The organism is Rhodococcus globerulus NBRC 14531 (assembly GCF_001894805.1).
GTDB lineage: Bacteria > Actinomycetota > Actinomycetes > Mycobacteriales > Mycobacteriaceae > Rhodococcus_F > Rhodococcus_F globerula.
On sequence record NZ_BCWX01000001.1, the window covers coordinates 1,490,869 to 1,545,000 of the forward strand.

Below are 54,132 nucleotides of genomic sequence, written 5' to 3' on the forward strand. Positions count from 1 at the left end.
TCCGTCGGCGTTCTGACTCGCGGTGCTTTTCTGTCGGTGAGAGCCGATATTCTCTTGTCTTGTGAGTGAAACCACCGAGGGAACCGTGCAGCCTGCGCCCAACGAGGCGCGTGAGCAGTGGATGGAGCTGGCTGAGGAGGTCCGTCAGCATCAGTTCCGCTACTACGTTCGTGATGCACCGACCATCTCGGACGGCGCATTCGACACACTGCTCGGTCAGCTCAATGCCCTCGAAGAGCAGTATCCGGACTTGCGGACTCCTGACTCACCGACTCAGTTGGTGGGCGGCGGGTTCGCAACGGATTTCACCTCGGTCGATCACCTCGAGCGCATGCTCAGCCTCGACAACGTTTTCGACGAGTCCGAACTGCGCGGCTGGATTGCCAAGGTAGAGCAGGAAACCGGGCCGGATCTGCACTACCTCTGTGAAGTCAAGATCGACGGCGTTGCGCTCAACCTCGTCTATGAGAACGGCAAGCTCGTGCGGGCTGCCACCCGTGGAGACGGCCGCACGGGCGAATTGGTCACGCTCAACGCGCTCACCATCAACGACATCCCGGAATACCTCACCGCGACGGACGAGTACCCGATCCCCAGCGTGCTCGAAGTGCGTGGTGAGGTGTTCTTCCGCCTCGAGGACTTTGCCGCACTCAACGCGTCGTTGGTCGCAGAAGGCAAGGCGCCCTTCGCAAACCCGCGAAACTCTGCCGCCGGATCGTTGCGCCAGAAGAATCCCGCGGTGACGGCGCGTCGACGCCTCGGCATGATCTGTCACGGTTTCGGCCGCATGGAGGGCTTCGAGCCCGCGTCGCAGTACGACGCCTATGTCGCGCTCGCCGCGTGGGGTCTGCCGGTGTCGACGCACACGTCACGCGTTGTCGGGGCGGACGCCGTGGTGGACAAGATGAAGTACTGGGGCGAACATCGCCACGACGTCGAGCACGAGATCGACGGCCTGGTGGTCAAGGTCGACGAAATGTCGTTGCATCGCCGTCTCGGCACCACGTCACGAGCGCCGCGTTGGGCGATTGCGTACAAGTACCCGCCCGAGGAGGTCACGACCAAGCTTCTCGACATTCGCGTCAGCGTCGGACGAACCGGACGTGTGACGCCGTTTGCGTACATGGAACCGGTAACGGTAGCCGGTTCGACTGTGTCGTTGGCCACGCTGCACAACGGCAGTGAGGTCAAGCGCAAGGGTGTGTTGATCGGTGACACCGTGGTGCTGCGTAAGGCGGGCGACGTCATCCCCGAGGTTCTCGGACCGGTGGCCGACGTCCGCGACGGCACCGAGCGCGAGTTTGTCATGCCGACGCATTGTCCCGAGTGCGACACTTTGCTGGCGCCCGCAAAAGAGGGCGACGTCGACGTGCGCTGCCCCAATCAGCAGCACTGCCCGGCGCAGCTGCGTGAGCGGGTGTTCCATGTTGCCGGCCGCGGGGCCTTCGACATCGAGGTGCTCGGATACGAGGCTGCGACCGGTCTTCTCGAAGCGAAGGCCATCGACGACGAAGGTGATCTCTTCTCACTCGACGCCGACACTCTGATCGGTGTGCCGATCTTCCGGACCAACGCCGGAGCGCTCTCGGCAAACGGAAAACGCTTGCTGGCCAACCTGGATTCGGCCAAGGACAAGCCGTTGTGGAGAGTGCTTGTGGCACTGTCCATTCGGCATGTCGGTCCAACGGCGGCGCGAGCGTTGGCGGGGGAATTCGGTTCGCTGCAACGCATTCGGGAAGCGTCGATGGAGCAGTTGGCAGCTGTAGACGGCGTCGGTTCCACGATTGCCGCCGCAGTGGTCGAGTGGTTCACGGTGGACTGGCATCAGCAGATCGTGGACAAGTGGGCGGCCGCTGGAGTGCGAATGGAGGACGAGCGAGACGATTCCATTCCGCGCAACCTCGAGGGCCTCTCGATCGTGGTCACCGGTTCACTCGAGACGTTCTCCCGCGATCAGGCGAAGGAAGCGATCCTCGTGCGCGGCGGTAAGGCAGCCGGTTCCGTTTCGAAGAAAACGGCGTTTGTGGTTGTCGGTGAAGCACCGGGTTCCAAGCACGACAAGGCGGTCGAATTGGGCGTGCCCGTGCTCGACGAGGACGGCTTCCGTCGGTTGCTCGAAGGTGGCCCGGACGCGGTAGCACCCACCGAATTGGACGAATAACTACTTCGCTTTGCGATTTCCGAGTTCGGTACGCAGGGTGCAATAGTGACGCCATGATCGAGATTCGCGAAATCCTCCCCAACGAGTTCGACACCGTAGGGGAGCTGACTGTGCAGGCTTACGTGGGTGGCGGATTTGTTGCCGAAGGAACCCCGTACGCGGAGCGTCTGCGCGACACGGCAACTCGGGCGCAGGACGGCCGAGTGCTGGTCGCGGTTCTCGCTGACCGCGTTGTGGGATCGCTCACCGTGGCAGAACCGGGAACGCCGTTCGCGGACGTAGCGCAGGCCGGCGAACTCGAATTCCGCATGCTCGCAGTCTCACCCGATGCTCGCGGATCGGGAGCGGGTACGGCTTTGGTACGCGCCGTGATTGCCGAGGCGTACGACCGTGGCGATCACTCGGTGGTCATGTCGACTCAACCGGAGATGGTCGATGCGCGTCGTATCTACGATCGCAACGGATTTGTCCCTGACCCGGACCGGGCGTGGGAACCGATCCGGGGCATGGAGCTGACCGTCTTGGTGCGCGACCTGGCCTGAGTAGTAACCCAGAGCTGTAGTAACCCAGAACTGCAATAACCCGGAACTGTCGTTGTCAGCTCAGAACTGTCGCGATGATCCCGGCGAGATAACCCAGCCGGGCAATCTCCGACGGCCGGAATTCCGGCCCGCCGGGGCGTCCGAGCATCAGGACTCGACCGCCCGAACCCAATGGTGCGGCGGCGAGGCTGGTGTCCATGTCGCGCCACACCTCGGGAACCCAGTCGGCTTCACCGTCGAGGACTGCCGGCTTCTCGAGGGGCATCCACGGGACCTCGGTGGCGTGAGTTTCGGGTGCGCCCGAGCTGCCGACCACCCGATATGCCCCTTGCGGGCCGATGTCGACGATGACGGACCAACCCACTCGCAGCACTCGCGGGGCGCCGTCAACGAGTACCTGGAGGCGATCGTCCTTTGCGGTGGCGACTGAGTCGATGAGTTCGAGCTCACGGTGGGTGTCGAGGATTCCCGCGTACGGACGGATGGAATCCACCGATACGCCGGGGAGATGCTCGGCTGCCGTGATGAGTGTGTCCGGTAGCGCTCCCGGTTCGACGTCGACAACAAGATCGTCGATGGCAAAACCGTCGCCTCGCTCTACGACGTCGAGGGAGAGAATGTCGGCTCCGACGGAACCCAGTGCGACGGCGAGTGCGCCGAGGCTACCGGGACGGTCGGGCAGACTGACGCGGAGCAGGTATGACACGTTCGTCCTTTCGCTTTCGGTTGTCGCCCGGGTCGTGGTGACTCGCGCTGTACGTCATCTTTGCACTTGTCGCAGTGTCGATGTTCGGCGCCGCGGCCCCGTCACGCCCGCTGTACGAGGTTGTGACATGACCGAAACACTTCGGTCGAACCGGACGTGGCGGTGGACACGCGAGGCGCGACTACAAGTGTGCTGAGCCGAGCAACTAGGCTGGACCGGCAATGAATACGTCCTCTTCCGAAAGGGGCCCCGCGGTGCCTGCCATCTCCCGTGACGAGGTCGCGCACCTCGCGCGGCTGTCCAGACTCGCACTGTCCGACGCAGAACTCGACGAGTTCGCCGGTCAGTTGGATTCGATTCTCAACCACGTCAAGGTGGTCACCGAGGTTGCGGCCGACGACGTTCCGCCCATGGCGAACCCCAATGCCGTCACCAACGTCACCCGACCGGACGTCATCGTGCCGGGGTTGACCCCGGATCAGGCGTTGTCCGGTGCACCCGCAGTCGAACAGGATCGCTTTGCCGTTCCGCAGATCCTTGGAGAGGGCGAATGACCGCCGACCTGACAACGCTGGACGCCTCGGTTCTGGCAGACAAGATCCATTCGCGTGAGGTGTCCTCGGTAGAGGTCACCCAGGCGCACCTCGATCGCATCGCTGCAGTCGACTCCGAGTACCACGCCTTCCTGCACGTCGCCGGCGATCAGGCGCTCGAAGCCGCCGCCGCCGTCGACAGCTCCCTGGCAGCCGGAAACGAGCCCGTATCGCCGCTCGCCGGTGTGCCGATTGCGCTCAAGGACATCTTCACCACCACGGACATGCCGACGACGTGCGCGTCGAAGATGCTCGAAGGATGGGTGGCGCCATACGACGCGACCCTGACGAGCAAGCTTCGCGCCGCAGGCATTCCGATCCTCGGCAAGACCAACCTCGACGAATTCGCGATGGGTTCCTCCACCGAGAACTCGGCGTACGGCCCGACACGTAACCCGTGGGATACCACGCGTATCCCCGGCGGCTCGGGCGGCGGTAGTGCAGCTGCGCTGGCGTCCCGTCAGGCACCGTTGGCCATCGGCACCGACACCGGTGGATCCATTCGCCAGCCGGCCGCAGTCACGGCAACCGTCGGCACCAAGCCCACGTACGGAACCGTCTCGCGTTTCGGTCTTGTCGCGTGTGCGTCGTCGCTCGATCAGGGTGGCCCGTGCGGTCGCACCGTGCTCGACACCGCGCTGCTGCACGAGGTCATCGCCGGACACGATCCGCGCGACTCCACGTCCATCGATGCTCCCGTGCGTCCGGTGGTTGCCGCAGCTCGCGAAGGTGCCAGCGGAGACCTGCGCGGCGTCAAGGTCGGCGTCGTCAAGGAGCTGCACTCCGACAGCTACCAGCCCGGCGTCATCGCGTCCTTCGACGCAGCAGTCGAGCAGCTGAAGGCTCTCGGCGCCGAGGTTGTCGAGGTGTCGTGCCCGAGCTTCGAGTATGCGCTCGCGTCGTACTACCTGGTGCTGCCCAGTGAGGTCTCGTCCAACCTGGCGCGCTTCGACGCGATGCGTTACGGCATGCGCGTCGACGACGGCAACATGAGCGCCGATCAGGTCATGGCAGCCACTCGCGCTGCCGGCTTCGGTCCGGAGGTCAAGCGCCGCATCATGATCGGCACGTACGCACTGTCCTCGGGCTACTACGACGCCTACTACGGCTCAGCCCTGAAGGTTCGCACTCTGATCGCTCGCGATTTCGACAAGGCGTACGAGCAGGTCGATGTTCTGGTCTCGCCGACCAGTCCGTTCACGCCGTGGAAGTTGGGGGAGAAGGTGGGCGATCCGCTCGCGATGTACCTCTCCGACCTCTGCACCCTGCCTACCAACCTGGCCGGCCATTGCGCCATGTCGGTGCCGTCGGGTCTCTCGGCGGACGACAATCTGCCTGTCGGTCTGCAGATCATGGCTCCGGCCATGGCGGACGAGCGTCTGTACCGCGTCGGTGCGGCGTACGAAGCAGCGCGTGGCCCGATCGGTACCGCTGTCTGAGCGAAGATCTCGTGCTTTCGACAATGCCGTCACTGGTTTTTCGGTGGCGGCATTGTCGCGTCTGAAGGTGATCGTCTGAGCGCCGATATTTTCGGCCCCCATCGGGCACACTCGTAGGTGGAGTGTGATCGGGAACACAAGTCCCGATTCGGTCCGTCGTCGTCCGTGCATCACGAATAATTTCGAGGAGTGCTGGTGAAGGTCAAGGCAGCAGTAGTCAAGGCGCCAGGTCAGCCGTGGGAAATCGAAGAGGTCGATCTGGGTGATCCGATTTCCGGAGAAGTGCAGATTCGGCTTGCCGCATCGGGGCTGTGCCATTCGGACGAGCACTTGCGGACGGGTGCAAGCCCGCTTCCCTTCTATCCTGCCGTGGGCGGGCACGAAGGTGCCGGAGTGGTGACCAAGGTGGGACCGGGCGTTACGAGCGTCGTCGAAGGTGATCACGTTGTACTGGCGTTCATTCCGGCGTGTGGACGCTGTCCGTCATGCGCAAAGGGATTGCAGAATATCTGCGACCAAGGTGCGGGTCTGCTTACCGGACAATCGATCTCGGATAATTCGTATCGAGTCACCCTCGATGGTGAGCCCGTCATTCAGATGTGCCTGCTCGGCACGTTCTCTCCGTACGTGACGGTCAACGAGTCCTCGGTGATCAAGATCGAGAAGGACATCCCACTCGACAAGGCAGCGCTGCTCGGCTGTGGCGTCGCGACCGGTTGGGGATCGGCGACGGCTATCGGCGGCGCAAAGGTCGGTGACACGGTCGTGGTTATCGGAGTCGGCGGTGTCGGCATCAACTCGGTGCAGGGTGCCGCGTCTGCGGGCGCGCGCTTTGTTGTTGCGATCGACCCGGTTGAATTCAAGCGGCAGAAGGCCAAGGAATTCGGCGCAACTCATACCTTCGCTTCGCTCGAGGAAGCTATCCCCGCGATCGGTGAACTCACGTGGGGCAAGATGGCCGACGTCACCGTGATCACTGTCGGAGAGATCCACGGCGACATCATTCAACCTGCCCTCAGCGCCACGGGTAAGGGCGGTCAGGTTGTTGTGGTCGGCATGGGCCACTACGCCGATTCGCAGGTGACGCTCAGCCTGTTCGAGCTGACACTGCTGCAGAAGCGCTTGCAGGGAGCCATCTTCGGCGGTGTCGGCCCGCGTTCCCAGATTCCGAAGCTGCTCGATCACTACCGCAGCGGCGCACTCAAACTCGACGAGTTGGTGACCAACACCTACAAGCTCGAGGAGATCAACGAGGGCTACGCCGACATGCTCGCGGGAAAGAACTTGCGCGGCATGATCATTTACACCGAGGACGATTACTGATCTTTCACTGTCCTTGACTCGGGCTCTCCGGCAGTGGTGCCGGAGAGCCCGATTTTCTGCAAGGATTCTGTCATGACCAACAGCCTCACGGTGATCGATCAGGGAACGACCTTGGACTTCACCTTCGCCGACGCCCTGCGCTACCACGGACCTTTGGCGCCCGGCGGTGTTGCCCACGCCTACAAAGTGCTCGAACGTGCACTCGGAGTCCTGGGTCAGGATGAGCCCGTCGAGCGGCGCGAGCTTGTTGTCACAACATCGCACGGTGGCCCTGGAGTGCGGGACACGGTCGAACTGGTCACTCGCGCAGTCACCGAAGGTCGATACACCGTCGACGGCTCCCTTGCTCGCCCCGAGCGGGGAATTACGCTGGAACTGTACGTATTCCAGATCGACTACCGCGATGAGAGTGTCACGCTGATCCTGCGTGAGGGCTTCGTCGTGGACGAATTCATCGAGCTGTCACGCACTCCCAACCGAAGCGCCGAAGCAGAGGCCCGGTTGGTGGTGCTCAAGCAGGAGATGACTGATCGAGTTATGGCGCAACCGGCCGACGAGGTCTACGACGTAGTGCCGTCAGGTGTGATCGACCCACCGCAGTAGCGCGTAGAGGAATCGCGTCGAACCCGGCATGAAGTTGTTGCCGTGGTGGTACGTCGGGTCCAGCGTCGTGGCGATGATGCGGCCGGGAGTCGAGGTGGTGTCCTCGAACAACATCATACCGGCGTCACAGGGGTTGCCCTCCGCGTCGGGTTCTTCCGAGATCAGCAGTGGCACAACGTCCGCGTCGGTGTGAAGCAGGCCGTGGTGGTGCCAGATCACAGACTTCATGGTGAGATATTTCCACGATTCGTGATCGTGGCTGCGTGTGCGGATCAACGGGTCCTCGCCGGTTCGCCACCACCAGAAGTTGGTGGGACGCGGGCTCCAGGTCACACCGGGAAGCCATGTGTGCGCGGCATTCTCACCGAGGACGACGAGGGTGCCACCGCGTTCGGCGACAGCGAGGAACTCGGCGGCGTGCTTGCGGAGAAGCTCCGGATGCAAACGATCGGCCAGGATCAGCGTCGTGACGTCGTCGAGATCGCCGGGCTGAAGATCAGCGAGGTAATGGAAATCCGGCTGGTGCGCGACAACGGCCGGATCCGCGAGGGTCTGCAGATGAAAATGCGAGCCGCCGTGCACCAGAGCGAGATTGCGCGTGGACAAGGGAGCGCGGTCGGTGCGGTTGAACGCTTCGAGGGCGGTTTCATTGAGAATTGTCATCGGTTTTCCGTTCGGTCGAGCTGGGCAAGCCAGGACAGCAACTGGGGGTAGACGCGTGCCGACGTATTCGGATCGGACTGGAACACAGCCAGATCGATTCCTCCGTGCACCAGCACCTCGCCCTTGCCCAGTGGGTAGACGTAGTCGACCGGCAGTCCGTGGCGGCCGATGTAATTGGTGACGATGGCGTTGTCCGGAAGTTTCTGGCTGTAGCCGCGCCCGTAGAAACCGGAGACTTCCTTGCGGAAACTGAGATCGGCCGGGTCGACACCTGCCCACACGGGGTGCGGGCTTCCGGCGGAGATTGCCAGATCTTTGGGGCCGGAGTACTGCAATTTGCGCCACTGTCCCAGGCCGGGAAGGAAATCCGTCAGGGGATGCCCCATGATCGCGATCCGGCCGCCGGCGTTGACGAAGTCCGTGAGGACGTCCTTGCGTCGTTCCAGGTAGATCTGATCGCAGTTGCCGTTGACGATGAGTCCGGAAACAGAGGTCAGGTCCAGAGCGTCGAGTTCGTAGAGGTCTACGTTGCGGACGACATCCGTGTCCGACGTGCCGCCGGCCATGCCGGCGTTGGACCCCATCACGAAGTGCAGAACCGGAGTTGTTGCGTGTAGCGCGGCGGTCATGTGAGTGAGCTTTCTGTGAGGCGAAGGTCGTTTCCGGCCGCCGCAAAATTGTCGTAGCGGGTGTAGACCACGGTGCGCGGATTCCCGCGGTCGTGGACCGTGTCGGTGGCGACATCGATGCCGTAGAGCCGAGAGAGGGTCTCACCGGTAACGAGGGTCGCCACCGGACCGACAACGATCTCTTCGGGACTGAACATCACCACGGCGTCGCCGCCCAGATGAAGTGGGTGATCGGGATGGTGGGTGGTCAGTAGGATGCCCATGCCTTCTGACGCGAGTTCGCGCAGAAGTTGCAGGACGTGCGCTTGGTTTCGCAGGTCGAGCGCCGAGACGGGTTCGTCCAGGATCATGAAGGTGCAGTCGGTGTTGAGTGCGCGCGCGATCAGGACCAGTTGCCGTTGTCCGCCGGACAGTTCGGTGAAGTTCGATGTCGCGAGGTGATCGATGCCGACTCGCTCGAGTACCGTACGGGTCTGGGCCACATCGGCTTTGCTGGGAACCCCGAAGGTCGACACCTTTTTCGCTCGGCCCATCAGCACCATGTCGAAGACCGAGTACGCAAAACTCGACGAGGTAGCTTGCGGAACGTAGCCGATGTTCGAATCGCGGACAACGCGGCCTTCCTGAGCGGTATTCAGCCCGGCAATGCAGCGGAGCAAGGTGGTCTTGCCCTTGCCGTTCGGGCCAAGGATCGAGGTGATCGAGCCCGACGCGATGGTGAGATTCGTGTGGCGAAAAACCCAGTCCCGTCCCGAGTACCGAAACCCGAGGTCGATGAGCTCAAGCATCGATGAAGGCCCTTCTGCTCGAATTGCGAAGGAGAACAACAAAGACCGGTGCACCGATGATTGCCGTCAGGATTCCCAGTGGAATCTCGCCCGGACTGATGGTGCGCGAGAGTGTGTCGATGACGGTCAGGTAGGAGGCGCCGAGAACAAACGTCGTCGGCATCGAGACCCGGTGATCCGGGCCGACCCACAGCCTGGCCAGATGCGGTACAACCAAGCCGACCCAGCCGATCACACCGGACACCGCAACTGCGCCGGCTGTCATGAATGCCACCATGACCAGCAGCAGCATGCGCAGGCGGTGCGGTTTCACGCCGAGTGACGCGGCATCGTCGTCGCCGAGCGAAAGGATGTTCACCCGCCAGCGCAACCCGAGAACGACCGCGCTGCCGAGAAGGATGGGAACAGCGGCGATTGCCACCTTGCCCATGTCTGCGGTGGCCAGGGAACCCATGAGCCAGAACACGATTGACGGCAGCGTGCTGTACGGATCGGCGAGGTACGTGATCAACGAGACAAGCGCCGAGAAGAACGCACTGGTCACCACGCCACCGAGCACGATCATGAGAATCGAACTGCCGGAACGGGTCTTTCCGATCGCCATCACCATGATCAGGGCGGCGATACCGAAAATGAATGCACCGCCGACCAAGAGAGCTGAACCGAGACCGAGCATCAGGACAAGGACTCCGCCGAAGGATGCGCCGGACGAGACGCCAAGGACCTGAGGGCTCACCAAGGGGTTGCGGAATACGGCCTGCAGTGCGGAACCGCCCAGTGCAAGACCGCCACCGACAAGCATTCCGAGCAGAAGTCGCGGGAATCGTACGCCGAGAACAACCTGCGACTCGACATCGGTCCACGTCTGCTCGAGCGGGATGACCCGATCGATGAGGATGCGGGCGACCTCGTTGACGGGGATTGTGTAGCGGCCGATGGCCAGAGCTGCCAGACCGATAGCGAGGATGCCGAACGTCAGGATCAGCGGAACGGTGAAAGCCCGGTACAGGGAGGGCCTTCCGGCAGTTTTCTCGCTACCGGAACGTGCCGCGTCCGACTCAAGCGCGGAACGAGTCATATCCGGCGCTCACCTGGTTGGACTCGAGGTGCAGGATGCGATCGATCTCGGCGTCGGAAACGTCGTAGGCGTACAACGAGGTGTACGTCTGACGAATACGATTACGCAGATCGAGATCGAGTTTCGCTTCGGGATAGAAGATTTCAGCGACCCAGAGCCACATCAAGTTCGACTCGTTGCACGGCGGGTCCCACGAGAATCCGCCGATGGGCGCCTTGTAGACGCGCTTGTTCTTCACGGCGCTCAGGGATGCCCAGTTGGGGTCGTCGTAGATATCCTGCGGGATTGCTGCGTCGAAGTTTCCGAGAACCAGGACCTCGGGATCCCACGTGAGGATTTGTTCCTTGGTGACGGCGACGCTGGTTCCCTTTCCGGCGCCCCGGGCAACATTCTTGCCACCGGCGAGGGTGATCCAGAAGTCCATGTACGTGTTGTCGGCCGAGACCTTGGTTTCAGGGGTGCTGTAGAAGTACATCGCTCGCGGCGCCGTGGCGGTGTTTGCAGCGGCAATGGATTCGACGGTCTTGCGGTCGGTTGCCATGCGCGCGAGGATTTCCTGCGCTTCGGCTTTCTTGTCGAGGAGGTCTCCGAAGATGTTGATCCAGGCTTCGAGGTCTTCCTGCGTTCCGTACTTTAGGAGGATGACTTTGAGACCCGCGTTGCGCAGCGGCGCCACGATGTCGTCGCCCTTGTCGCCCCACTGGATCACGACATCCGGGTTGAGTGAGAGGATCTGCTCGACGTTCGGAACGAAGTCGGGTCCGGAAACAACTGGGGTATTGAGGAATTCGGGGAACATCACCCCGAGCATGCCGTTCTTGGCCAGCGAGATCGCACTCGAGTTGACGCCGACATTGCGCGAGATCGACTGATCGGAGCCGGCAATCATCGACGGAACCGGAATGATCGCGGACGCGATGCGGCCGACCGGGGTGTCGAAGGTGATCGTGTTCTGGTACTGATCCACGACGGTGAACGGACCGCTTGTGGCGCCGGTCGACGCCGTCTCGGATACCGGTGCCCGAGAGGAGCAGGCGGTAATACCAAATGCGCCGAGTGCTGCCGCTGCGACGCCCATCGAGCGGATGAGTTGGCGCCGCGTCAGGGCACCGGCAAGAGGGGAGGGGGTGTGCTTCGGGGGCATGGTTTCTCCGAAAAGACTTGGCGTGGTGATGGTTATCGAAAACTGAAACAATTTCTAACGGGAATTAAGCTAGCATATCCTTACTAAGGGTTGACTTGCCTAATTATGTGGCGCGATAGACATGGCAAAGACCGCCCGGTCCGTCCGATGGACGGACCGGGCGGTCGTGGTGTCGGTAGTTTCTCCGGTCAGCGACCTGCAAACATCTTGATGCGCTGCTCGCGACTACGTTCGAGGTGAGCCCGCATATGTTCACGGGCGGACTTCTCGTCGCGACCTCGTATTGCCGTCAGGATGTCTTGGTGCTCGGAATTCAGTAGATCGGGTTCACCGTAGTTGGAGGGCGGTCCGCTGTCGTAGATCCGCAGTTGGGTGGTCAACCTGATCAGGAGTGACGTGATCGTCGCATTGTGTGCGGACTGCCAGAGTGCTTCATGGAACTTGAAATTGCCGGCCCGAATCGCTGCGCCGTCAGTGGCTGTGCAGCACTGGTCATGAAGACCTTCGAGGCGCGCAAGGTCCAACTCGGTGTGTCGCAACGCAGCTGCCCCGGCCGCCTCGGACTCCAAAGCCACTCGCGCAGCATAGATTTCGATGACGTCTTCGGGTGTTCCGGATCGCACCCGGAAGCCGCGGGCGGCGCGCTCGAGAAGTCCGTCGTGCGCAAGCCAATTGAGGGCTTCCCGGATAGGTGTGCGCGAGGCACCGTAGGTTTCGCACAATTGCGTTTCGTGAAGCGGGGCGCCCTGGGCAAACTTTCCGTCGAGGATGTCGGCCCGCAACCGAAGGTACTGGCGGGAAGTCTGGTCGGAACGTCCCAGTGCCGCCTCGGGCACCAGTAATTCTGCGCTGGTCGTGGTTTCCTCGACGCCCATGTTTCCCCGTTCCTTCTCCGTGAGTGAAGCGCGTTTGATTATGCCACCGACAACGCATGAGTACTTGCGTATACGCTAGTACTCACTTAGGTTCGTGGGCGTTGGTTTCAGCACGCTTGGTTCAACTTGCTTGGTTCAACTACGGAGAGGTGCTTCGGTGACACAGACATCGGTCACGCCGTTGATCGGCAGTGAGGCGCTTGCGCAGCTGCTGACTGGCAGCGACGTCGTAGTTCTCGACGTCACGGTGCATTTCCCGCCTGCACGATTCGACGGTGATTACCGCCCCGAATCGGGCTACGCAGGCTGGGTCGACGCGCATATTCCCGGATCTTGCCACGTAGATCTCATGACAACGTTCTCCGACCGCGATGCGTCATTGCACTTCACGAAGCCCACGGCCGAGCAATTGTCCCTCGACCTGGCCGCTGCCGGGATCGGTGTGGGCTCGACAATCGTCCTGTACGACCAAGGCTCGATGACCTGGGCCTCGCGGCTGTGGTGGGTGCTGCGTAATGCGGGAATCGACGCGCGGGTTCTCGACGGCGGATTGGCGGCCTGGACGTGGCACGGGTTTCCCGTCGAATCAGGGGATGAAGGAGCACCTGCACACTCTGTTGCGCCGTGGGGCGTTGTCGATCTGGACCTGTGGGCGGATCGAGACGATGTCGCCGCGGTCTCTGCAGGCACCTCGTCGGGCACCCTTGTTTGTGCGTTGTCACCTGAGCAATTTGCCGGAACCGAGAAAACGAGATACTCGCGTCGTGGGCACATCCCGGGAAGCCGGAATCTGTCGGCCAAAAGCCTGCTGGACGACAACGGATTGATGCTCCCTGCCACGGATGTCTCCGTCCGTGCGCGGGAACTGTCGGCGAGCGCCGCACCGATCATCATCTATTGCGGCGGAGGCGTTTCCGCGTGTCTGAGCGCGCTCGGACTGGTGATCAGCGGATACGACGCCATCAAGGTGTACGACGGTTCTCTCGAAGAATGGACCGCCGACCCCACTTTGCCGATGGTCACGGGAATCGAGCCCGCCGAAGGCGATCGATGTCGCGAGTCCTGATCGCCCGGCCCGTACCGACCTCACATTCTCGAAGGAAAATCCATGTCTGACGTCTCTGCTGACACCGTTGCCTCGGCGCTCGAAGCGCTTCGCGCGCAGGTGCCGCTCGTTCAATCACTGACCAATATCGTCTCTGCCAACTTCCTGACCAACGTTCTCTTGGCGGCAGGCGCGAGCAATGCGCATATCGACAATGTCCACGAGGCGGCCGGATTTGCGGCGATCGCCGGGGGAGTTCTGGTCAATCTCGGAACTCCGGATGACGCGACCGCAGCGGCTTTCCGAGTTGCAGCCGAAGCAGCGCAGAGCGCAGGCACACCGTGGGTTCTCGACCCGGTCGGTGTCGGCGGATTGCCCTGGCGCAGTGAGATTGCCGTGGACCTTCTTCAGTTCCATCCGACCGCAATCCGCGGAAACGCGTCGGAGATCATCGCGCTCGCCGGTCTCGGCGGCGATACCCGCGGCGTCGACAGTGCATCCGATTCGATCGATGCTGTTCCGGCGGCGCTTGCACTGCTGAAGTACACGGACGCGGTATCTGCCTCGGGCCCAGTTGATTACGTCGTCGGACGTGATCGTGACGGCGTCGTGGTCGGCGTCAAGATTTCGGGCGGCAGCGCACTACTTCCCCGTGTCACCAGCACCGGATGCTCCCTGGGTGGCCTTGTTGCTGCGTATCTTGCTGTGGCACAGACGCCGCTGGAAGGACTTGTTGCAGCCCACACCCACGTTGCGGTTGCGTCCGAGATCGCCGAGGCGAACTCCACCGGCCCCGGATCGTTTGCGGTTGCCTATCTGGACGCGCTCTATGCCGTCGATGCCGACACCGTTCGGGCGCGGGCCCGCGTCGAATCCTTCGAACTGCCGGCTGGAGTGCAGAACTGATGAGCGTCAAGACTTTCTGGTATCTCACCCAGGCCGACGGCGACTACCCGTGGAGCCCCGGTGGGTTATACCCGGTGGACGGCGCGCGCCAGATCGAACTTGCGAAGACGATCGACGACGGCGGATTCGAAGGTGCACTGGTAGCGACCTGGCCGAACGATCCGTTCATTTCCGCGACGTGGGCCGCAGCCCACACCAGTCGCATGAAGTTCCTGGTCGCGATTTACGCGAACATGACGCCGGCACGATTGCTGGCCGAAAAGGCGCTGACCTTCGACGCTTTCAGTGGTGGCAGGTTGATGATCAACTCGGTCAACGGCCGCGAGAACATCCTGACCAAGTACGACATGAACGTCGACCACGATCAGCGGTACGAACTGGGCGAGCAGTACTGGGCTGATTTCCGACGCATCTACGCCGAGGGCACCGCGTCGAACTTCCCCAACACGCCGTTGCGGATCGACGCGCCGGTGGGACACCAGGTTCCGCTGTGGGGAACCGGGGATTCGCCTGCAGGCCTGGCAAATTCAGGCAAGGTGCTCGACACGTACCTGGCGATGCTCCGTGAAACGTCCTTCATCGAGGAGAAGTTCTCGGCTGCAAGGGATGCGGCAACTGCCGCTGGACGCGAATTCACAGACTTCGGTGCTTTGACCGGCGTGATCGTCAGGCCTACGAAAGGCGAAGCCCTCGAACGATTCCGGTCGCTGTTCGAGAAGACAGGCATCGAGCAGATTGCAGATGTTCTCGACAACGCGGTGCGTCGACGCACACACGGCGCGCAGGATCTCAAGACCTTCACCGCCCGCGACTCGCAGCGCCAAGGGTGGGTCGATGCAATAGCGGCGGGTCGGCTCCCCGAACCTGAAGACTTGTATGTCGGTGACGGGCTTTATGCCGGCATCACCGCGTGGTCGCCGCTCGATATCTTCGGAACCGGTTCGTCGGCGGTCTACTACGTCGGCGACCCCGATTCGATCACCGATTCGGTGCGTACCCTTCGGCAGCGCACCGGGCTGACCGCCCTCATTCTCGCCGGGTGGCCACTCATCGAAGAAGCAAAATGGGTGTCGGAGTATCTGATTCCGCGGTTCGACGAACTGGACTGATCTGTGCGGCACTCGCGTTAGCGGCGGTGCTCGCGCAGTAGCTGGGTCGGAGTGACGCCGGTCAGTGCCTGAACATCTCGAGACAGATGGGCCTGATCGGCGTATCCGGCGTGCACCGCAAGGTTTGCCAGTGATGTGTGCGCGGATGTGTTCGTGCCATGGGCCAGCGTCAGCACGTTCTGCATACGTTGGACTCGCTGGATCGTCTTCGGAGAGAGCCCAGTCGACGCAGCGATTGTGCGGCGGAAATGTCTCTCGGAAACCCCGAGATCCGATGCCACTTCGCGGACCCGTATTTCGGGCGACGCGGTCAACGCTGCGTAGCCGATCTGGGCGATATCATCAGGACAGATACTCGGCCAGAGGTTTTCGAGGAGTGTTGCGTCGACGCGTGTGCTTCGCAGCGCGTCGGCCAGTATCCGGGCCTGGCGTGACGAGAGAACGTCGCCGAAATCGATTTTGGTGTCCTGCACAATCTCGGCGTCGGTTCCGAGTATCGAACGTAGCGCCGGGGGATTGATACGAACTCCCCACCGGGTCACTCCAGGTGCCGTCGTGACGAGATCTGCGACGGTTGCCGGGCCGACCAGCCAGGCTTTGCCGGTGCTGTCGACGATGAAGTCTGCGCAGAGATCCGGAATGATCCGGTGCGTTGCGACGGGTTCCTCGGATGCCGTGGTCGTCGGCGTCGATTCGGCTGCAGATGATGTGCTTGTCCACAGGCAACTGAAGAGGTCCGTGCCCGTGATGCGTTGTTCGGTGTATGTGTGGCCGTTTTGTTCAAGACCGGACTCTGCACTGCGACTACCGTGTGTGGTGCGAGTGTCCGTGGCAGTCATCTCTTGATCGTCACACACTCGTCGACTACTTTTCGAACCGAAAACAGGAGAACACAGTGTCGGTTTCACCCCGTCTCGACCTCGTCGGAATTGTCACTACCGATCTCGATCGTTCCCTGGCGTTCTACCGCAGTCTGGGCCTCGACATCCCCGAAACGCCGTCCGATGCCCCACACGTCGAGTTCACCTTCGGCAACGGGTTGCGACTGGCGTGGGATGCAGAGTCGACGATCAAGAGTTTCGACCCTGAATATGCGACGGTCGCGGGCCGACACCCCGTGGCTCTGGCTTTCGATTTCGGGACCCCCGCGGCCGTCGACGAAGCGTACAAGCGGATCACTACAGACTTTCCCGGGCACAAGGAACCCTTTGACGCCGTGTGGGGGCAGCGCTATGCGGTGCTACTCGATCCGGACGGAAACACCGTCGATCTGTTTGCCGCGCTCTGACCCAATCATTTTGCGGGCGGCGACGAGTGCCGGCAGCACAAGTGTAATTACGACGGCGGTCACGAATATGACGATCCCGGATTGAAAAGGCAGCGCTTGCCAGAGCGCTCCAGCAGCGATCAGGCCTAGCGGCAGGCCGATGACGATCTGAGCCACGGATCCCATGAGGCGTTGGCGTCGATCATGTTTGGGTATGTCAGTTGCCATTGCTCCGTCGACCGCTTCCAGTAGGTGTCGCATGCTGCGACTATCGGAACAGTATGTGGCAGCGCCTGGCATGCTCCTGTCGCGACCCGGACGACGGATGCCGTTGGGACGTTAAGGCGCTGCAGGACATACGAATTGACGAGACGCATTCCAGAACGGGAAGAGGTCGGTCGTGCTGGCATCGGGGTTCTCCACCCGAGCCAGGTCGTTGAAATCGAGGACGGTTCGGCCTGTGGTGTTGCTGACGCCACATGCCTGCAGGCTCAGCTTCGCGGCGGGGACAAATCCGATACTGCGGGCGTAGGGTCCGAGCAGTCCGGAGTTCACGAAGCTATCGATCGCCTCGCCCCACCGGTTGTACTCGGTTTGCAGGTCGAAGCTGCACGTCGCGCCGAACAACTCGGTGCACGTCGTCGGTTGCCCGTCGATAATGGCTGACGTATCGGCGAGTGGGCGCGAAGTGTCGCCATGTGGCGATCTCTGGGTAACGAGATAAACCCCCACGGCCACGACACACACAACCACGACGCTCGTCAGTATTGCCGGCAGTGCCTTCATGATCACGTCCGTCGGCGGTCGCGTTCGCGGGCCTACGTCGACCTGTCCGACCACGCAGCGGCAATCTCCGGGTGAGCGCTCATGATCTCGTCGATGTGCTTGGCGTCAGCTGTGTCAACCTCCGCCCGATGCCGTTGTGCTGTGACGAGTAGCCCGTCGGGATGGCCAGGGGGACCTTGCGCAGGCGCTGGTGCATCCGCTTCCAAGTCTCTGATCAACTCGTCCAAACGTGTCGCGAGGAATAACTGCTTTTCCGTGCTCATAGCCGTCACGTCCATTCGTCTTCGCGCTGTACTCGATCGCTGTGCCCGGTCACCGGCGTTGCGAAACCGGAATTCTCGGCTCTGATTTCGAGTCACTGTCAGTGGGTACCTACTGGATGCCCAGGTGTGGTGTTGTCGACGCGAAAGAGATGCGCATGAACGATCTGACCGTGACTGTCGAACACCTGCGAGCTCTTCTCCGGAGCAACCCGCACGCGGAACTGGTGGCCGTCGACGGCGGTATCGCAGTCTACGAACCGCACGAGGAAGGATTCCAATCCGACGGAATCTCAATCGTGACGCGCGAGCAACTCAGCGAGCGATTGCCGTCCGGCGGAAAATCGCCGGTCGAAGGTGAATTGACATTGGCTGCCGCGTCATTGAGTCAGATGATCGCCGAATTGGGCGGCTGACCACCGCTCCGGGTTCGCGGTGGATCTCGAGGGCTCCCGGACGTTGAGCTGGATCGCCATCGCGGCAGGAGATTTCGGACAGCCCGGGCGGCGTACTCTGGATGACATGGGTCTCATGATCCGGCGTATGCCTGACGGTCCCATGAACGTTTTATCTAAGGGGCGTCCGTCATGGCGCACACAAACACCATCGACTTCGGGATGGAAACGCAACCGCGACACCCCGGTCAACCATTTCCTTCGCCTACCCGAACACCACGGTTCCTACTGCGGGGTCAGGGCGCGGTGAAGTCGCATGTCGACGGTGCTTGGTTCCCATGGACCACCAACGTCACAGCGGAGCTACACGATCTGATATCAGCACTCTCGTTGCGTCTAGGGCCGATTACCCGGGTTGCGTTCGACTGGAACACGGTGAGCACTGCGCAGCGTCGTATCGACGAGGTCGACGGCCTCGAAGTTCGAGGTCCGTATCCAGGTCAACCCGTAGATTTGATGTATCTCGACGACATTTACGGTCGGCAACTTGTGTTGATGATGATTCCGCCATACGTCGATCCGGATCGGGCGTACGACATCATGCGCCGTCTGGTGGACCCTACGTGTGGAGACACCTATCGAGTGCCGTGAGTCGGGGTCTGTGTCACAGGCAGCCACTCACCAGGCGTTGAGTGTGTCGAGGATCTGACCGCGTGCCTTCCAGAGCTCAGAACCCCAGTACGGCCACGAATGGGTTCCGTTGGACGGGAAGCTGTACGTGGCAGGAATGCCGAGTGTGTTGAGGCGTACCTGGAATGCTCGGGTGTTGAGCAAGGCGAGTGCTTCGAGTCCGATTGCGCTACCGGTGTTGACGAAGTCCACTGGTCGTCGGGGTTTGTCGAATTCTCCCGGCAATCCACTCGCCGCCGAGATATACATCGACAGGCCCCTGAGTTCCGGTGCAAAAACGAGGGGATCGTTACGCAACCACGCCGGGTTCCACGGTGGGCCCCACATTGCGTCGACGTTGAAGGATCCGGCGCTGATCATCGCAACCCGGATCGCTTCACGCATACCGGGCGCGGAGATATTGAGGTATCCCGAGAATGATCCAGCGAACTTGAACTGGTCGCGGTGGTAGGCGGCCAGGGTCAGTGCTGCGCTGCCGCCCATCGAGAGGCCGAGGACACCGTTGTTGGTCCGCGAGACGCCACGAGTATCGAGGTACGCAGGAAGTTCCTGGGTGAGAAATGTTTCCCATTTGTATGTGACTGGTTGGCGGTTGAGATTGCTGGTCGAATACCAGTCGGAATAGAAACTTGACTGGCCACCGACCGGCATCACCAACGTGATGTTGTTGTCGCGGAACTGGTCGAATGCATTTGTCTCGAAGCTCCAGGCATTGCGGTCATTGCGAGCGCGGAGCCCGTCGAGCAGGTACAGGGCAGCGTTGCCGCCGCGAGATGCCCACTGGATCTGAACCTTGATGGGCCCCATCGAGGAGTCGACAAAAACTTCTTCGTAGCCACCGGATTGTGCGGTTCGTGCCGGTGCTGCGGCGGCCACCGAGGATCCGATCAGTCCAATCGCCAACGGAAGCGTCAGGGCCAGTGCCGCGGTTCCGGACCAACGACGTGTCCTGGACTTGCCTTGTCGAATCGGTTCCGTCAACCCTCGTTGGAAAAATCGCATTCGCGCCACTCCCGCCCCTTTAGTGGTGTGCTCGAGAAATCTGGCAGAGCCCCCGAGTTACTGCATTCTCGCGAACTGTCCGGGGGCGGAGTCAATCAATTGCGGATCTGTTACTGCATTGATACCGAAGCGGTTGGTTTGCCGCTACTGGTTCATAGGGGTCGATCGAGAGGAGATTATCGGCCTGCGTCGAGGTCGGCGAGCGGCCAACCCGCCGCCGCCAGGACTGCTGCGACGCGTGCGATGTCCTGGTCGGAAGCGCTTTGGCTTGTCACATCAGAGATTTGGGCACTGATCTCGTCACCTCTGATTACCTGGTCGCTGCTGTCGTCGATCAGTTCGGCCAGTGCAGTACCGATTGCGATTTCGCGAACCTCCGCGTCGGTGAGTCGGCGGCGAAGCAATGCCATGAGAGGGATTCGGTCCTTCGGTGGGATCCCTTCGGGATAACCGACGCGTAGCCACGTAAGGATCGACTGTGCCAATGATGGGATCGGTGCAGGCAATGTGATGACTTTCAGTTCGGTAGGTGCAGGGTTTTGGTTTCTGTGGGGACGATGGTTTCGGTGGGGACGATGGTTTCTGTGGGGACGATGGTTTCGGTGAGGACGCTGACGTCGGGTCCCGGAACTTCGGCGGGAACCAGAGCGCCGTCCCAATCAGCGTTGACGTTGCTGGGATCGATGGGTTCCTTGCGGGAGCGTATGTACATCCAGGCGGCCATTGCGATGAGAATCGCAAAGACCACGAGCACTCCGGGCAGTCCACCGACGACATTTACCAGGCCCCAGCACGCGGCTCCCACGAGTGCAGCGGAGGGGAGCGTGATCAACCACGCGATACCCATCCGTCGTGCGACGCTCCAGCGGACTTCGGCGCCCTTGCGCCCGAGTCCGGTTCCGAGGATCGAACCCGTTGCCACGTGGGTTGTAGACAGCGGGAGACCGAGGTGGCTGGAGGTGAGAATTATTGCAGCGGAAGACGCTTCGGCAGCCATTCCCTGAGGTGCGGCAATCTCGACAAGGCCCTTGCCGAGTGTGCGGATAACCCGCCACCCGCCCAGGTAAGTGCCCGCCGCAATCGCGAGCGCACAGGTCAACTTGACCCAGAACGGCATCGGAGCGTCGGCGGAGATGGTGCCGTGTGCGACCAGAGCCAAGAAGATGACGCCCATGGTCTTCTGAGCGTCGTTGGTCCCGTGAGCGAGAGAAACCAGTGAGGCTGAACCGATTTGGCCCAAGCGGAAGCCTCGCTCCTTGGTGTTTTCGCGGACATTCGACGTGATTCGGTAGACAAGCCATGTGCCTGCTGTTGCTACCAAGCCGGCAACGAGCGGTGCCAGCGCTGCCGGGATAACCACTTTGCTCAGGACGCCGCTCCACGCGACGCCATTCATGCCCAGCGACGCAACTGCTGCGCCGATCAAGCCGCCGAACAGTGCATGAGAGGAACTCGACGGGATACCGAGCAGCCAGGTGGCGAGGTTCCAGATGATGCCGCCCACAAGGCCCGCGAACACTATCGTCAGGAGCGCTTGGCCACCGACATTTCCGAGGTTCACCACACCTTTGGCTACCGTTGCGGCCACCTCGACGGAGAGGAAAGCTCCGACGAGGTTGAGCGATGCGGATAGGGCCACTGCTGCCTTGGGGCGTAACGCTCCGGTAGCGATCGAGGTGGCCATCGCATTTCCGGTGTCGTGAAAACCATTCGTGAAGTCGAACCCGAGCGCGGTGACAACAACAACCAGGAGAACGATCAGTTCCGCATTCACGTGTATAGATATTCCCTGACGAGCGGTCGGTGAAACGGACTTGGCCGCTGGTGTTCGAGCGCTCTAGCTGAATTGTTTCTGTGGTCACTTCGACTGAACAGGAATACGCTCGATCGATGTCCCTCGGTGAAGAGAAAACGATCTCGGTAACTACCTTCAGGAAGAGCGGCGATGGCGTTGCGACGCCCACCTGGGCTGTGCCGCTGTCTGACGGACGAATCGGATTCTGGACGTCCTCGAGATCCGGCAAGGCAAAACGGTTGCGCAACAATCCACGGGTGACCGTTGTGCCGTGCAACAACCGTGGGAAGCCGGCGCCCGGTGCTGTGCCTGCCGCTGGGACCGCTACCTTGGTGAGCTCCGGTCCCGACTTCGACGAGATTCAAAGCAAAGTGAAAGCGAAATATGGTGTGATGGTGCCGATTTCGAAATTTTTCAACAAGCTCGGCCATATCGGCAAGGCCTCGTTTCCCTATGGCGACGTGGGCGTCGTTGTCGCCGTAGGGTCGTTGTAATCAGCCGATCGGGTCCAGGGTCACCTTCACGGATACGTTGCCCTTGTCGTCTCGGGTGCTGACTGCGTGCCCGGTGCGATCGATTCCCCGAATTTTGACGCGCATCCGATCGCCCTCGTTGAGGAAATTGCGCCACCAGTTCTTTTTCTGGGGAAGTGCAACTCGGATGAACAGTTCGTCGTTCTTCTGGCGGTAGGAAACAGGCAAAGTGAAGGTCTTTCCGGATTTGCGTCCGGTGTAGGTGATCTGGGCCGTCGAACCGCCGATGAGCTTTTCGACAAGCGGCACGCGCATCGCGGCCAAGACCACCTTGTTGATGGCCGCCGCAGACTTCTGGAAGGTGTTCATAGGTCTATCCTCGATCATCTCGATGGTGCCGTCTCGAAATTCGTTCGCCAGCTTAACCCCGATTACCTCAACGGGACTTTTATGATTCTCGGGTATCTCCGGTGATCGGATCAGGGGGCAATGTGAGAACCAAGTTGGCTGTTTTTGTGTGTGCGTCGGCGGTAGTAGTACTCACGTCGTGTGGATCGGAATCGATCGACGGTGCGGCGCAGGTGGGGGAGAGCACGGAATTCTCGACGTCGACGGAAGCATCCGTGCCCGACGTCTGTGCGGGGAGGTTGCGCTGCGTCGATGTGGCGCTGGCGGACGTCGATGGGGACGGACTAGACGATTCGATCGGCCGAGTCGACGATCAGATAGTGGTTCTCACGATGGCCGGCACCGAAGCCCAGGTGGCGGCGACCGAGTCCACCATGCTCGCGGATCCGGCGATTCAACGAACAGGCGGATTTGTCGGAGCGTGGGACATCGACGGGCGTCCGGGGGCTGAAGTAGTCATCGCCACATCCGATCTCGGAGGTAGCGCCGCGTACAAGGTCTGGTCCTGGGAGGACTCGACACTCGCGGTGATGTCGCCGCCGGTCTCGCTGTACGAAGGCAACCCCGTTGAGTGGAAGCTGCACAGCGGCGAGGGTTACGACACTGCGGTCCGCTGCACCGGCGACACCGATAGGCCGATCGAGGTGTGGAAATTCATCTCGCCGTACGGCGGATCTACCGCCCGGCCGTCGATGAAGGTCACCTCCTACACGTATGACGCTGCGAACGGAGGCGGGTCCGGGGATGGCTCGATGTTCGGTGAAGAGGAGACCTTCAGTGCGGAGCCGCAGAATCTTCGGCAGCTGACAGGTTGGCCCTGGCTGTGTGGCGACAATGCTGTCGATCCCGCGACGGCGTCAACACTCCAGTGCGGTAATGCTTCCCAGAACACTGCGATCACGAGTGCCGTCGCGCAAGTTCCTGCCGATGCCAGGATCCCCGGGATCGAATGGATCTTCATGGGGGACACGAACTTCGATCCGTGTGCCGACCTGAGCTACGCCGTCGTCGAAACCAAGGGAGGCACGGGCAGTTCGCCGGAGCACGTGATGTTTTTCCATCGAGGTGAGTACCTCGGAACTGCGACGTCATGTGCGTTCGGATTCACCACCGTTGTCGATGGCACCAGCGAGAGTGCAACGGTGCAGTACAGGTGGCCGCGCGGTATGGACTCGAATGCAAATCCGAGCGGCTTGGCGACCGCTACTTTCGTCTGGGACGGGAACGAGGTTGTCATGCAGAACGATCTGCCGGCCGAGCTGCTGAATATGAGCGGCTGTAACTAGGGTTCTGGATATGGCGACTGAAAAACTCTTGCTCGAGGCGGGAGCTCCGCAGAACTACCTGGGGCACGACGAGATCATCCAAGTTGCCGACCCGGCTATCCGATCCTTGGCGCAACAGTTGCGTCAGGAGTCGGACACCGAGAGTGCGTTCTCCAAGGTCGCATTCGAATGGGTGCGAGACAATGTCGGGCACTCCAACGATGTTCAGGATCCGAGAGTGACGTTGACCGCGACGGAGGTTCTCGAAGCGCGGGTCGGGCTGTGTTACGCAAAGTCCCACTTACTGGCCGCACTGTTGCGATCCGAGGGCATTCCGACTGGGCTCTGCTACCAGCGACTCGTGGATCGCGACGGTTTCGTGCTCCACGGATTGGTCGCGATCTATCTCGAAGGATCCTGGCATCGCCAAGATCCGCGCGGAAACAAGGCCGGGGTGAACGCGGAATTCTCACTTGGCTCGGAAAGGCTTGCCTGGCCGGTCGATCCGGCGCTGGGGGAGATCGACTACCCGCAGGTATTTGCGTCAACTGCGGCGTGCGTTGCCGATGCACTTCGCGGTGCGACCAACGTTCTCGACCTTTTGGGCGGAGGCTTGCCAACGGCCCTGGATACGTGAGTCTTCTGTGCCGGTGGCTACGTGATGAGACTTGAACTGTGGCATTAGCTTGGCTGCGTCTCGGCGCGATAGGTAATGCGTCCAGACTTGCGGCGAGCCCGGACAATTCGGCCGAGGAAAAACATCGCGGTAGCCCACACAGTGATGCCCAGGGCAGGAACAGCGACGGCGATGATGCCGACATCGAGTGGGGTCATCGTCCGATGCTACGAGAATTTGGTGTACCTACACCAGGCGGAGGTGGGCTCTCATGCTGGCTAGCTGTTTAACCAGCACGAGTCGACGCTCTGAGAGTCGCCGAATGGCGTCGACGTCACCTGCGAGTTGGGCACGGTTCAGTAGAAACTGACACGTGTCCAGTTGATCCCTGAGGTTCATCCGTTGCCGCCACCTTCGATCACGTTGTAGGTACGTTTTGACACTGTCAGTGGAAGGCGTGATGTGCGCGGGCAGAATTACCTACATAGGTACCTACTTTTTCTGATCCTGCGCTCGCAAAATCAGGAATCAGTTTGTGCGTCTCGGTGAGCCGCGTTACATCGTTATTCGATCTGTAGTTACATATGTTGGTCATGTGTCACAATCGCGACATGTTGATTGTTGAAATTTTGACGGGCTGGACGGCAACCGCCGCGTTCCTTGCTGTTTGGTTAGGCCGCGCTATCAATCATGCTGATGCGGAAGGAGCGCTCCGCGCCTGGCGGTGATCAAACTTGGCGGTGGGCTACCGCAGCGCCCGGTATGCGATCCAAAATATCAAATGCCTTCTTGCTCATACGAATTGAATTTTCGTATGTAGACGAATCCGCCAGCATCGATGAAGTTCAACCCAGTCGCACCAAACCCGTTCCCGATTCATCGGGGGCGGGGCATCGAGCAATTCTGGGCGGAGTTACTTGCGATACCGGTCGATGAATCTGGTAAGCAATTCGACACGTACAGGGTTGATGCAATGCACGTGGATCTCCCTCGGCCACACACTGTTTTCGCGCATCCAGCGAATGACCGAGCGTGTGGTGTCATCGCCGCCCAGGTTGTAATCAAGAGAGACTCGTTCCACCATGCCGAAACAGAGTGCGTCGATAGCTCCGGAACTGGTCTTTGCCCACGTCCACCCATCTGGCGGTTTCCGTAAGTTGTCGACCCAGAGGTTCATTGTGTATCCGTGGCTATGTTCGGTTGCATTGCTAACCATCTCTCGAAACGGGGGCGAAAGTCCAGCACCTAAGGTGGGCGAGTCGCAAGTGCTGTCGGTCCCGAAGTCTGTGGGGTGTTAGTCGGTCGGGGTAAGCGACCTAAGGAATTCCTCCCAACAGTCGCTGCGTGTGAGCAACTCTGGGCAGCCTGCAAATACGAATCGGCTGCCATCTGTCCCGATCGTCTTGTTCGGAAACCTGGCACGAACCTGTGCGCAGGCCTACGGTTAGGAATGCGAGGCAAGACATGAGGGGTCAGCTCAGCACGGAAAGAGGGTCCCCACGTTGTGTGCTCAACGCGGATGACGACAAAGGCCCCCACCCTCAGCGACTGAGAGTGGGGGCATCGTTCATTGAAGCGAAATCCCCCGACATGGAAGAAGTCCCGAACGACATCGGTTCCTGTGGGCTGTGTGCTCAACCGGCAAGAACCTGAACCGCGCGGTTGCGAGGCCGCATGCTCGCCCCGGCCGTCGCGGCCTGCGAGTCATGTACCCACTTGGCCGTGATCGAAACGAGACCTATGCAGCCCTGCCCGCTATTTGCCCTGCGTGAGCAATTCTGTGCGGTGGGCTCTTCCAATCCCGTGCGCCCCGGTCGGGTGAAACCGGGGGTGAACCCGCCACCAAAACTGGACCACAGTCCGACAGAGCCAGACAACCCATGGCACACTCCCAGCTATGTGGTGGATTGTCGGAGTTGTCGCCGTTTGGATCGTCGTAGGCGCGTTGTCCGCGGTCTGGATCGGCCGCGCAATCAGCCACACCGACCTCGAAGAATCAGCCGCCGAACTGCGGCGAGCAGAAAGGCGTGAGATGCGGCACGCCGGATGCGACAAGCCCCGCCAGGGTGACTAGTTCGAACCTTGGATCTGTGCCCACGTCGCGCCGGACAGCAAAGTGCGACCAGACGTTCCATGCTGAACCGTGAGCCCGGCATTGGCCGCCGACATGTAAACGGTCAGCCTCTGCCCTCTTCGCCGACCAATCCACAACTGAGCCAATGTGCGCACCGTCGAGTCGTCGATCGTAGCTTCAGGCAGGAGTACCTCGTCGCCGGACAGTCAAGGTTCTGCCACGTGTTCGTAGCGAGTGCCGCGTTGGCATATGAGATGACTTTCGACGACCTAGACAGCGATGAGCTACCCGCGTTCGGGTTCTCGGACGGATAGCGCCAAGACAACCCTCCATGTCTACGGGCACATGTGGCCCGACGCAGACGAGTCCACCCGCTCTGCGATCGATGCTGGGATCGCGAAGCGGGTGGACTCGGCTAAAGGTACTGCGGACGGAGGGCTAGACCTGCGAACTGCTGTGCAGGTCAGCCACTCCACCGGGATCACACGTCGTAGTAGAGCTCGGACTGCGTTCTTGGTGTTTGCAGTAGTTGGCATCGATTGGCGAAACTAATCTACCTGCGGATATGCCGTTTATTGAGTTGGCATGATCTGAGGTGTTTCGGATCTACTGCGTACCGACTGCGTACCGAATCAGCGTGCAAGTGCCCTATCTCGAATTGCTTCAACTAACTTCTCGCACGGTTCTCGCGAAGCCCAGTGCTCATCCTTTTCGAAGGGGAGATTTACGCTCACGCCATCGGGGAATGAGACAGAGTAGTTGGGGAGCAGAGAGCGTTCACCTCTCTGGGTTTTACCTCCACTCGCAGAGTCAAACGAGAGCGAGGCGATGCTCGAGATTTCTCGCACCCACCCACTAATCTCAACAGGACCCCAGGAGTCGTGGAAGCGATCTTCTTCCTCTTGATCGATACCCTTTGGGTACATAGCTCGCATGTATGCAATTCGGTCCACTGTCAAGAACACGCCTCGCCACTCGTCACCGTGGTCGGAGGGGTAACCGCGTTGTACGAGTGCTGAACTTTCTGGTCGCCGATCAGCCCAAACAGGCAGGACGTCCACGACGCAGGTGGAGTGCGATATCCGGCACTGGTGTGGCCGGGGATGTTTTCCCAAAATGCTTGTGTTGGCTTCATGGGGCAGAGTCTTGCACACCGTAAACTGGGCGGTCGTTTCGTAACGAGAGGCACAGCAAAAGGCCTACCCCCGATGCCCCTGTGGTGGAAAAACTTCGGGGAGAGAAGTCCTGACTGGCCAGCGCAGGGAGTCAGGCGGTAGGGGCCTCCCCAGCGATCGGGACGCCCCTAGGCTCGGGAACTTTCCGAACAAGGTGACCGTTCAGTTTGTACGGACCGATCCGCGTCCGCTGTCTCAACCGTTTCTAGGGGCTGTTAGTGAATCTCATCCCGATCCCACAATCCACCAATGTTCTAGCCGCTGGCTATGAACCGACAACGAGCACTCTGGTCGTCGAATTCCATAAGAATCGCCGCTACTCGTACGCCGACGTGCCCATTGCGCTATTCCATGAGCTCACAGACGGGCATCCCCACCCTTGGACACGCACCGGTCCGCGGATCAAGGCTCACGTCGCAACACCGATCCACTAACTACCTCGGGGGTAGAGAAGCACCCCGACTCGTTTCTGAGCCGGGGTGCTTCGTTGTGCGGCCTGGATCAGGCAGCGGCAGTGGCCATCTTGACGATGCCGAGAGGCTGGTAGACCTCGGTCTCGAATCGACCTTCGCACCGTGCGCGGATCTGGTTGCGCTGGAAGTCGTCGCCCACAGCTTCGGACCACCGGGTCTCGATGCCCTGAGTGTCCGTCGCTACGTCCACCGATGCGAGGTCGAGCAATGCGCCGGCCTTGACTGCGAGCTGGTTCGAGGTGACCACCGGGACGCCCCACAGCTTCTGCGCGGCGCGGTCGACAGGACCACCGAGTTCGAGACTGCCGGCCGTGTCGGTGCGAGCGAGTTCGAGCGACTCCCAATCGTCAGGCGAGAGGATGAAGATGCCCGCGGTGTGGCCGCTCTTCTCCATCTTCGTAATGCTCTTACGCGTGGTGGTCAGCAGGTCGGTGGCGAACACCTGGGCCTGGATGCCGGACGTGGTCAGGATGCCCTTCAGTTCGGTTGCGTTACCGGCGCCGTAGAGCACCTGGCGCTCGAGTTCGAGGCGCAGGCCGTAGAGCAGCTCGAGTTCGACGAACTGGTTCAGGTTCGCTGCGTCCTTGAGCCAGTATTCGTGCATCGGCTCGGAGAGATGAGCGACGACCTTGAGCTTGCCCTCGATGCGTTCGAGGCTCATCGTCGAGGTGGGCTTGAGTGCGCCGGGTGCGACCACAGCGGCGTTCATGTCGCGGGCGTTCTGGCGGAGGTACTCGAACTGCGGTCCGGTCTGGCGCAGGTTTAGAACGTCGAGGATGCTCGTCGGCACCTGCTCGAGAACGATGGGCGATTCGGACAGCAGCGGTGTTGCCACTGCGGATTGACCCGATGGGAGCAGTGCCTTTTCGCCGTTGCGCTCACCCTGCATGGTGCCGGCGACCTTGCGAGCGAAGGACTTGACGGACTTCCCGGTCAGACCAAGGTGCTTACCCTTCGGTGCTTCCTCGTCGTCAGGTCCGGCCGGCGTCGTGCCGACTGCCTTGGCGAGCGAGTTCGCGGCAGAGATGATCGCTGCATCCTCGGTGGCGACGTTCAGGCTCTTGACGAGATCCTCGGCCTGGGTCTTGTACTTATCGAACTCGGTGCGCTCCTCGTCGGTGAGTGCGCGGTCCTCGTCTGCGGCCTTGGTAGCGATGGACGTCATGCCCTTCGACGCTTCTGCGGCTTGGGACTTGAGGCGGGCGATGCGAATGCTGGATGCCATGATGACAACCTTTCGTGTCAGAGATTGGATGCGGCGACGGCGAGGCTCAGTTCGAGCTCAGCCGCTTTCGCGAGGTATTGGGGGTAGTCCGGCTTGGGTGCGGCTTTGACTGCCACGATGGAGGTCTCGGGATTCGCACCCTGTGGTACGAGTGAGACTTCGTAGAGCTTGAGCTTGCGAAGCTCGTTGGCGCTCTTACCGTCTGCGGTCTTGACCTTGGCGCTGTCCTGCACCTCGTAGGCGAAGGACATCTCGGAGAGCCTGCGACCCTTGACGAGTCGGTAGACCTGCTGCCCCTTGGGTGATTCGAGGTCGAGTTGCGCGGTGACGAGTAGTCCTCGGTCGTCTTCCTTGGCAGAGACGACGTGGCCCACGTTGTAGTCCGGGTCGTCGTCGCGGTGGCCGTAGAGCACCGGGATGTTGCCTTCGGATGTGGCCCAGGACTTGAGCGAGTCGGCGAATGCGCCCTTGGCTGTGATGTCTCCGTGGAGATCGACATTGCCGAAGATGCTGGCGTAGCCGACGAATTGGCCTTCGTCGAGGCCTTGCTTGGTGCCGACGCGTAGGTCGGTCAACCTGATGGATTTGTGGTGCATGAGTCTCCTTGCCCGAGTGCGGGCGATATGAGAAGGGTTGCGCGGTGCGCGATTTCGGGAGCTGACGGATAACTTCTCGCGTGCTCTACCTGGACTGTCTTGCGTGGTGCTTGCGGCCGGCGCAATGGCGGGCGGCGTGCATCTGGCTGACTGTCGAGGTTGAGCCTATCAGAATGCTCCTCTGCGCCAGAGCCTTTCATCCCAGTGGTCAGCGGCAATGGCCGACATTTCGGCTGTCTCGTTGGGCTTCGGCGGCCATGCGTTGCTGTGGTCGCGAAGTACGACAGTGACGGTTTCCTCGGGTGTCTCGGAGTCGTCAGGCTTGCTGGTCATGGGTCAGGTCTCCGTTCAGGGATGCGTCGAGCAGGGTCATGTTCAAGGTCTTGCGGGCACCGTCTTCGCCGACAGTTCCGACAAGCAGTTCGATCACTGCGGCAGCGAGTGCGGCAAGCAGTCCTTGCAGTCCTCCGGGCGCTCGGTTGGCGCCGTCGAGGATTCGGATAGTGGCGTCTTCGTCGTTGTCGAGGCAGGCGAGCAGCAGGGTCGCGGCTCGGGCCTGGTCGCTCACAGGCGATTGTGTGGGCAGTTCTGCGGAGGTCGATTCGTCGGGCATCGTCGCGTCCTTTCGTGGGTGATATTGATCGTTCTGGGTGGTCCTCGTCGGGCCTCTGCACGTAGCTCTGCACGTCGGGGGGATATGCGGGACTTGGCGAGCGCAGTGGAGTCCGAAGATGGAGCGTCACAGCGATGGTGACGCCCCTCCCCTTGCCGTCAGGTGGGGTCGCACTGCCCCTGAGCTGGATGGATAGACCGGTTGGGGGTGGGTGTCGAGTAGGCCATCGACTCCACCACGTCCACGAGACGGTCAGCGAGAGCCAGCGCCTCGTTCGGACGGATGCTGACCGCGCCGACGATGACCAGTCCGTCGCTGTCAGCCTTGACGCAGACCAGCGGTAGATGCTTGCGGCAGCGGTCATATCCTCGGCGGGTGTCGTGGCCGCAATGCGGTTCGGCGCATTTGGTCACTGCTCACTCCACCTCTTCTGCGCTTCGAGGACGATGATCTTGGCCTCGAGCACCACGATCTCGTCGTTCATCTCGTCGAGGATTTCTTGCGCCTCGGCCGTCGACAGGTCGGTCCATCGTTTGCCGCGGCGTGACATCGTGGACTCGTTCACACGGCGGTACTCATCGAGGCTGAGATTCGTTGGGATCTTCACGCTGTTCTCCTTGCTGTGAGATCGATGGTTGGTTGTCCGGCCCAGATGCCGGAGATGTGATCGAGGTGTTCGAGCGCTACCTCACGGCAGGCTGCGATCACAGGGCAGCGTCGACAGATGGCGACAGCTTGGGAGTGCCGGGTCAGGCGATCGGCAACGCACTCGTCTTCGAGGTGTTCATCGAACAGGTCGTGGTGTCCGACGCACGCGGCACCGACAAGCCTGGGATCGAACAGAGCCTGTAGCTCTGAGGCGGGTGGCAGTTTCTTTTTGGTCATCGGTATCGCGTCCCGAGTCCTGAAACCGTCTTCATCAGATGGGGCCGGCATTGAAGGCAGGGCACAGGGTGGTCGTCGAGGTCTGTCCCCAACCACCCGCCTTCGCAGTCCGGGTTGTGTAGACGTGTCGAGGTTTCCGGCAGATCGTCGCCGTAGCGGTCTTTCACATCGAGGTCCGTTCGTCGTCGGCAAGCGGCTTGTCGGGTGGCAATGGCAGAGGGATCACGTTGGGGTAATCCGCGTAGGTCGATTGCGCGAGAGACCAGCACGGCGGGCAAGGGCAGGTGCTGTAGTGGTAGGTCGGTCTGCCGTCGATCTCGGGTAGCGGCTCATCCCACATCGCCAGGGCTTCGGAACGTCTCCACTCCCATTGCCCGCCCCTACCGAGCTGGACTATCCACCGGCACGCGCAGGGTTCGAGATCGCATTTCTCGCATGCGCTCATGCCGTCGCCTCCTGTTCGAGAAGCCATGCCTTGGCCGCTTTCTTCCCGCCCATACCCTGAGAAGGCGTAACAGCCGTAACAGGCGTAACAGTGCTGGTAGAGGGCATCTTTTTTGTGACGGGTGGTGTGACGGGTGCCGTCACACTCTTCGGGGGCGTAACAGGTGCCGTCACACTTTTACGTGCTTTGACCTGGGGTGTTACGGGTGTTACGGCTGTTACGGGCTCTGAGGGTATGGGCGCGGGCGATAGCTCCGAATGCCCCTGTTCGTCCTCGTCGTCCGGCCGTAGATTCCTCTCCCACGCTTCACTGAGCCCACCCTCTCCGGTGACGACATAGCCCTTGGCTGTGACTCCACCCGGCAGCCGAATCGTCTTCGGTCGAACGTCGAACGGACGTAGCAGATTCGCCAACGCAGCTTGATTGAGAAACGACCCTCGAATGTCATTCCACCCGGCATCCGGGATAGCTACGAGCGCGGTCACGATGTCTGTCGATGCCATCTTGTCGGCGCCGTTGAACACTCGCTGGAGATCCTCGAGAAGGTCGATACCAATCGGCCTGGCATACCCGGACTTGGCGAACACAAAGTGCTTGCACGCGTCCCGAGTTCGTTGTGGCCACTCTCCACCGGCAAGGTCTGCGATCACCAGCAGTGGTTCCCAGACTTCCGCTGCCCGGTCTTCGACGCCCTTGGGCATCCTCGGTCGTGCGGCCCGAACCTCCTCCCGAAGCGGTTCGAGCCATTCCTCGAGACCATCCCGAAGCGGCTGAGCCTCTTCGGTCACATCGCGACGATAGAAGGGCGAGACCACCTCGGATGGTTTCCGCTTCTTCATGCGGAAGTGAATCGACCGGGACCGCAAGGCTTCCGGGACATTCGAGTGCAGTCCAGCCAACGCCATCGGTGCGTAGGCGTCGAGTTCCACCACGTCGATGTCCATCCCCTGTCCGACACATCTCGGAACGCGGGCGCCGTTCTTGTATCCGGCATTGACCACGGCGGTGACATCCTCGGAACCGTTGCCACCGTTCTTGTTGTAGAGCGTGTCGATCTCGTCCATCAGGATGGTCCGGCCGCCCTTGTCGATGGTGCGGATCAAAGCGGCTGGGGATGCAGAGAATGCCATCAGCGGACTACGTGCGGTCTCGTCGAGCAGTTCGAGGGTTCGAGTCTTGCCGCATCCGGGAACGGCGGAATCGAGGAATAACCTCGGTGAGGTGTCGAACTCCTCGTATACGTAACTGTGTGCGGCCCAGGCCAGTAGGACTGTGTAGTGGTGCTCGGTCGGATAGACCGCGTACTTGCGGTAGAACGCAAGTAGTGCGTCGAGGAGTGCAAGCACCTGAGTCTTAGTCATCGGTCCCTCTCGGATCGAAGTGGCGATAGTCGGTCGCCATCCACGCGATGGACTGCATGAAAAGTAGTGTCGCCAAAATGATTTCGGTAATGGTCATTCGAAGCACTCCGGATCCAAACGAATCCACGTCTCGCGCATTTCATTCAGGGCATCGATGAGCTGTGGAATGTCACGCGGGTGAATCTCAGAGTCGTTGAGATTGAACTGAGCGAATTCGATGTACCACCTTGACGGTGCTGCACTGCCGTCATCGTTGCGGCAGTCGTAGCGGGACAGCTCGACGAGCACCTGGCCACTTGCGGGGGTTGTGCCGATCACGTGGCTGACCGCAGTGTGGTTCCGCCCGTCACCGACTTCGAGCGTGGCGAGGGCTTCCTCAAAAGTGGGGATTGTTGATACAGTCACGATCGATTCCTTGTCGTCAGTGGTGGTGATTCGGATTTCATTGCCCTCGATGTCGGTTGCACCCGACTCGGGGGCGTTCTTGTTTTCTGGGGCGGTGGACATCAGGCCACGCCGCCGCGAACGCTGTTGTTCTCCTGGGCGGCAAGCCACTCGTTCAGCTTGGACAGCTTGTAGACCACGCGCTTGGGGCCTAAGGTCTGCGATTCCGGGCCGGAGTTGCAATGACGCCAATATCTGAGCGTCGCCGCCGGAACGTTGATCTTCTCGCTCACCTGCTTGGTGGTCAGGTACTTCTCGACATCTGTGATCAGCTCGATGCTGACGGCACCGGTTGATTGGGAGCTGGTCATACTTCCTCCTGAAGGAAGATTTAGAAGTTGTGTTTGCCATTCAAGGAATACACGATGCCAACGCTGTCCGCAACCTCCAGTAGCTGCTAGCGTTTCCTCCTATGGGAAGAGAGACTGCTGAAGACAGGTTTGGTCGACGTGTGCGAGCGGAGAGGGAGGCACGCGGATGGACACAATTGGATCTAGCCGAGAAGCTCAAAGAATCGGGAATTTCTTTGCATTCAAGCGCAATTGCAAAGATCGAGTTACGCGACGTCGACCGACCTAGGGTCATCCGGCTTGATGAGGCTCAAGCAATCGCCAACCTGTTCGGCCTCTTGATTGATGAGATGTTTGACACCGAAGACCAAAGAATTCGATCTGTCGGCAACCGCATGCGGACATGGCTTGAACGGATCATCAAGGAAGTCGAGGAGGAGGGTAGTGCGATCAATTACGAAGTGGAGGAACTGATTTCGGTATCAGATCCTCTAGATGTGGAAGCTGTCTCCAATATCCTCGTGTCTGAGTATTTCGGTAGCTTCGTCAGGTCAACTACTAGCGACGCGAACAACCTCCTGTCGCAACTGCGGCAACCCTCACGCCGAGCAGCAATCGACTGGCCTCACGAAGTTGTGAACAACGCCGATGACTCCGCCGAAGCGTAACCGGCGGGCTGGCGTCGAGGATCTGTGGTGGAAGACGGTCAAGCTCGATGGCAAGGAAGTCAAGGTCGAGTCAAAATTAAATGGAACCGGAAAGCGATGGCGCGCAAGGTATGTCGATGACCGCAGCGGTGAGCATACGAAGCGATTCGAACGCAAGGTAGACGCTCAAAACTGGCTCAACAACGCAACGACGGCACTGACGCAAGGCACGCACGTCGCACCACGCGATGCACAGCTCACGGTCCGGGAGTGGTGTGATCAGTGGATTCTTGGCTACGCGGTTCACCGTGATTCGACGGTCAGGCAGGCACGTACTCACATCGCGCAGATCGTCACTGAGTTCGGCACAATGCAACTCGCGTCAGTGCGGCCGTCGGCAGTCAAGGCCTGGACCTCGAAACTGAAGACAGATGGATTCGCGGACTCGTACGTCTACGCCCTGCATTCCAGGCTCGCTCAGATTCTTGGCGATGCAGTTCACGATGGTCTGCTCGGGCGCAATCCCTGCTCGCGTCGAACGTCGCCACCGATGGGCCGCGCCAAGGTTTACGTCATCACCACCGAGCAGTTGTGGGCGTTGCATGACGCCATGCCCGAACACTTCCGGGTGTCAATCCTGCTCGGCGCTTTCGCCGGCCTTCGTATCGCCGAAGCATCGGCGCTTCGTGTGACTGATGTTGATTTCATCAGGGGGGCTGTCCACCCGAAACAGCAGTGGTCGGACAAGCCACTGAAGACTCGGGGGAGTGATGCATCAATTCCGGTGCCTCAGACGCTGGCGCTCATGCTCGCGGCGTCGGTGAAGCAGTGGCCCCACGAACAGATGGTGACGAACGGCGCAGGTAAAGCCGCGGCGCCGTGGTTGGTCGAGCGCGCATTGAAGGCAGTGAAGGACGCGGGGGAGATCGATCTGCCGGAAGAGTTCAGCTACCACGATCTGCGGCATTACTTGGCGTCCCTGCTCATCGCGTCAGGTGCGGACATCAAGACGGTTCAAGCGCGGATGCGGCACGCGAGTGCCAAGACAACTCTCGACGTCTACGGGCACATGTGGCCGGACGCAGACGAGTCCACCCGCTTGGCGATCGATGCTGTGATCACGAAGCGGATGGACTCGGCTTAATCTACTGCGTACTGACTGCGTACTGAACGGGTGTTTTCAACCTTCAAGTGCAGGTCAGCGGGTTATGTGGATCACACGTCGTAGTAGAGCTCGAACTCGTACGGGTGCGGACGCAGGTTGACGGGAGCGATTTCCTGCTCGCGCTTGAGCGAGATCCAGGTCTCGATCAGGTCGGTGGTGAAGACGCCACCCTCGGTCAGGTACTCGTGATCTGCTTCGAGGCGGTTGATAACCGTCTCGAGGCTGGTCGGAGCCTGCGGGATGTTGCGAGCCTCCTCCGGGGGAAGCTCGTAGAGGTCCTTGTCGACCGGAGCCATCGGCTCGATCTTGTTCTTGATGCCGTCCAGGCCGGCCATCATCTGTGCAGCGAAGTTGAGGTACGGGTTACCCGAGGAGTCGGGTGCGCGGAACTCGAGACGCTTGGCCTTCGGGTTGTTGCCCGTGATCGGGATACGGACAGCTGCCGAGCGGTTGCGCTGGCTGTACACGAGGTTGATGGGAGCTTCGTAGCCCGGCACCAGACGGTGGTACGAGTTGATGGTCGGGTTGGTGAAGGCCAACAGCGACGGAGCGTGGTGCAGGATGCCGCCGATGTAGTGGCGAGCCATGTCCGAGAGGCCTGCATAGCCGGACTCGTCGTGGAAGAGGGGCTTGCCGTCCTTCCACAGGGACTGGTGGACGTGCATGCCCGAACCGTTGTCACCGAAGAGCGGCTTCGGCATGAAGGTGGCGGACTTGCCGTGCTGCCAGCAGGTGTTCTTGACGATGTACTTGAAGAGCTGCAGGTCGTCAGCAGCTGCAAGCAGCGTGTTGAACTTGTAGTTGATCTCCTGCTGTCCGCCGGTGCCGACCTCGTGGTGGCCGCGCTCGAGCTCGAAGCCCGCGTTGGTCAGGTTGGTGGAGATTTCGTCGCGCAGGTCCACGTAGTGGTCGTACGGAGCGACGGGGAAGTAGCCACCCTTGGCGCGAACCTTGTAGCCGAGGTTGGGGGAGCCGTCGGCGTTGGTCTCAGCGCCGGTGTTCCAGGAACCGGAAACCGAATCCAGCTCGTAGAAAGCGGAGTTCATGCCGGAGTCGTAACGAACCGAGTCGAAGATGTAGAACTCGGCCTCGGCGCCGAAGAATGCGGTGTCCGCGATGCCGGTGCTGACCAAGTACTCCTCGGCCTTGCGGGCAACGTTGCGCGGGTCGCGGCTGTAGGACTCACGGGTGAACGGATCGTGGACGAAGAAGTTGATGTTGAGGGTCTTCGCCTTGCGGAAAGGGTCGATCTGGGCCGTGGTGACGTCAGGGAGCAACATCATGTCGGATTCGTGAATCGACTGGAACCCGCGGACGGACGAACCGTCGAACGCAAGGCCGTCTTCGAACACGTCCTGGTTGAAAGCAGACGCGGGAATCGAGAAGTGCTGCTGCACGCCAGGCAAGTCGCTGAAGCGAATGTCGACGTACTCGATGTTCTCGTCCGCGATGTACTTTATGACCTCTTCGGCCGTGGTGAATGCCACGCTTGTGCTCCTTAAGTCGCTTCAGCCAACTGTTATGAAAGGTTGAATCCGTCGAGCCAGACGGTAGGTATCTGGTGTTGCCCGCTCGTCAACCCTTTGTTTCGGCAGTGTTACACGTCGTATTGTCCTGGGGATTTCCGAAATCTGTGTGATCAGCTGCACAGTTAAAACACGGCAATCTGGACTACGGTGCTACGACGCCTATCCTGGACAGCATGGCACGTATCACCGGAACTTGGCTCTCGGGGCCGCAAGCAGCTTTGCCGAAGAACGCCGACGGACGTGAGCAGGCGTACCGCGGCGAGAATCTTGGCTTCCCGCAGGACGGCCCGGGATCGCTTGTCGGCTCCGGCCGACGACTCGGCGCGCTCATGATCGACTGGGTGATGGCGGTCGGCGTTGCCTCACTGATCACCGGAGATTTTTTCGACGGCCAGACGTCGACCATCACCTTGATCGTGTGGTTCATCGTGGGCGTGCTCACGGTAACCCTGTTCAACTTCACTCCCGGGCAATTTGTCATGGGCCTGCAGGTGGCGCGAATCGAAGGACCCATCCGGGTCGGCTTCGTTCGAGCTCTCGCTCGCCAGGCGCTCCTTGTGTTTGTCATCCCGGCAACTATCACCGACATCGACGGACGCGGAATGCAGGACCGAGCGACGGGCACGCTTCTGGTTCGCTCGCGCTGACAATTCGATCGAACAAAAAATGACCCGAGTCCATGACGGACTCGGGTCATTTTTTGTATGCGCGGAATCAGCGGCGACGAATCGTGCGCTGCATACCCTTCATCTTTGCGCCGCCGGGCATCGGGCCCTTCGGCAAGGCTGCTCCGCCGCCGCGTGCGCTCAATGCTGCGAGGCGTCCCTCGATGTTGTCCATGCGCTTGGTATCGATGTTGCGCGGCAGCTTGTTCAGGTAACGCTGCAACTGCGAGAGCGGAACCTGGCCCTCGTCGTTGCCGATGATGATGTCGTAGATCGGGGTGTCGCCGATGAGGCGGGCAGTCTTCTTCTTTTCCTGAGCGAGGAGGCTCTTGACGCGCTGCGGAGAACCCTCGGCGACGAGGATGACGCCCGGCCGTCCGACAACACGGTGAACGGCGTCGAGTTGGGTGGTGCCGGCGACGGCGTTCGTGACGCGCCACGCGCCCTGCATGTTGTCCAGCGCCCAGGCAGCTGCGCCGGCCTGGCCTTCAGCCTTCTTGTACACCGATTTCTGCACGCGGCGACCGAAGATGATGAAGGCACCGAGAATGCCGAGAACGAGGCCGATCGGCAGCAGGAACCACTCGATGCCCCAGATGAGACCGACCAGGAAGAAGACCAGAGCAGCACCCACCAGGGTGCCGATCATCAGCGGCAGAAGGAGCTTGTCGTCCTTGCGCTGCATCTGGAATGCCTGCCAGAGCTGGGTTCTGCGTTCCTTGGAAGCCTGCTTGCGGGCAGCCTTCGCTGCAGCCTTTGCCTCTTTGGTGGGTTTGCCCTTACCGGATTTGCTGCCGTTCGCCATGTGACCAGGATACGTCCATTGCTGTGCGCCTTTACTAACCGCCCGCGGTTAATAAAGACGCACAGCAAAAAGTGGATCAGCGGGCCAGGCGCGCCATGAGTGAACTGGCTTCCTGGGAAGCGTCTCCGCCCTCGGTGAGATGGCGCTGTGCCTCGGGGAGTTCGCGGCCGTGATGGGCCATGGCCTGCGCGTACAGGCGTCCGGCGCGGTACGACGAGCGGACGAGCGGTCCGGCCATGACGCCGGCGAAACCCATCTCTTCTGCAGCCTTGGAGTGCTCGACGAACTCTTCGGGCTTGACCCACCGCTCGACGGGGTGGTGCCGCGGTGAGGGACGCAGGTACTGGGTGATGGTGAGGATGTCGCAACCGGCAGCGTGCAGATCGGCCATCGCTTCGGTGACCTCTTCGGGGGTTTCGCCCATGCCGAGGATGAGGTTGGACTTGGTGACCAGTCCGTACTCGCGGGCGGCGGTGATGACGTCGAGGCTGCGCTGGTACCGGAAAGCTGGGCGGATCCGCTTGAAGATGCGGGGGACGGTCTCGAGGTTGTGCGCGAGTACCTCGGGACGCGAGGCGAAGACCTCGTCGAGCAGTTCGGGTTTGCCGTTGAAGTCGGGAACCAGGTTCTCGACGCCGGTGCCTGGGTTGAGTTCGTGGATCTTGCGGACGGTTTCGGCGTAGAGCCAGGCGCCGCCGTCGGGGAGGTCGTCGCGGGCGACGCCGGTGATCGTGGAGTACCGAAGTCCCATGGCCTGAACACTTTCGGCGACGCGACGTGGTTCGTCGCGGTCGAGGGCGTCGGGCTTGCCGGTGTCGATCTGGCAGAAATCGCAGCGGCGGGTGCACTGCTCGCCGCCGATGAGGAAGGTGGCTTCGCGGTCTTCCCAGCATTCGTAGATGTTGGGGCAGCCTGCTTCTTCGCAGACGGTGTGCAAACCTTCGCGCTTGACCAGGCCCTTGAGCTCCGAGTACTCGGGGCCCATTTTTGCACGGGTCTTGATCCAGTTGGGTTTGCGTTCGATGGGTGTCTCCGCGTTTCGGATCTCGAGGCGGAGCAGCTTACGGCCTTGTGGGGCGAGCGAAGCGACGGGGGGATTACCGGGGGCGATAGTCACGGGGACGATCCTACGCCCGGTGATTACTGCAACAGGGTTCGGGCGAGCCCGTCAGCTGTACTGAACGGTAGTAAAAGTCGGGGTAGGTGAGGCTTTCTCGAAGGTGACACGTTCGATGTCGCGCACCGTGACGGGCAAGTTTCCGTCCAGGGCGGCGATGATCGCTTCGGTGACCGCCGGAGTGACCTCGGCGACGGTGACGTCTCGGCCGAGTTCCTGCGACAGCGTCGTCACCCCGGCGTCGCGAATGCCACACGGAATGATGTTGTCGAATCCGGTCAGGACCGAGTTGCAGTTCAGCGCAAAACCGTGCAGTGCGACGCCACGTTGGACGCGCACGCCGATGGCGGAAACCTTGCGTTCGGGCTTCCACTGGCCGCCAGACAGTTCAGCGGGTAGCCACACACCTGAGCGGCCGTCGATTCGGCCACACGTCAGGCCCATGTCGGTGCAGACCGTGATCAGCGCTTCCTCGATGAGTCGGACATACCGCACGACGTCGACCGGTTCGGCGAGCTTCACGATCGGGTACCCGACCAGCTGACCAGGCCCGTGCCACGTGATTTTTCCGCCGCGATCGACATCGATGACGGGGGTGCCGTCGACGGGACGATCCGCGGGTTCGGTACGTCGTCCCGCCGTGTACACCGGAGGATGCTCGAGCAGGAGCAGTGTGTCCTGTCCGATGTTGTCTGCGCGCTCCGCAGCCAATTCGCGTTGGCGATCCCACGCTGCTGTGTAGTCCATCAATCCGAGATTGTCGACGGCGATCGGCAGTTGCGACAATCGTGCGGATCCGGCAGCGCTACTCATGGCACTAGAGATTACGCCCGATTGCCAACTCAATTCAGCGCGGCCGCCAGTGCTTCGCCGATTGTGTTGTGGCGGAACGTGAATCCCGCATTTTCGAGCACGGACGGTATAGCCCGTTGGCCGCCCAGGATGCCACTTTTCGCGAACTCGCCGATCAGAGCTTCGAGGGCGAACCCCGGCACGATCCACGGCGCCGGCCGATGCATGATCCGCGACATCGCGTCGTTGAACTGTGCATTGGTGACCGGTGCCGGTCCGGTCAGATTGACAGGACCGGAGAGCGCGGGATTGGTGAGAGTGAATTTGATTGCGTTGCACTCGTCTTCGAGTGAGATCCACGGAAAGTACTGGCGGCCGTTGCCCAACCGTCCACCGAGGCCGAGCGAGTAGATCCGACGCAGACGCCCGAGCATTCCGCCATGCGGCGACAGGACTACACCAGACCGCAGGTTCACCACCCGAGCGCCGCCTTTGCCGGCCGGTTCGGTGGCGAGTTCCCAGTCACGACACGTCGTCGCGAGGAAATCGGTGCCGGCGGCCGAATCCTCGTCGACGATGCGGTCGCCGGTATCGCCGTAGTAGCCAACGGCGCTGGCATTGGCGAGAACCGGAATCTTGGCCGTCGCGACGGCGTCGGCCAACACGTCTGTCGCACTGATGCGACTGTCACGAATCTCCTGCTTGTAGGAACCGGACCACCGTTTGTCGCCGATCCCGACGCCACAGAGATTGACGACGGCATCAGCGCCGTGCAGCACTGACGTGTCGAGGCGGTCACGATTGGGGTCCCATCGGGACTCGTCGGGACCGGTGGTCGGGCGACGCACCAGACGCACCACATCGTGGTTGTCCGAGCGCAACGAGGACACCAAGGCCGTTCCGATCAGACCGGACGAACCGGCGACGACTACTCGCATTCGGAAAATGCCTCCTTCGATCCAGCGGGGTTCTCTCTCCGACCGTACTGAAAAAGCCGAGGCGCCACCTCCTGATGGAGATGACGCCCCGGCCGGAACAACAGTTGCTTACAGACCCAGGTCAGCTTCGAACGAGGCTTCTTCCAACCGCTGCTTGACAGTGGTGAGGAATCGGCCGGCGTCGGCGCCGTCCACCAGACGGTGGTCGTAAGTCAGCGGCAAGTAGATCATCGAACGAACGCCGATGGACTCGTTGCCGTTTTCGTCGGTGACCACCATCGGGCGCTTCACAATCGCGCCGGTTCCGAGCATGGCTGCCTGCGGCGGGACCAGGATCGGGGTGTCGAACAGCGCGCCCTGGCTGCCGATGTTGGTGATCGTGAACGTTCCACCCGACAGCTCGTCCGGCTTCAGGCCGCCCGAACGTGCGCGCTTCGCGATGTCCGCGATGGCGCGAGCCAAGCCGGCCAAGCCGAGGTCACCTGCATTGTGGATGACGGGGGACAGCAGACCCTGATCGGTGTCCACTGCGATTCCGAGGTGCTCGGAGTCGTAGTACGTGATCTGCTTTGCCGTCTCGTCGTAGCTGGCATTGATGTTGGGATGCGACTTCAACGCCTCGACAACAGCCTTGGCGAAGAACGGGAGGAACGTCAGGTTGACGCCTTCACGCTCGATGAAGCCGGCCTTTGCACGGGCACGCAGCGCGACGATCTTGGTGACATCCACCTCGAAGGTCTGCGTGAGCTGCGCGGTGGTCTGCAGCGATTCACGCGTCTTGGTGGCCGTGATCTGGCGGATCCGATTGGCCTTCTGCGTTGTTCCGCGCAGATGAGCCAGCTCGGGGCGGACGCCTGCAGTTGCCTTCGCTGCCGGAGCAGCTGCAGCAGCGGCCGGAGCCTTCTTGGCTTCTGCGGCGGCAAGAACATCCTGCTTACGGATGCGTCCACCGACGCCGGTGCCGGTAACAGTGGCGAGGTCGACGCCGTTGTCGTTGGCAAGCTTGCGGACCAGCGGGGTCACGTACGGGCTGCTGTCACCCGATGCTGCGGCGGCTGCCGGGGCAGCCGGTGCGGCTGCGGGAGCTGCGGGAGCCGGAGCTGCCGGTGCTTCGGCCTTGGGTGCGGGAGCGGCCGGTGCTGCCGGTGCTGCCGGTGCTTCGGCCTTGGGTGCGGGAGCGGCCGGTGCTGCCGGTGCTTCGGCCTTGGGTGCGGGAGCGGCGGGTGCTGCCGGTGCGGGAGCGCCGGATCCGATAACGGCCAGCTGGCCACCGATGTCTACGGTGTCGTCCTCGTTGGCGCTGATCTCGAGAAGAATTCCGGCAACAGGCGACGGGATCTCCGTGTCGACCTTGTCGGTGGAAACCTCGAGAAGCGGTTCGTCGACGGCAACTTCGTCGCCCACGGCCTTGAGCCAACGGGTGACGGTTCCTTCGGTGACAGACTCGCCGAGGGCGGGCATCGTCACGGGGGTGCCTTCGGCTCCGCTGCTGGGAGCGGCTGCCGGTGCTTCAGCTGCCGGTGCGGGAGCTGCTTCTGCTGCGGGCGCCTCTGCGGCCGGCTCTTCAGCGGCGGGCGCCGGTGCTTCTTCTGCGGGTGCTTCACCAGCTTCGCCGATAACAGCGAGCTCGCCACCGATATCCACGGTGTCGTCTTCCTGCGCGACAATCTTGGTCAGGACGCCGGCGACCGGAGATGGAATCTCGGTGTCGACCTTGTCCGTGGAGACTTCGAGCAAGGGTTCGTCGACTTCGACCGTGTCTCCTTCCTGCTTGAGCCACCGTGTGACAGTTCCTTCGGTGACGCTCTCACCTAGGGCTGGCATCTGGACGGAGAAGGCCATGTCTTTTGACTCCTCGACAGTTGTGTTCGGGTTGTTTTATTTGTCGACTTGTGGTCGTTAGTGCATTGTGCTCGAGTTGCGCGCGACGTGCGGCTACTTGTAGCTATTTTGTGCCGATGTCGACGCGCGGGCGCGGCGTCACCGTCGTTCATCTTTCCATTGATACGCCGGGCGCGTCCGCTGAGGGGGATGCCACCGGGTTTCGGTGTGTCGCTACTCGTCAGTAGGTGGAGCGTGTAACGCGCGTATGGGACCAAACGGTATGTCTTGTGCCGGTGACAGCAGTTGAATGCTGGCAAACTTGACATACGGCCGGGGTTCTTCCGCGGTCTCGGCACCGAGGAGGGATCCACGCGTGGGGTTGTTCGATCGATTCAAACGCCGACCCAGTGCAGGGCAACTGGCAGCCCAGAGCGACGCAGAGCATCTGGCCAACTGGGCCCATGAGCACGAAGGCGTCGAGGCCTTCGTGGAGCCGGAAACAACCGTCACCGAGGTCACTGTCGTCCTGGTCGACAAGTCCGGGGAATGGACGCGTCGCCGGGTAGGTGGTGAGCGTGGTGCCCGCAAACTTGGTCAGGATCTGAAAATTCCCGTGTACGACGTCCGTAAAACGGGATATCCGCAGCGCATGCGCGATCACGACGAGCGTCTGCGCATCGAACGCAAACGTGCTCGCACGCAGGAATTGCGGGACGGGAGCTGACCGGCTGTGCGCCTTGATTGGCCGCGGGAGGTTAATCAAGGCGCACAGCGAAGAGGTCAGCCGTTGACTGAAATGTCCTCGAGGACCGAGATCATCGTGCGAACCGGAACACCCGTGCCGCCCTTACCCGTGTAACCCCACGGGCCGGAGGTGTTGTAGGCCGGGCCGGCAACGTCGATGTGCGCCCACTGCACGCCCTCGGGAACAAATTCCTTCAGGTAGTGAGCTGCCGCGAGCATGCCGCCCCAACGGTGCGGAGTGACGTTCGCCATGTCGGCAACCTTGGAATCGAGATCGCCGCGCAGTTCTTCCGGCAGCGGCATCGCCCAGGCGTTCTCGCCGATGCTCTGCGAGATGGATGCAACACGGTCGCGGAAGTCGTCGGTTCCCATGACACCGGGAGTGCGGTTGCCGAGGGCGACCATCTGCGCACCGGTCAGCGTGGCGGTGTCGATCATGTAGTCGGGGTTGTCTTCGCCGGCGCGAACCATGGCGTCGGCGAGGACCAAGCGGCCCTCCGCATCGGTGTTGATGACCTCGACGGTGATTCCGCCGTACTGCGTCAGCACGTCGCCGGGACGCTGGGCGGTGGCCGACGGCATGTTCTCCGCCATCGGGATGTAGGCGACGACGTTGACGGGCAGGCCGAGCTTCGCGGCGAGAACCACGGTCGCGATGACGGCCGCTGCGCCGCCCATGTCGGAGGTCATGTTCTCCATGCCTGCGGCCGGCTTGATGGAGATTCCGCCGGTGTCGAACGTGATGCCCTTGCCGACGAGCGCGACCTTGGACGCGCCGCGCTTCTTCGACGCGTACTCCATCCGGACGAGACGAGGCTGTCGTGACGATCCCTTGCCCACGCCGAGGATTCCGCCGTAGCCGCCCTTGGCGAGTGCCTTCTCGTCCAGAATCTGGACCGTCAGACCGGCCTCGATGCCGAGTGCCTTGGCGCGGTCCGCGAACTCCGCCGGGTAGAGGTGGCTGGGGGGAGTGTTGACGAATTCGCGTGCGGTCGCGACTGCCTCGGCGATAGCGGCCGAACGAGTCAGGGTTGCTTTGGTTTCCTTGGCGCGCGGCGACGGGACAAGAAGTTCGACGCGGGCGAGGGGTTGCGCGTCGGGTCCGGGCGCGGACTTCGACGACTTGAATTCGGTGAAGGTGTACGCGCCGAGCGCAAAGCCTTCGACTGCGGCGGCGAGGTCGAGGGCGGACAGCGTCGTCGCTGCTGTGTCGATTCCCGATAGTGCGCGTGCAGCGGCGCCGGCCGACTTACGGATCTGCTCGCTGCCCAGCTTCTCAGCCGAACCGAGGCCGACGGCGAGAACGCTGACCACGGGGAGATCGCTCGGCGCGGGGATTCGAGTGAGCTGCTCCGGCTTGCCCGTCGCGCCGACGGCGATGAGGCTGTCGAGTACTTCGGCCAGAACATCCTCGTCGACGATGCCTTCGCTGAGTGCGAGTTCGGGGCCGTCGGGACCCGATGTGAGACCGACCACCAATACGTCGGCGCGCTTGCCGAGCTTTCCGGCGAGAACCAGGTCGGGTCCCAATGATCGGGCTGTGCGAGTGCTCAAGATGTCTCCTGCGTGGTGAGTGTGCGATGCGTCCGGTTCGGGCGGACGCCTGAGTTGATGGTAGGCCCAGAGCCCCCGGTGCGTGTCTGCGGCGAACATGTTTCGGTGACGGAAGTCCGATAGGTTGTGGGCCATGACCGACGAACAACTCTTGCAGGGTCCGATCCACGCTGTGCACGTCGAACTGGGTGCGACGTTTGCCCCGTTCGGTGGCTGGCAGATGCCGGTGTCGTACGCCGGCGTCGTAGCCGAACACACTTCTGTCCGTGAGAATGTCGGCCTGTTCGACGTCAGTCACCTCGGCAAGGCCGTGGTGCGGGGCACCGGTGCTGCGGAGTTCGTGAACTCGGCGCTGACCAACGATTTGGGCAAGATCGGTCCGGGCAAGGCGCAATACACGTTGTGCTGCAACGAGTCCGGTGGAGTTATCGACGATTTGATCGTCTACTACGTCAGTGACGAGGAGATCTTCCTCGTGCCGAATGCGGCAAACACGGCAGATGTTGTTGCCGCGATGGTGGCGCTCGCGCCGGACGGAATCACCATCGAAGATCAGCATCGTGAATACGGCGTGTTGGCCGTGCAGGGTCCGAAGTCGGTTGACGTTCTGACTGCGCTGGGCTTGCCTACGGACATCGAGTACATGGCGTTCGAGGACGCTACGTGGAATGGTGTTCCGGTTCGCGTGTGCCGCAGTGGCTACACGGGCGAGGTCGGTTACGAACTTCTGCCGCGCTGGGCCGACAGCGAGCCGCTGTTCCGCGCGCTTCTCGAGGTTGTCGAAGCTCAGGGTGGGCAGGCCGCTGGGCTCGGCGCGCGCGACACCCTGCGTACCGAAATGGGCTATCCGCTGCACGGGCATGAGCTTTCGCTCGAAATCTCACCCCTCGAAGCTCGCTGCGGATGGGCTGTCGGCTGGAAGAAGCCCACGTTCTGGGGCAAGGAGACCCTGGTCGACGAGAAGGCGGCAGGCCCGGCGCGCAAGTTGTGGGGAATCAAGGCACTCGATCGTGGTGTGCTGCGTGCGGGGCTGAGCGTTCTGCGCGACGGCGAACCCGTCGGGGAGACCACGTCCGGAACGTTCTCGCCGACGCTCAAGGTCGGAATTGCGTTGGCGCTCCTCGATTCCGGTGTGGGAATCGCGGCCGGTGACGAGATCGAGGTCGACGTCCGCGGACGTGCGCTGCGGTGTGTTGTCGTGTCGCCGCCGTTTGTGGAGACCAGCACCAAGTAAGGGGATTGTGCGCGTTCGATAGGATTGCCGCCATGACTGGTGCCGCCAATTTCGTTCGTGTCCAGAGCTCGACCCCGAAGTCCGACGCCGAGCGCCGCGACATCTTGGCGGCGCCCGGTTTCGGGAAGTACTTCACCGATCACATGGTCTCCATCGATTACGCCGAGGGTAAGGGCTGGCATAACGGTCAGGTGTTGCCGTATGGAAACATCGAGCTCGACCCTGCGGCGATGGTCCTGCACTACGGTCAGGCCATCTTCGAAGGGCTCAAGGCTTACCGCCAGCCGAGCGGCGACATCAGCTCCTTCCGCGTCGAGGCCAACGCCGAGCGGTTCGGGGCTTCGGCCCGTCGCCTCGCGATGCCCGAGTTGCCGACCGAGATGTTCGTGGACTCCATCACCGAGCTGGTCGACGTCGACATCGAGTGGGTTCCGGCAGCAGGCGGCGAAGACGCCTTGTACCTGCGTCCGTTCATGTTCTCGACCGAAGCCGGCCTCGGTGTGCGTCCCGCCAAGGAATACCGCTACCTGCTGATTGCATCACCTGCCGGCGCGTACTTCCCGCGTGGCGTCAAGCCGGTCAGTGTGTGGCTGTCCACTGAATACGTGCGCGCAGCGCCCGGCGGAACGGGCGCTGCCAAGTTCGCAGGCAACTACGCAGCTTCACTCCTGGCCCAGGCTCAGGCTGCTGACGAAGGCTGCGACCAGGTGGTGTGGCTCGACGCGATCGAGCGCACGTATGTCGAGGAAATGGGAGGCATGAATCTGTTCTTCGTCTTCGGTTCCGGCCCCGATGCTCGCCTTGTCACTCCGTCGCTCTCGGGTTCGTTGTTGCCCGGTATCACCCGTAACTCACTGCTGACACTGGCAGCCGATTCGGGCTTTGCCGTCGAAGAGCGCAAGATCAGCACCGACGAGTGGCGCACCAAGTGCAAGAGCGGCGAGATTACCGAGGTATTCGCTTGCGGCACAGCGGCAGTCATCACGCCGGTCGGTCGCGTCAAGTCCGCCGAGGGTGAATTCACCATCGCCGACGGTGAGCCCGGCGAGGTCACCATGGCGCTGCGCGACACCCTCACCGGCATTCAGCGTGGCACGTTTGCCGACACCCACGGCTGGATGACCAAGCTTCACTAGTTCATTGCTCGCGCGGCGAGACGGCTTCATTGCTCGCGCGGCGAGACGACGGCAGAAGAAACGCCGTAATCTCGTCGCGCGCAGCGATCGTTCAGATTCCGAGAGTTAGCCCGACGGCAGTGATCGTGACCGTCAATTCCAGTGCAAATCCGAGAACATCACCGTTGAGGCCACCGAACCGGCGGACGCAATGACGCACGCAGACAACGCTGATCAGTAGCGCAACGGCGGCGACAAGTGGTCCGAGCCACCATCGGTCTGTCACCAGAACCGACGCGGCAAGCAGGGGAGCGGTCCAGGCGGCAGCCGCCCACCACGGTTGCGAATCGGCAACCAGCGCACCGAATCCGGTAGTGCTCGACGCGGGAATCCCTCGGCGGCAGGCAAAAACGACGGCAACTCGTCCCGCGGCGACGGCGACAACCACGCCTGCCCACTGGGTGGGAGAGTCCGCTGCAGCCAAAACGCCGAACGATACTGCTTGCAGCCCAAGGAATATGAACAGCGCGGCCACCCCGAACGGCCCCGCGCCGCCACTGTGCATGACCTCTCGTGCACGCTCAGGGGGGCCGTAGCACCCCAAGCCGTCGACGGTATCGGTGAGGCCGTCGACGTGCATGCCGCGGGTTCCCAGTGCGAGCGCACCCACGGTCACAATGCCCGCTAGGTACGGGTTGAGGCCGATACTGGTCGCGCCCCACAAGATTGCGACCGCAAAGACTCCGAGCGCGATCCCGGTGAGGGGCGCGGCCGCGATAGCGCGCCGGCCAGCGGTGCGGTTGATGTCCGACGGACCGCGTACCGGCAGTACCGTCAGCCAGGAAAATGCCAGTGGCACACCGGAAAGCGCGCCGGCCACGGTCAGTCCGCCGTGTCTGTCTTGGTGAGCTCGACCGCCTCGGGTTCGGCGGCGGGCTTGCTGCCCTCGGTGCTCACGCCCGCTTCGCTGAACGTAGCCATCTTCGCAAGGATGGCCACCGCACCCTGCAGGATCGGCAGCGCTGTCACCGCACCGGAGCCTTCGCCGAGTCGCATGTCGAATTCGACGATCGGGGTCAATCCCATGCGCGTCAAGGCAATGGTGTGTGCTGGTTCGGTGGAGCGGTGTCCGGCCACCCACCAGTCCCGGGCGCCGAAAGCCAACTCGTCCGCAGCCATGGCCGCAGCGGTCACGACAACGCCGTCGAGGATGACGGGAGTGCGACGCGACGCTGCCTGGGCGAGGAAGCCGGCCATCGCGGCAAGATCTGCGCCGGAAACCGTTCGTAGCAGTGCGACGGTATCGCGGACGTGCGGCCGGGCGCGGCGCAGTGCGTCGCGGATGGCTGCGGTCTTGCGGATCCAGCCTGCGTCGTCGATGCCGGTGCCGCGGCCGACTGCTGCGACAGGCTCTGTGTCTGTCAGTGCCGCGATCAGTACCGTGGCGGGCGTCGTGTTGCCGATACCCATGTCGCCGGCAATGAGAAGGTCTGCGCCCCCGTCGATTTCCTCGTCGGCAATAGCTCGGCCGGCTGCGATGGCCTGCAGAGTTTCCTCATGGGTGAGGGCGTCTTCGCGATCGATCGAACCGGAGGAACGGCGCACCTTGTAGTTCGAGACCGCAGGATCGGTATCCACTTCCACCGCGATGTCGACAACGCGCACGGTTGCGCCGGCAACCTCGGCGAGTACGTTCACCGCTGCGCCGCCGCCGAGGAAGTTGGCAACCATCTGCGCGGTAACTTCAGGTGGATAGGCAGATACGCCGTTGCGGGCGATGCCGTGGTCGCCCGCGAACACGACCACGCGGGGACGGGCGAAAGCATGTGGGGGACAAACACCTTGGCAGGCTGCAGCCCAGCCGGCCAGTGCTTCCAGCCGGCCAAGCGATCCGGCGGGCTTGGTGAGGTCGAGCTGGCGAGCATCGGCGAGAGCCCGAACGTCGCGATCCGGCGGAGTAACCGGCTCGAACTCCGCGTTACTGACAGCCGCGCTACTGACAGCCGCGCTACTGGTGGAGTTCGCTTCGGTGCTCACTTCGTGCCTTCCGGTTGTGCAACAGTAATTTTCACGCTGAGGGCTCTTTCAAGACGAGTGGTAGTCCTGCGACCACCAGCACAACACGATCGCACACCGCTGCGACGCGGGCATTGAGCGAGCCGATTTCGTCGCGGAACAAACGGCCCGATCGGGTTTCCGGAATGACTGCCAAGCCGACTTCCGGGCTGACCAGGACCAGTGATCCGCGGTAGTCGCGCACACTCTTGATCAGCGCATCGACCGCGGGCGTGATGGTGCCGCGCGGTGCATCCCAGGCACCGCGTCGATCGAACTCGCCGGTCAGCCAGGTACCAAGATCATCGACCAGGGTATCCGTCGAATTGTCGTTGCGGAGCGTGCGCTCGAGATCGCCATCAGCTGCAGTTTCGACGGTCGACCAGTGCGCCGGTCGCCGGACGCGGTGCTGGTCGATGCGGCTTTCCCAGTCGGTGTCGGTGTGGTCGCGCCGGGCTGTGGCGACGTAGCGAACCGGCGATCCGGGAGAAAACAAAGCCTCGGCGTGCGCGGACTTACCAGACCGCGCGCCGCCGAGGACCAGAGTTCTGACAGGGTTCGACACGCTCAGATTGCGTCGCCGGGTCCCACGCGAGGCTTCGGTGCGCGAAGTTTGCGGATCTGCGACGCGCGGACAAACGCGTACCAGCCGAGCTTGAACCCTCCGTCGGTGCTCTCGGGGAAGCGCTCCGCGACGCGGTTGTTGATCATGCGTCCGAGCCAGATGCCTTCACCGACCATGAACAGCATCATCACGAGCATGGCGAGCGTGACAATCGCCTGCAGCTGCGGCGTCACGAACATCGTCATGATCAGGACGAGGGCCAGTGGCATGAACAGGCCGACGAGATTGCGGCGGGCGTCGATGAAATCGCGAACGTACGCGCGGACGGGTCCCTTGTCGCGGGGGAGGAGGTACTTGTCCTCACCGGCGAGCATGCGCGCGCGACGGTCTGCCGACGACGCACGGCGCTCGGCAGCTTCGACTTTGCGCTCCTCCTTGGAGCCGCGTGTCGCTTTTCGGCGTGCGCGGGCTTCCTTGGACGTCAGCGGAGCGGGCGTGACCGGTCCGCGCTTCTTGGCTTCGGCGTCGCGACGCTTGGGTGTGGGGCGACCCTTGCCCACCTGCTCGGTGGACGCCTCGTCAGAGGCTGAGGACGCCTCAGTGACCTCGACGTCATTTTTGTCGGAGTTGTCTGAGTCACCGCGGCGTAGCAATTTCACCCCTCCAGGCTATTGGATAAGTGCGTCCTCTGGGAAACCGACCTCGGTATTTCTGCTGATTGTGAAACATCGGCGACACCGACCACCCCTACACTTCGCCCATGCGGGTAATTGTTGCTCCTGACTCCTTCGGTGACACCTTGACTGCTACCGCCGCCGCACACGCGATTTCCGACGGTTGGGGACGGGCGCGATCCGGCGACGAGATCATCTGCGCACCACAGTCCGACGGTGGCCCCGGATTTGTCGATGCACTGGCAGTTTCTGGTGGTGAGATCCGGAATGCGCATGTCTCCGGCCCACTGACCACTCCGGTTGATGCACGTTGGCTCCTCGACTCGGACACCGCATACATCGAGTCCGCTCAGGCCTGTGGACTTGCCCTACTCGGCGGCCCGCCAACCAGGGAGAGTGCACTCGCGGCGCACAGCCGTGGTGTCGGAGACTTGATCGTCGAAGCCCTGGACGCGGGTGCGACGAAGATCGTGATCGGCCTCGGTGGGAGTTGTTGCACAGACGGTGGACGCGGGCTTGTCGACGCATTGGGCGGGGTGCAGGCTGCCCGCGCCGCACTCCGAGGCGTCGAACTGGTCGCTGCCACCGACGTCGAGAACCCACTATTGGGCGAGATCGGCGCGGCCGGGGTATTCGGACCGCAAAAAGGAGCAGACGGCAGTGCTGTCGAGATCCTGGAACAACGGAACCGGGAGTGGGCGTCGACTCTGGGGAGTGGAGCCGGCCGATCCGTGGCGGAGTTGCCCGGTGCGGGCGCGGCCGGAGGAATCGGCGCCGCGCTCTTCGCTCTGGGCGGGGACCGCCGCTCCGGTGCGGAAGTGGTGGCGGAGCGGACACGTCAGGCGGAACTTCTCGAGTCCGCCGACCTGGTCATCACCGGCGAAGGGAAATTCGACAGCCAGTCACTGCGCGGAAAACTGGTCACATCCCTCGCCGCCGCAAGTGCGTCGTACGGCGTCCCGACGCTTGTTCTGGCCGGTCAGGTCGGACTCTCGGCGTCCGACTACGAGAGGTTCGGGATAGTCGGCGCGGAATCCGTCACCGACTTCGCCGGATCGATCGAGGACGCCATGCGCGACGCATCGATCCACCTGCGCGGACTGGCCGAAGAGACAGCGCGCGAGTGGAGCATCTGGCGACGCGGGTGAACGCTGCCGAGGCGTCGTTGCCCACGGGCGTGGAAAGGTTAGGATGAAGACGAATCGCACACGGTAGTGAACTGGCGGGAATAAGTCGGCAGAGGCGTACCGTTGAAGCGTTCACGGGTTGGTATGAACATTAGGGAGAGCCCATGACTGTGCAGAACGAGACCGCCACCCACGGCGTCACGATGACCGAGTCCGCGTCCGCGAAGGCGAAGGCACTCTTCGATCAGGAAGGTCGCGACGACCTCGCACTGCGTATTGCAGTGCAGCCGGGCGGCTGTGCCGGACTGAAGTACCAGCTGTTCTTCGACGACCGGAGCCTCGACGGCGACCTCACCGTCAACTTCAACGGCGTCAACCTGGTTGTCGACCGGATGAGTGCCCCGTACGTCGAAGGTGCATCCATCGACTTCCTCGACACCATCGAGCAGCAGGGCTTCTCGATCGACAACCCCAACGCCACGGGCTCATGCGCCTGCGGCGACTCGTTCAACTGAGTCGAGTCGATCACAATTTCAGACATAACAACTGACGCGGAACCGGTAATCGGTTCCGCGTCAGTTGTATGAATTCTTCATTCAACGTCCACTCACTTTCGCTGAAAGGCCTCGATCCGTGACTATTGCGGTAACCGGTTCCATTGCCACCGACCATCTGATGCGTTTCCCCGGCCGCTTCGCGGATCAGCTGCTCGCCGACCAGCTTGCGCATATCTCGCTCAGCTTCCTGGTGGACGACCTCGTGATTCGTCGCGGTGGAGTCGGTGGAAACATCGCGTACGCGATGGGTGTTCTCGGTGGATCGCCGCTGCTGGTCGGCGCGGTGGGCGCCGACTTCGCCGAGTACCGCACCTGGCTCGAGGACAACGGCGTCGATTGCAGCGCGGTCCGGATCTCCGACAAGGCGCACACTGCGCGTTTTGTGTGCACCACGGACGAGGACATGGCCCAGATCGCGTCGTTCTACCCCGGAGCGATGAGCGAAGCCCGTGAAATCGATCTCGCGTCGGTAGCCAAGACGGCCGGTGCCCTCGATCTTGTTCTGATCGGTGCAAACGATCCCGAGGCCATGGTCCGCCACACCGACGAGTGCCGCGAGCTCGGAATTCCGTTTGCCGCGGATCCGTCGCAGCAGCTTGCACGCCTGTCGGGAGAGGAAGCCAAGGCACTCATCCACGGTGCCAAGTATCTCTTCACCAACGAATACGAGTGGGGACTCCTCCAGCAGAAGACGGGCCTGAGCGAGGAGGAGATTCGCGCACAGGTGGGTATCCGCGTCACAACGCTCGGCTCGAAGGGCGTCGAAATCGTTGACGCCGAGGGTAATTGGGTACGCGTCGACGTGGTGCCCGAAACCGGCAAGGTTGATCCGACGGGTGTCGGCGACGCCTTCCGCGCAGGCTTCCTGCTTGCCCACGGTGCG

At 61.9% G+C, this 54,132-nt stretch carries 67 protein-coding genes (2 of these 67 cut by a window edge); 27 read left to right on the plus strand and 40 right to left on the minus strand.

Annotation, left to right across the window (positions count from 1 at the left end; all coding sequences use genetic code 11):
• The 3 genes in view from RG2_RS06660 to RG2_RS06670 are tightly spaced (at most 53 nt apart) and all read left to right on the plus strand, a layout consistent with a single transcriptional unit that may run on beyond the window.
• Window positions 1-16, plus strand: partial view of a uroporphyrinogen decarboxylase/cobalamine-independent methonine synthase family protein gene (locus RG2_RS06660; protein WP_033231076.1) — the 3' portion only. The gene continues 1,007 nt to the left of window position 1, outside the view; 16 of the gene's 1,023 nt are visible here — the last part of the coding sequence; the start codon falls outside the window, past its left edge; the stop codon is at window positions 14-16.
• A 45-nt stretch (window positions 17-61) separates the two neighbouring features.
• Window positions 62-2,161: an NAD-dependent DNA ligase LigA gene (ligA, locus tag RG2_RS06665; RefSeq protein WP_033231075.1), complete on the plus strand. Its 2,100-nt coding sequence runs from the start codon at window positions 62-64 to the stop codon at window positions 2,159-2,161.
• A 53-nt stretch (window positions 2,162-2,214) separates the two neighbouring features.
• Window positions 2,215-2,703 (plus strand): GNAT family N-acetyltransferase, encoded by a 489-nt coding sequence (locus RG2_RS06670; RefSeq protein ID WP_033231074.1) that lies wholly within the window; start codon window positions 2,215-2,217, stop codon window positions 2,701-2,703.
• A 55-nt stretch (window positions 2,704-2,758) separates the two neighbouring features.
• Here the strand turns inward: RG2_RS06670 and RG2_RS06675 are convergent, their stop codons facing one another.
• Window positions 2,759-3,409: an ACT domain-containing protein gene (locus tag RG2_RS06675; protein WP_033231073.1), complete on the minus strand. Its 651-nt coding sequence runs from the start codon at window positions 3,407-3,409 to the stop codon at window positions 2,759-2,761.
• 254 nt (window positions 3,410-3,663) lie between these two features.
• Here RG2_RS06675 and gatC point away from each other — a divergent pair, with 254 nt between their 5' ends.
• The 4 genes from gatC to RG2_RS06695 all read left to right on the plus strand — a co-directional run bounded on the left by gatC (window position 3,664) and on the right by RG2_RS06695 (window position 7,367).
• Entirely contained in the window at window positions 3,664-3,963 is a 300-nt protein-coding gene (gene gatC / locus RG2_RS06680) for an Asp-tRNA(Asn)/Glu-tRNA(Gln) amidotransferase subunit GatC (protein WP_033231072.1), read from the plus strand.
• On the plus strand, window positions 3,960-5,441 hold the full coding sequence (gene gatA, locus RG2_RS06685; RefSeq protein ID WP_033231071.1) for an Asp-tRNA(Asn)/Glu-tRNA(Gln) amidotransferase subunit GatA: 1,482 nt from the start codon (window positions 3,960-3,962) through the stop codon (window positions 5,439-5,441). The genes gatC and gatA overlap by 4 nt, the downstream gene beginning before the upstream one ends.
• 195 nt (window positions 5,442-5,636) lie before the next feature.
• Window positions 5,637-6,764: an NDMA-dependent alcohol dehydrogenase gene (locus tag RG2_RS06690; RefSeq protein WP_033231475.1), complete on the plus strand. Its 1,128-nt coding sequence runs from the start codon at window positions 5,637-5,639 to the stop codon at window positions 6,762-6,764.
• Window positions 6,765-6,836: 72 nt separating this feature from the next.
• On the plus strand, window positions 6,837-7,367 hold the full coding sequence (locus RG2_RS06695; RefSeq protein WP_033231070.1) for a hypothetical protein: 531 nt from the start codon (window positions 6,837-6,839) through the stop codon (window positions 7,365-7,367).
• On the opposite strand, the gene RG2_RS06700 is transcribed toward RG2_RS06695, so the two are convergent.
• The 6 genes from RG2_RS06700 to RG2_RS06725 form a co-directional block, all read right to left on the minus strand.
• Complete coding sequence (locus tag RG2_RS06700; RefSeq protein ID WP_033231069.1) at window positions 7,341-8,030, minus strand: hypothetical protein; 690 nt, start codon at window positions 8,028-8,030, stop codon at window positions 7,341-7,343. The two genes, RG2_RS06695 and RG2_RS06700, sit on opposite strands and share 27 nt — an antisense overlap.
• Window positions 8,027-8,659 carry a hypothetical protein gene (locus RG2_RS06705; protein WP_033231068.1) on the minus strand — a complete coding sequence of 211 codons (633 nt, stop codon included), beginning with the start codon at window positions 8,657-8,659 and terminating at the stop codon, window positions 8,027-8,029. The genes RG2_RS06700 and RG2_RS06705 overlap by 4 nt, the downstream gene beginning before the upstream one ends.
• Window positions 8,656-9,447, minus strand: coding sequence for an ABC transporter ATP-binding protein (locus RG2_RS06710; RefSeq protein WP_033231067.1), 792 nt, complete (start codon window positions 9,445-9,447; stop codon window positions 8,656-8,658). Before RG2_RS06710 ends, RG2_RS06705 begins: the two co-directional genes overlap by 4 nt.
• Window positions 9,440-10,525 (minus strand): FecCD family ABC transporter permease, encoded by a 1,086-nt coding sequence (locus RG2_RS06715; protein WP_033231066.1) that lies wholly within the window; start codon window positions 10,523-10,525, stop codon window positions 9,440-9,442. Before RG2_RS06715 ends, RG2_RS06710 begins: the two co-directional genes overlap by 8 nt.
• Window positions 10,506-11,669 (minus strand): ABC transporter substrate-binding protein, encoded by a 1,164-nt coding sequence (locus tag RG2_RS06720; RefSeq protein WP_051730201.1) that lies wholly within the window; start codon window positions 11,667-11,669, stop codon window positions 10,506-10,508. Before RG2_RS06720 ends, RG2_RS06715 begins: the two co-directional genes overlap by 20 nt.
• A gap of 188 nt (window positions 11,670-11,857) precedes the next feature.
• Window positions 11,858-12,544: a GntR family transcriptional regulator gene (locus RG2_RS06725; RefSeq protein WP_033231065.1), complete on the minus strand. Its 687-nt coding sequence runs from the start codon at window positions 12,542-12,544 to the stop codon at window positions 11,858-11,860.
• Window positions 12,545-12,701: 157 nt separating this feature from the next.
• On the opposite strand from RG2_RS06725, the gene RG2_RS06730 reads away from it, so the two are divergent.
• From RG2_RS06730 to RG2_RS06740, 3 genes are read left to right on the plus strand one after another with little or no spacing between them, the layout of a single operon-like run.
• Window positions 12,702-13,610 carry a sulfurtransferase gene (locus tag RG2_RS06730; RefSeq protein WP_033231064.1) on the plus strand — a complete coding sequence of 303 codons (909 nt, stop codon included), beginning with the start codon at window positions 12,702-12,704 and terminating at the stop codon, window positions 13,608-13,610.
• Between the two features lie 42 nt (window positions 13,611-13,652).
• Window positions 13,653-14,495: a hydroxyethylthiazole kinase gene (gene thiM / locus RG2_RS06735; protein WP_033231063.1), complete on the plus strand. Its 843-nt coding sequence runs from the start codon at window positions 13,653-13,655 to the stop codon at window positions 14,493-14,495.
• Window positions 14,495-15,604 carry an LLM class flavin-dependent oxidoreductase gene (locus RG2_RS06740; protein ID WP_033231062.1) on the plus strand — a complete coding sequence of 370 codons (1,110 nt, stop codon included), beginning with the start codon at window positions 14,495-14,497 and terminating at the stop codon, window positions 15,602-15,604. The genes thiM and RG2_RS06740 overlap by 1 nt, the downstream gene beginning before the upstream one ends.
• Before the next feature lie 17 nt (window positions 15,605-15,621).
• On the opposite strand, the gene RG2_RS06745 is transcribed toward RG2_RS06740, so the two are convergent.
• Complete coding sequence (locus tag RG2_RS06745) at window positions 15,622-16,443, minus strand: helix-turn-helix transcriptional regulator (protein WP_230589961.1); 822 nt, start codon at window positions 16,441-16,443, stop codon at window positions 15,622-15,624.
• Window positions 16,444-16,499: 56 nt separating this feature from the next.
• Here RG2_RS06745 and RG2_RS06750 point away from each other — a divergent pair, with 56 nt between their 5' ends.
• Window positions 16,500-16,892: a VOC family protein gene (locus RG2_RS06750; RefSeq protein ID WP_033231060.1), complete on the plus strand. Its 393-nt coding sequence runs from the start codon at window positions 16,500-16,502 to the stop codon at window positions 16,890-16,892.
• Here the strand turns inward: RG2_RS06750 and RG2_RS31450 are convergent.
• From RG2_RS31450 to RG2_RS06760, 3 genes are all read right to left on the minus strand, one after another.
• Window positions 16,845-17,132: a hypothetical protein gene (locus tag RG2_RS31450; protein WP_033231059.1), complete on the minus strand. Its 288-nt coding sequence runs from the start codon at window positions 17,130-17,132 to the stop codon at window positions 16,845-16,847. The genes RG2_RS06750 and RG2_RS31450 overlap by 48 nt on opposite strands.
• Window positions 17,133-17,210: 78 nt before the next feature.
• A complete protein-coding gene (locus RG2_RS06755) occupies window positions 17,211-17,657 on the minus strand; it encodes a hypothetical protein (protein WP_033231473.1) in 447 nt (148 codons plus the stop codon).
• Window positions 17,658-17,689: 32 nt separating this feature from the next.
• On the minus strand, window positions 17,690-17,920 hold the full coding sequence (locus RG2_RS06760) for a hypothetical protein (RefSeq protein ID WP_033231472.1): 231 nt from the start codon (window positions 17,918-17,920) through the stop codon (window positions 17,690-17,692).
• 155 nt (window positions 17,921-18,075) lie between these two features.
• Between RG2_RS06760 and RG2_RS06765 the strand changes: the two genes are divergently transcribed.
• Both RG2_RS06765 and RG2_RS06770 read left to right on the plus strand, forming a co-directional pair.
• Entirely contained in the window at window positions 18,076-18,333 is a 258-nt protein-coding gene (locus RG2_RS06765) for a hypothetical protein (protein ID WP_230589960.1), read from the plus strand.
• Between the two features lie 171 nt (window positions 18,334-18,504).
• The gene (locus RG2_RS06770; protein WP_033231058.1) at window positions 18,505-18,963 is read left to right on the plus strand and encodes a DUF5994 family protein; all 459 of its coding nucleotides are present in this window, start codon (window positions 18,505-18,507) and stop codon (window positions 18,961-18,963) included.
• Window positions 18,964-18,990: 27 nt separating this feature from the next.
• Here RG2_RS06770 and RG2_RS06775 read toward each other — a convergent pair whose 3' ends face one another.
• From RG2_RS06775 to RG2_RS06785, 3 genes are all read right to left on the minus strand, one after another.
• Window positions 18,991-20,004: an alpha/beta hydrolase gene (locus tag RG2_RS06775; RefSeq protein ID WP_033231057.1), complete on the minus strand. Its 1,014-nt coding sequence runs from the start codon at window positions 20,002-20,004 to the stop codon at window positions 18,991-18,993.
• Window positions 20,005-20,180: 176 nt separating this feature from the next.
• Window positions 20,181-20,510, minus strand: a complete 330-nt coding sequence (locus RG2_RS06780) for a DUF3349 domain-containing protein (RefSeq protein WP_080711566.1) — start codon at window positions 20,508-20,510, stop codon at window positions 20,181-20,183.
• Window positions 20,511-20,521: 11 nt separating this feature from the next.
• Window positions 20,522-21,778 (minus strand): inorganic phosphate transporter, encoded by a 1,257-nt coding sequence (locus RG2_RS06785; RefSeq protein ID WP_230589959.1) that lies wholly within the window; start codon window positions 21,776-21,778, stop codon window positions 20,522-20,524.
• A 116-nt stretch (window positions 21,779-21,894) separates the two neighbouring features.
• Between RG2_RS06785 and RG2_RS06790 the strand changes: the two genes are divergently transcribed.
• Complete coding sequence (locus RG2_RS06790) at window positions 21,895-22,293, plus strand: PPOX class F420-dependent oxidoreductase (protein ID WP_033231468.1); 399 nt, start codon at window positions 21,895-21,897, stop codon at window positions 22,291-22,293.
• On the opposite strand, the gene RG2_RS06795 is transcribed toward RG2_RS06790, so the two are convergent.
• Window positions 22,294-22,641, minus strand: a complete 348-nt coding sequence (locus RG2_RS06795) for a nitroreductase/quinone reductase family protein (protein WP_033231056.1) — start codon at window positions 22,639-22,641, stop codon at window positions 22,294-22,296.
• Window positions 22,642-22,763: 122 nt separating this feature from the next.
• Here RG2_RS06795 and RG2_RS06800 point away from each other — a divergent pair, with 122 nt between their 5' ends.
• Both RG2_RS06800 and RG2_RS06805 read left to right on the plus strand, forming a co-directional pair.
• A complete protein-coding gene (locus RG2_RS06800) occupies window positions 22,764-23,966 on the plus strand; it encodes an LppP/LprE family lipoprotein (RefSeq protein WP_116538732.1) in 1,203 nt (400 codons plus the stop codon).
• Between the two features lie 10 nt (window positions 23,967-23,976).
• Window positions 23,977-24,582 carry a transglutaminase-like domain-containing protein gene (locus RG2_RS06805; RefSeq protein WP_045070342.1) on the plus strand — a complete coding sequence of 202 codons (606 nt, stop codon included), beginning with the start codon at window positions 23,977-23,979 and terminating at the stop codon, window positions 24,580-24,582.
• Between the two features lie 44 nt (window positions 24,583-24,626).
• On the opposite strand, the gene RG2_RS31735 is transcribed toward RG2_RS06805, so the two are convergent.
• Both RG2_RS31735 and RG2_RS32610 read right to left on the minus strand, forming a co-directional pair.
• Complete coding sequence (locus tag RG2_RS31735; RefSeq protein WP_155276671.1) at window positions 24,627-24,779, minus strand: hypothetical protein; 153 nt, start codon at window positions 24,777-24,779, stop codon at window positions 24,627-24,629.
• Between the two features lie 695 nt (window positions 24,780-25,474).
• A complete protein-coding gene (locus tag RG2_RS32610; protein ID WP_307718102.1) occupies window positions 25,475-25,777 on the minus strand; it encodes a cyclic-phosphate processing receiver domain-containing protein in 303 nt (100 codons plus the stop codon).
• A 681-nt stretch (window positions 25,778-26,458) separates the two neighbouring features.
• Here RG2_RS32610 and RG2_RS31740 point away from each other — a divergent pair.
• The gene (locus RG2_RS31740) at window positions 26,459-26,635 is read left to right on the plus strand and encodes a hypothetical protein (RefSeq protein ID WP_155276670.1); all 177 of its coding nucleotides are present in this window, start codon (window positions 26,459-26,461) and stop codon (window positions 26,633-26,635) included.
• Here the strand turns inward: RG2_RS31740 and RG2_RS32810 are convergent.
• Window positions 26,632-26,841: a hypothetical protein gene (locus tag RG2_RS32810; protein WP_443096517.1), complete on the minus strand. Its 210-nt coding sequence runs from the start codon at window positions 26,839-26,841 to the stop codon at window positions 26,632-26,634. The two genes, RG2_RS31740 and RG2_RS32810, sit on opposite strands and share 4 nt — an antisense overlap.
• 1,187 nt (window positions 26,842-28,028) lie before the next feature.
• On the opposite strand from RG2_RS32810, the gene RG2_RS32680 reads away from it, so the two are divergent.
• Complete coding sequence (locus tag RG2_RS32680; protein ID WP_072782335.1) at window positions 28,029-28,244, plus strand: KTSC domain-containing protein; 216 nt, start codon at window positions 28,029-28,031, stop codon at window positions 28,242-28,244.
• A 67-nt stretch (window positions 28,245-28,311) separates the two neighbouring features.
• On the opposite strand, the gene RG2_RS06820 is transcribed toward RG2_RS32680, so the two are convergent.
• The 11 genes from RG2_RS06820 to RG2_RS06865 form a co-directional block, all read right to left on the minus strand.
• The gene (locus RG2_RS06820; protein WP_051730199.1) at window positions 28,312-29,508 is read right to left on the minus strand and encodes a phage major capsid protein; all 1,197 of its coding nucleotides are present in this window, start codon (window positions 29,506-29,508) and stop codon (window positions 28,312-28,314) included.
• Window positions 29,509-29,525: 17 nt separating this feature from the next.
• A complete protein-coding gene (locus RG2_RS06825) occupies window positions 29,526-30,104 on the minus strand; it encodes an HK97 family phage prohead protease (protein WP_051730198.1) in 579 nt (192 codons plus the stop codon).
• Window positions 30,105-30,272: 168 nt separating this feature from the next.
• Window positions 30,273-30,437, minus strand: a complete 165-nt coding sequence (locus RG2_RS31745) for a hypothetical protein (RefSeq protein WP_155276669.1) — start codon at window positions 30,435-30,437, stop codon at window positions 30,273-30,275.
• Window positions 30,421-30,717: a hypothetical protein gene (locus RG2_RS06830; protein WP_033231054.1), complete on the minus strand. Its 297-nt coding sequence runs from the start codon at window positions 30,715-30,717 to the stop codon at window positions 30,421-30,423. The genes RG2_RS31745 and RG2_RS06830 overlap by 17 nt, the downstream gene beginning before the upstream one ends.
• 158 nt (window positions 30,718-30,875) lie before the next feature.
• Window positions 30,876-31,130, minus strand: a complete 255-nt coding sequence (locus RG2_RS06835) for a hypothetical protein (protein ID WP_033231053.1) — start codon at window positions 31,128-31,130, stop codon at window positions 30,876-30,878.
• On the minus strand, window positions 31,127-31,324 hold the full coding sequence (locus tag RG2_RS06840) for a hypothetical protein (RefSeq protein WP_033231052.1): 198 nt from the start codon (window positions 31,322-31,324) through the stop codon (window positions 31,127-31,129). The genes RG2_RS06835 and RG2_RS06840 overlap by 4 nt, the downstream gene beginning before the upstream one ends.
• Complete coding sequence (locus tag RG2_RS32685) at window positions 31,321-31,653, minus strand: WhiB family transcriptional regulator (protein WP_080711564.1); 333 nt, start codon at window positions 31,651-31,653, stop codon at window positions 31,321-31,323. The genes RG2_RS06840 and RG2_RS32685 overlap by 4 nt, the downstream gene beginning before the upstream one ends.
• Window positions 31,654-31,765: 112 nt before the next feature.
• Complete coding sequence (locus tag RG2_RS06850) at window positions 31,766-32,047, minus strand: hypothetical protein (protein ID WP_072782340.1); 282 nt, start codon at window positions 32,045-32,047, stop codon at window positions 31,766-31,768.
• Window positions 32,044-33,408 (minus strand): DUF3631 domain-containing protein, encoded by a 1,365-nt coding sequence (locus RG2_RS06855; protein WP_051730197.1) that lies wholly within the window; start codon window positions 33,406-33,408, stop codon window positions 32,044-32,046. Before RG2_RS06855 ends, RG2_RS06850 begins: the two co-directional genes overlap by 4 nt.
• A 93-nt stretch (window positions 33,409-33,501) precedes the next feature.
• On the minus strand, window positions 33,502-33,915 hold the full coding sequence (locus tag RG2_RS06860; protein WP_033231050.1) for a hypothetical protein: 414 nt from the start codon (window positions 33,913-33,915) through the stop codon (window positions 33,502-33,504).
• Window positions 33,915-34,163 (minus strand): helix-turn-helix transcriptional regulator, encoded by a 249-nt coding sequence (locus RG2_RS06865; RefSeq protein WP_307718103.1) that lies wholly within the window; start codon window positions 34,161-34,163, stop codon window positions 33,915-33,917. Before RG2_RS06865 ends, RG2_RS06860 begins: the two co-directional genes overlap by 1 nt.
• Before the next feature lie 176 nt (window positions 34,164-34,339).
• On the opposite strand from RG2_RS06865, the gene RG2_RS06870 reads away from it, so the two are divergent.
• Window positions 34,340-34,810, plus strand: coding sequence for a hypothetical protein (locus tag RG2_RS06870; protein WP_084724316.1), 471 nt, complete (start codon window positions 34,340-34,342; stop codon window positions 34,808-34,810).
• Window positions 34,791-35,933 (plus strand): tyrosine-type recombinase/integrase, encoded by a 1,143-nt coding sequence (locus RG2_RS06875; RefSeq protein ID WP_033231049.1) that lies wholly within the window; start codon window positions 34,791-34,793, stop codon window positions 35,931-35,933. Before RG2_RS06870 ends, RG2_RS06875 begins: the two co-directional genes overlap by 20 nt.
• A 71-nt stretch (window positions 35,934-36,004) precedes the next feature.
• Here RG2_RS06875 and glnA read toward each other — a convergent pair whose 3' ends face one another.
• Window positions 36,005-37,441: a type I glutamate--ammonia ligase gene (glnA, locus tag RG2_RS06880; RefSeq protein WP_021344608.1), complete on the minus strand. Its 1,437-nt coding sequence runs from the start codon at window positions 37,439-37,441 to the stop codon at window positions 36,005-36,007.
• Window positions 37,442-37,656: 215 nt separating this feature from the next.
• Here glnA and RG2_RS06885 point away from each other — a divergent pair, with 215 nt between their 5' ends.
• The gene (locus tag RG2_RS06885) at window positions 37,657-38,130 is read left to right on the plus strand and encodes an RDD family protein (RefSeq protein WP_033231048.1); all 474 of its coding nucleotides are present in this window, start codon (window positions 37,657-37,659) and stop codon (window positions 38,128-38,130) included.
• Window positions 38,131-38,197: 67 nt separating this feature from the next.
• Here RG2_RS06885 and RG2_RS06890 read toward each other — a convergent pair whose 3' ends face one another.
• From RG2_RS06890 to sucB, 5 genes are all read right to left on the minus strand, one after another.
• Window positions 38,198-38,953, minus strand: coding sequence for a DUF4191 domain-containing protein (locus RG2_RS06890; protein ID WP_033231047.1), 756 nt, complete (start codon window positions 38,951-38,953; stop codon window positions 38,198-38,200).
• Between the two features lie 76 nt (window positions 38,954-39,029).
• Entirely contained in the window at window positions 39,030-40,070 is a 1,041-nt protein-coding gene (gene lipA, locus RG2_RS06895) for a lipoyl synthase (protein WP_230589957.1), read from the minus strand.
• A 51-nt stretch (window positions 40,071-40,121) separates the two neighbouring features.
• The gene (gene lipB, locus RG2_RS06900) at window positions 40,122-40,883 is read right to left on the minus strand and encodes a lipoyl(octanoyl) transferase LipB (protein ID WP_033231046.1); all 762 of its coding nucleotides are present in this window, start codon (window positions 40,881-40,883) and stop codon (window positions 40,122-40,124) included.
• A 29-nt stretch (window positions 40,884-40,912) separates the two neighbouring features.
• Window positions 40,913-41,800: a TIGR01777 family oxidoreductase gene (locus RG2_RS06905; RefSeq protein WP_033231045.1), complete on the minus strand. Its 888-nt coding sequence runs from the start codon at window positions 41,798-41,800 to the stop codon at window positions 40,913-40,915.
• Between the two features lie 108 nt (window positions 41,801-41,908).
• On the minus strand, window positions 41,909-43,642 hold the full coding sequence (gene sucB, locus RG2_RS06910; RefSeq protein WP_033231044.1) for a 2-oxoglutarate dehydrogenase, E2 component, dihydrolipoamide succinyltransferase: 1,734 nt from the start codon (window positions 43,640-43,642) through the stop codon (window positions 41,909-41,911).
• Between the two features lie 355 nt (window positions 43,643-43,997).
• On the opposite strand from sucB, the gene RG2_RS06915 reads away from it, so the two are divergent.
• Entirely contained in the window at window positions 43,998-44,348 is a 351-nt protein-coding gene (locus RG2_RS06915) for a hypothetical protein (RefSeq protein ID WP_033231043.1), read from the plus strand.
• Between the two features lie 56 nt (window positions 44,349-44,404).
• Here RG2_RS06915 and RG2_RS06920 read toward each other — a convergent pair whose 3' ends face one another.
• Window positions 44,405-45,922 carry a leucyl aminopeptidase gene (locus RG2_RS06920; RefSeq protein ID WP_033231459.1) on the minus strand — a complete coding sequence of 506 codons (1,518 nt, stop codon included), beginning with the start codon at window positions 45,920-45,922 and terminating at the stop codon, window positions 44,405-44,407.
• A gap of 133 nt (window positions 45,923-46,055) precedes the next feature.
• Between RG2_RS06920 and gcvT the strand changes: the two genes are divergently transcribed.
• Both gcvT and RG2_RS06930 read left to right on the plus strand, forming a co-directional pair.
• Complete coding sequence (gene gcvT / locus RG2_RS06925) at window positions 46,056-47,156, plus strand: glycine cleavage system aminomethyltransferase GcvT (RefSeq protein ID WP_033231042.1); 1,101 nt, start codon at window positions 46,056-46,058, stop codon at window positions 47,154-47,156.
• 32 nt (window positions 47,157-47,188) lie between these two features.
• The gene (locus RG2_RS06930) at window positions 47,189-48,292 is read left to right on the plus strand and encodes a branched-chain amino acid aminotransferase (RefSeq protein ID WP_033231041.1); all 1,104 of its coding nucleotides are present in this window, start codon (window positions 47,189-47,191) and stop codon (window positions 48,290-48,292) included.
• Window positions 48,293-48,383: 91 nt separating this feature from the next.
• On the opposite strand, the gene RG2_RS06935 is transcribed toward RG2_RS06930, so the two are convergent.
• Genes RG2_RS06935 through RG2_RS06950 form a run of 4 tightly spaced genes read right to left on the minus strand, consistent with a single transcriptional unit; the run spans window position 48,384 to window position 51,550 of the window.
• Window positions 48,384-49,151: an adenosylcobinamide-GDP ribazoletransferase gene (locus tag RG2_RS06935; RefSeq protein ID WP_033231040.1), complete on the minus strand. Its 768-nt coding sequence runs from the start codon at window positions 49,149-49,151 to the stop codon at window positions 48,384-48,386.
• A gap of 2 nt (window positions 49,152-49,153) precedes the next feature.
• A complete protein-coding gene (gene cobT / locus RG2_RS06940) occupies window positions 49,154-50,308 on the minus strand; it encodes a nicotinate-nucleotide--dimethylbenzimidazole phosphoribosyltransferase (protein WP_045070332.1) in 1,155 nt (384 codons plus the stop codon).
• Between the two features lie 31 nt (window positions 50,309-50,339).
• Entirely contained in the window at window positions 50,340-50,891 is a 552-nt protein-coding gene (gene cobU / locus RG2_RS06945; protein ID WP_033231039.1) for a bifunctional adenosylcobinamide kinase/adenosylcobinamide-phosphate guanylyltransferase, read from the minus strand.
• A 2-nt stretch (window positions 50,892-50,893) separates the two neighbouring features.
• The gene (locus RG2_RS06950) at window positions 50,894-51,550 is read right to left on the minus strand and encodes a DUF3043 domain-containing protein (RefSeq protein WP_033231038.1); all 657 of its coding nucleotides are present in this window, start codon (window positions 51,548-51,550) and stop codon (window positions 50,894-50,896) included.
• Between the two features lie 101 nt (window positions 51,551-51,651).
• On the opposite strand from RG2_RS06950, the gene RG2_RS06955 reads away from it, so the two are divergent.
• The 3 genes from RG2_RS06955 to RG2_RS06965 form a co-directional block, all read left to right on the plus strand.
• A complete protein-coding gene (locus RG2_RS06955; protein WP_033231037.1) occupies window positions 51,652-52,713 on the plus strand; it encodes a glycerate kinase family protein in 1,062 nt (353 codons plus the stop codon).
• Between the two features lie 143 nt (window positions 52,714-52,856).
• Window positions 52,857-53,207 carry a HesB/IscA family protein gene (locus tag RG2_RS06960; protein WP_033231036.1) on the plus strand — a complete coding sequence of 117 codons (351 nt, stop codon included), beginning with the start codon at window positions 52,857-52,859 and terminating at the stop codon, window positions 53,205-53,207.
• A gap of 118 nt (window positions 53,208-53,325) precedes the next feature.
• Window positions 53,326-54,132 carry the 5' portion of a carbohydrate kinase family protein gene (locus tag RG2_RS06965; protein ID WP_033231035.1) on the plus strand. The gene runs 168 nt beyond the window's last position, so only the first 807 of its 975 coding nucleotides appear in the window; the start codon lies at window positions 53,326-53,328; its stop codon lies beyond the right edge, outside the window.

Coding starts and splice junctions, on each gene's coding strand:
- RG2_RS06885 (WP_033231048.1), top strand. CDS start 37,657: ATGGCACGTATCACCGGAACTTGGCTCTCGGGGCCGCAAGCAGCTTTG.
- RG2_RS06790 (WP_033231468.1), top strand. CDS start 21,895: ATGTCCCTCGGTGAAGAGAAAACGATCTCGGTAACTACCTTCAGGAAG.
- RG2_RS32685 (WP_080711564.1), bottom strand. CDS start 31,653: ATGCCGGCCCCATCTGATGAAGACGGTTTCAGGACTCGGGACGCGATA.
- gatA (WP_033231071.1), top strand. CDS start 3,960: ATGACCGCCGACCTGACAACGCTGGACGCCTCGGTTCTGGCAGACAAG.
- RG2_RS06710 (WP_033231067.1), bottom strand. CDS start 9,447: ATGCTTGAGCTCATCGACCTCGGGTTTCGGTACTCGGGACGGGACTGG.
- RG2_RS06890 (WP_033231047.1), bottom strand. CDS start 38,953: ATGGCGAACGGCAGCAAATCCGGTAAGGGCAAACCCACCAAAGAGGCA.
- RG2_RS06955 (WP_033231037.1), top strand. CDS start 51,652: ATGCGGGTAATTGTTGCTCCTGACTCCTTCGGTGACACCTTGACTGCT.
- RG2_RS06725 (WP_033231065.1), bottom strand. CDS start 12,544: ATGGGCGTCGAGGAAACCACGACCAGCGCAGAATTACTGGTGCCCGAG.
- RG2_RS06755 (WP_033231473.1), bottom strand. CDS start 17,657: ATGAAGGCACTGCCGGCAATACTGACGAGCGTCGTGGTTGTGTGTGTC.
- RG2_RS06830 (WP_033231054.1), bottom strand. CDS start 30,717: ATGCCCGACGAATCGACCTCCGCAGAACTGCCCACACAATCGCCTGTG.
- RG2_RS31740 (WP_155276670.1), top strand. CDS start 26,459: ATGTGGTGGATTGTCGGAGTTGTCGCCGTTTGGATCGTCGTAGGCGCG.
- RG2_RS06865 (WP_307718103.1), bottom strand. CDS start 34,163: ATGACCAGCTCCCAATCAACCGGTGCCGTCAGCATCGAGCTGATCACA.
- RG2_RS06740 (WP_033231062.1), top strand. CDS start 14,495: ATGAGCGTCAAGACTTTCTGGTATCTCACCCAGGCCGACGGCGACTAC.
- RG2_RS31745 (WP_155276669.1), bottom strand. CDS start 30,437: ATGACCAGCAAGCCTGACGACTCCGAGACACCCGAGGAAACCGTCACT.
- RG2_RS06860 (WP_033231050.1), bottom strand. CDS start 33,915: ATGTCCACCGCCCCAGAAAACAAGAACGCCCCCGAGTCGGGTGCAACC.
- sucB (WP_033231044.1), bottom strand. CDS start 43,642: ATGGCCTTCTCCGTCCAGATGCCAGCCCTAGGTGAGAGCGTCACCGAA.
- gcvT (WP_033231042.1), top strand. CDS start 46,056: ATGACCGACGAACAACTCTTGCAGGGTCCGATCCACGCTGTGCACGTC.
- RG2_RS06855 (WP_051730197.1), bottom strand. CDS start 33,408: ATGACTAAGACTCAGGTGCTTGCACTCCTCGACGCACTACTTGCGTTC.
- RG2_RS06905 (WP_033231045.1), bottom strand. CDS start 41,800: ATGCGAGTAGTCGTCGCCGGTTCGTCCGGTCTGATCGGAACGGCCTTG.
- thiM (WP_033231063.1), top strand. CDS start 13,653: ATGTCTGACGTCTCTGCTGACACCGTTGCCTCGGCGCTCGAAGCGCTT.
- RG2_RS06760 (WP_033231472.1), bottom strand. CDS start 17,920: ATGAGCACGGAAAAGCAGTTATTCCTCGCGACACGTTTGGACGAGTTG.
- RG2_RS06805 (WP_045070342.1), top strand. CDS start 23,977: ATGGCGACTGAAAAACTCTTGCTCGAGGCGGGAGCTCCGCAGAACTAC.
- RG2_RS06695 (WP_033231070.1), top strand. CDS start 6,837: ATGACCAACAGCCTCACGGTGATCGATCAGGGAACGACCTTGGACTTC.
- RG2_RS06670 (WP_033231074.1), top strand. CDS start 2,215: ATGATCGAGATTCGCGAAATCCTCCCCAACGAGTTCGACACCGTAGGG.
- RG2_RS06720 (WP_051730201.1), bottom strand. CDS start 11,669: ATGCCCCCGAAGCACACCCCCTCCCCTCTTGCCGGTGCCCTGACGCGG.
- RG2_RS06705 (WP_033231068.1), bottom strand. CDS start 8,659: ATGACCGCCGCGCTACACGCAACAACTCCGGTTCTGCACTTCGTGATG.
- RG2_RS06960 (WP_033231036.1), top strand. CDS start 52,857: ATGACTGTGCAGAACGAGACCGCCACCCACGGCGTCACGATGACCGAG.
- RG2_RS31735 (WP_155276671.1), bottom strand. CDS start 24,779: ATGACCCCACTCGATGTCGGCATCATCGCCGTCGCTGTTCCTGCCCTG.
- RG2_RS06765 (WP_230589960.1), top strand. CDS start 18,076: ATGAACGATCTGACCGTGACTGTCGAACACCTGCGAGCTCTTCTCCGG.
- RG2_RS06825 (WP_051730198.1), bottom strand. CDS start 30,104: ATGCACCACAAATCCATCAGGTTGACCGACCTACGCGTCGGCACCAAG.
- RG2_RS32610 (WP_307718102.1), bottom strand. CDS start 25,777: ATGGTTAGCAATGCAACCGAACATAGCCACGGATACACAATGAACCTC.
- RG2_RS06930 (WP_033231041.1), top strand. CDS start 47,189: ATGACTGGTGCCGCCAATTTCGTTCGTGTCCAGAGCTCGACCCCGAAG.
- RG2_RS06850 (WP_072782340.1), bottom strand. CDS start 32,047: ATGAGCGCATGCGAGAAATGCGATCTCGAACCCTGCGCGTGCCGGTGG.
- RG2_RS06820 (WP_051730199.1), bottom strand. CDS start 29,508: ATGGCATCCAGCATTCGCATCGCCCGCCTCAAGTCCCAAGCCGCAGAA.
- RG2_RS06770 (WP_033231058.1), top strand. CDS start 18,505: ATGGCGCACACAAACACCATCGACTTCGGGATGGAAACGCAACCGCGA.
- RG2_RS06875 (WP_033231049.1), top strand. CDS start 34,791: ATGACTCCGCCGAAGCGTAACCGGCGGGCTGGCGTCGAGGATCTGTGG.
- RG2_RS06715 (WP_033231066.1), bottom strand. CDS start 10,525: ATGACTCGTTCCGCGCTTGAGTCGGACGCGGCACGTTCCGGTAGCGAG.
- RG2_RS06745 (WP_230589961.1), bottom strand. CDS start 16,443: ATGACTGCCACGGACACTCGCACCACACACGGTAGTCGCAGTGCAGAG.
- RG2_RS06700 (WP_033231069.1), bottom strand. CDS start 8,030: ATGACAATTCTCAATGAAACCGCCCTCGAAGCGTTCAACCGCACCGAC.
- RG2_RS06795 (WP_033231056.1), bottom strand. CDS start 22,641: ATGAACACCTTCCAGAAGTCTGCGGCGGCCATCAACAAGGTGGTCTTG.
- RG2_RS31450 (WP_033231059.1), bottom strand. CDS start 17,132: ATGCGACACCTACTGGAAGCGGTCGACGGAGCAATGGCAACTGACATA.
- lipB (WP_033231046.1), bottom strand. CDS start 40,883: ATGAGTAGCGCTGCCGGATCCGCACGATTGTCGCAACTGCCGATCGCC.
- RG2_RS06775 (WP_033231057.1), bottom strand. CDS start 20,004: ATGCGATTTTTCCAACGAGGGTTGACGGAACCGATTCGACAAGGCAAG.